Origin of the sequence: Mangrovibacter phragmitis (assembly GCF_040429585.1) — a bacterium.
Taxonomy (GTDB): Bacteria; Pseudomonadota; Gammaproteobacteria; order Enterobacterales; family Enterobacteriaceae; genus Mangrovibacter; species Mangrovibacter phragmitis.
The window spans coordinates 3,163,603-3,221,273 of the sequence record NZ_CP134782.1; the positions used below are offsets into that span (position 1 = coordinate 3,163,603).

Below are 57,671 nucleotides of genomic sequence, written 5' to 3' on the forward strand. Positions count from 1 at the left end.
ATGATCAAACCTTCACGAACATCGACTTTGCGCAGCGTATCTGTCACAACCCGTCGGATCTGTTCGCCAAATTGCTTAATCACTTCGCTGTTAATAATGATTTCCAGCTCACCATTTGCGGGAGCGATTTTAACCATCAGGTCGCTGGACTCCATCGTTCCTGCCAGCGCCTCCTTCACAATCTTCATATTCTCGTCCTGGTATTAAGCCACTACTATCTTCGCCGCCGCATAGCGAGCGACAAGGTGTGTAAAAGTTGTCTCCGGAACGATGTCCCGAAGACGAGAAAATTGTTCTGTCTTCAGTAAACGGCGAACTTCTGAAGCAGATATAGCCTGTCCGTCTGCTTTAATACGCGGTAATTCCACCACGGTGATATACCCGCGCAGAAGGCTGTGCAGCTTCTGGTTGTATTGTCGGGTTATCTTGCAAAAAGGTTCGGATCCCACAAAACGGTGTGTGATCCCTAATGCTGGCGCTATTGCATCGCGGAAAATCAGGACATCAATCTCACTCCATGCACGCTGAACTTTCCCGGTATCTTTCAGAAAATAGGCAGGAAAGGTGGCCCGTGAAATCACGTAGTCCGAACCTGGGTGCACGGTTACATTTGGCAACCCCGAGACGCCGTTCTTGACCATTGCCAGGCGATCAGCAAAAGGAATAAAAGAGGCATCTTCACGTACCACAAAAACATGAAGCCAGTCACAGCTAAAAGCAGCCTGTTCGACCAAATAGCGATGCCCTTTAGTAAAAGGGTTCGCGTTCATCACAATAGCGCCAATATGTGTACCGGGTTGTCTGAATGCGGACAGGCTCTGACAGTAACGCTGAATCCCCCGTGGTGTGTTTTCCATCAGAATCGCATTTTCGCCGCTTTGCGCCACTGGCCAGAACCCACTGCGCTGAAAGCGCTCACGATTACAGGGCCGGGTACAGAGAAACAGGTGAAAATAACCGTGGGACAGCGCCAAATTTTGTACTTCGCTGAGCAAACGTGCGCTGAGATTTTCCCCGCGTAACTTTTCACTGACGGCAACACACTTGATAACGTTGTCGACAAGCCCCGCGCAGCCTACCAATTCTCCCCCTCTGCGAGCTTCCACCATCCAGTGAATATCGCAGTCCATACCCAGCCCGCTATCAGCAAGTAGCTGACGAGCAGGCTCCGCTCGTTGAGGGTAGCGCTGGAGGTCGGTAACGCTGAAAGTGAGAGTCAGTTCTGTCATACCACACCGCCCCGGTTACAGAGATTCCGCCATTTCATATTGCGGGGCATCCATAATGATGTTGCTCAGACGTCCAATGCGTTCAATTTCAACTTCAATCCGGTCTCCCGCATACATAAAAAGCGGAGGATTGCGTTTTTTACCCACGCCGCCTGGCGACCCTGTGATGATGACATCGCCAGTGCTCAGAGAAGTAAATGTACTGATGTATTCAATAAGGTTTGCAACCCGATGGATCATACTGGCTGTCGTATCTTCCTGAACCATTTTGCCGTTAAGCCAGGTGCGGATAGCCAGCTGATGGGGATCGGGAATTTCATCCGTGGTGGTTATGCAGGGCCCGAATGCCCCGGTTTTGCGCCAGTTTTTACCAGCGGTAAACCAGCTGTGCTGCCAGTCTCTCGCAGAACCGTCCATGTAACAGCTATATCCGGCCACATGAGAAAGTGCGACATCCGCACGAATATGTTCGCCGCCCTTGCCAATAATGACCGCCAGTTCGCCTTCATAGTCGAACTCACTGGAAAGACGTGGCTTCAGTACTGGTGTGTTATGCCCAGTTTGTGAATCAGGGAAACGCACAAACAGTGTGGGTGCCGGATTATGCTGATCAAATTCTTTGCGTTTATCGGCATAGTTCATACCAACGCAAAGAATTTTACCGGGCTCATCAATGACCGGCAAAAACTGAACGTCGTTTTCGCTTAAATCCACAGGTGCCCGACTATATTGCTGGGCAATACTAATAAAACTAGCAGCCAAAAAATCTTTCAGCGTGGGATATATATTTCCGATACGGCTTTCAAGGTCAATAATTCCCGCATCGGTATAAATACCGTAGCTTTTACGCCCTGCATGAATGTAATTTGCCAGTTTCATATGAATACCTTTATTTTCCTCGCTGTACACCTGATGCCCGCACAGCGAGTTACGTAAACAATATCTATTTATTCTCAGCTGCAACCAGAGCAGTTTTAGACTTATGGGTTGCATCCATCCAGGTTGCCACTAAAGCACCGATGGCTAATAAAATAACAATTAAAACAGTCATTCCTTTCCAGCCGGTAAAGTGGAAAACAAAGCCATTGATAAAACCAACTGTAGCTCCGCCCATATAATAGAAGAACAAATACAGCGCAACAGCCTGGGCACGAGCATGAGATGCATTTTTACTTACCCAGCTCAGCCCTACGGAATGGCAACCAAAAAAACATGCGGTGAAGATGACAGAACCAGCAATAAAGACATACACATTTGGCATTAACGTTAACAACATCCCGATAGCCATTGTTATCAGCAATGCACGCAATACTTTCATGCTGCCATATTTTATAGATAACTTTCCTGCTTGTGGCGCAGTAAAGAAGCTCAGAGCAAAACTAAATGATAACAGTCCAGCATGGACTGGTGAGATATGAAAAGGCTCACCTTTCAGGAAAAAGGCAAGATAATTGTACAGAGAAGTAAACACCCCAAAAATAATAAATCCGATCACAAATGCCATTGCAAGATTCTTATTTTTAAAGTGCACAACACCTTCTTTAACAATTTTTAACACATTCAGACTCGGTGTCGGTGTGAAGTTTTTCGATGCGGGTAACAAAAGAGAAACTACCACCGAGGCAATAAGTAAACAAACACCAAAACCGTAGAAGATAGCATCAAGAGATACATTCCCCATTAACTGGCTTGCCACGATACGACCAGACATACCGCCAATTGAATTGCCAAACACAAAATACCCCGTCACCACACCGGCAACCACAGGAGCAACTTCTTCACTAATATAAGCAGTGGCCGCAGCGGCAATCCCACACAATGCCAAACCTGTTGTCGCCTGAATAAGTACCAATGCGGTCCAGGAGTGCACCAACGGACATAGCAATGTCAACATGCCCCCCAAAACTAGCGAGCCTATGATTAACTGCTTTCTGCCAAAATAATCTGCCAACGAACCGGTGAAAAGCAGACCTACTGCCATAAATGCAGTTTTGGCTGACAAAATAATACTTACATGTTGTACCGGAACATGGTAGTTAATAGATAATTCCGGCATCAATGGTTGAATGAAGAACAACGAGGCCAGTTCAATCAACCCCGATAATGCCATAGCTATTGTTATACGAATAGACTTAGCGCTCATCACGCTTTCACTTCCAGTTGCATTATTATTAGCCATAGGGTCCTCGGCTTAATTATTTCATAGGTAGGGTTTCACATTTTAAAATAGTATTGTGTGAATTCGGATAATAAATTAAACAGTTTCAGTTAAGGCCACATCGGGTATACACACGTTACCTTCAAATAACTTGCGTGTAGTTCTGATGACAGCGGCCCGCGTATCTTCTATTTCACTGCCACGAAGCAGAGAAACGGAAATTTTTCCACTTGGATGTTCAATATCAACAATTTCAGTATGTTCGTAAACAGAGTTATTATTAGTAATTTTATTCGCTACTGTCCCTGGAATAATCGTCGCAGTAGAAATTCCAATAGAACCGGTGATAGCCAGGGATTTATGGCAATTATGTGGCATAAAGTATCTGACTTTTATCGTCCCACCCGCAGTTGGCGAGCTCAGTAATACTGGTTTAGGGATAACCATGCCCGATACATCTCCAAATCCCATCGCCAACCCAGCTTTACAACGCAGGTTTTCCAGTTGAGTCATAAAAGCTTTGTCAGCATCCAGCTCAGCCGGTAATTCATTGCCTGTTTTATTCAGACTTCGTGCATCAATCAATACCATAGGCATTGCCATATCGATGCAAGTCACCTCAACACCATCAATTATGTCAACAACATTCCCTGTTGGAAGTAATTTCCCGGTTTTACAACCAGCGGAATTTAAAAAAGTCAGGCTGAGCGGTGCAGCCTTACCCGGCACGCCATCAATATGGGTATCTCCTTCATAACTGACCCGGCCGCCTGGTGTCTGCACCTGAACATCAATAAAGGTATTGGTGTTCACGTTACGCACACGAACCGTTGTGACCGAATTCTGGGCTGCGACTAACCCTTTTTCAATGGCGAACGGCCCGACAGCGCACAACATATTACCGCAGTTGGGCATCGTATCTACGCGTCGTTCTTTGACCATGACCTGCGCAAATAAATAATCAATATCGGCATCCGGGCTTGCTGATTTACTGACGATAGCCACTTTACTGGTTTGCGGACTTCCGCCACCAATACCGTCTATTTCCAGCTCATGCCCGGCCCCCATCAACGCTAACAAAACAGCATCGCGTGCTTTGGTATCGGCAGGCAGATCGCTGGCCAGAATCACAGGGCCTTTTGATGTGCCACCGCGCATTAATACGCAAGGAATTTGGAACATGTTGAGTTTCTCTGCTTAGGTGCTAATCATTGGCAGGAAGTGTTCCACAGACGAATAGATACTTCTAATGCCAAAAAAACAGCGATTCATGCGTTTTGCGTATTAATAAAATATCCATTAGAGTTTGTTGTATAACCACAACAGGAATAATGAGAAATGCTCCATGAGCTCCAGGGTATTCAAGCCTTTGTAAAAATTGCAGAAATTGGTTGTTTTACCACTGCATCACAGGTTTTACATGTTTCACAACCTGCATTAACAAGAAGAGTAAAGAAGCTGGAGGAAAATCTGGGTACGCCGTTATTTGAGCGAACCACACGACGAGTAAAATTGACTGCGGTAGGTCGTAGTTTTTTACCCAAGGCTAAGAATTTACTAGATTTTTATGAATCATCCATTTTTGGCATAAAAGAAATGGCGACTCATCAAAGTGGGATGATAACGATTTCCTGCCTGCCGACAGCAGCCTTCTATTTTTTACCTTCGGTAATTAAAGATTACAACAATCTCTACCCAAATATTCGGTTTCGTATTCTTGAGCACGGTGCCAATGATTGTCTTGAGGCCGTACTAAATGGTGATGCTGATTTCGGCATAAATATGATAAACATCACACATTCAAATATCGACTTCACCCCACTGGTAAATGAGCCGTTTGTTTTAGCCTGCAGAAATGATCATGAACTGGCAAAAAAGGAACTCATTAGCTGGAATGAATTGTCTGATGCAAAATTGATTGGGGTACGCCGATCGAGTGGCAACCGATTATTGATAGATAGCGCACTGGAATCATTAGAGTGGAAGCCAAACTGGTTTTACGAAGTCAGACATCTGTCCACATCGCTAGGTATGGTTGAAGCAGGTCTTGGCGTTGCAGTCGTGCCGAAACTTGCGATGCCCATGGAAGAACATCACACTCTCGTCAGTCGTCCCCTGGTTGATCCGGTGATAAGAAGAACGCTTGGACTGGTTCTCAAAAGAGGCAATACGATGAGCACAGCGGCGGAAAAATTCAGGGAAATGCTTCTCCACTTGTGGTCGGAAGAGGAGAAAAACCTTTGGATTGGCGGAGTCTGAAAAAAGCGGGGCGAGCAGACCCCGCGAGAACTGACACAGCACAATGAGTCAATACTGAACCCGCAGCCGCAGGCAGGGCAGTTCATTGCTATCAGCCAGAAGCCACAAACCCGCATCGCCCAAATGCCGTAATAAAAAGCTTAAACTGGCTGAACCCATCCATGTTGCCGCTGCCAATAAATCAACCTCAGTGTTGCAGGCCAGGGATGCACCGCCACCAAAACAGTACGATTACCGCCGCCTTCCCTTCGCCACTGAAGCCGACCAGTTGAACTCACTCACTTCACTCTCTTTCAGTGATTCAGGTTTCTTGCGGCGCACCGGTTTTTTCTTCATTTTTTCAGCCTGCGCTTTCTCTTTTTCCAGCTTCACAGACATCACCTGTTGCCGGGCCTCGGCAGTCAGCTCTTTCTCTTTCTTGCCATCCGGCTCTTTGCCAGTGCGCTCGCGGTATTTCTGTATCAACCCTTGCAGCGTGTCCTCAACCACCAGGCGTTCATCGGCACTGAACTGGTCGATAGAAATCATTTTTGTGTCTTTCATAGGATAGCGTCCGTTGGCAAGTTAAGTTCTCAGTGTACAGTAATCCCCATAACGGTAACTGATGCTATCGCAAATAAATTCAAGCCAGAGTGCAGGCATTTCACCTGGGCAGTAATGGCGCTAATGGGTAAGTTAACCACACTGTGCGGAAATAAATGCCGTGCTTTGTTCAAATGACCAGGGCAGCTATGCAACCTGGTCAATATTTATTCAATTCATTGATTTATAATAAATAAAATTCCAGCCAGCATAAAATAACCTGCTGGCAGAGGTATAATACCCGCATTAACAGGCGTTACTCTCCCTGGCGTGAATAAAACCGTCATGCAACCGGTAGTAACGGCGATAAATCACACTGCTTGCCAGCATCAAAATCGTCGGCAAACCAATCATCATGAACTCCAGCCCCACAATGGTAGCAGGAGCCTGTTCAACGCCGGGCTGGTAACCCACTACCGACAACCCGATACCAACGATAAACCCACCCGCTGCACCAGCGAATTTCACCAGCATGGTTTGAACTGAAAAAATAACACTTTCACTCCGACGCCCAGTCTTACTTTCCCCGTAGTCAACAACATCGGCCAGCATTACTGTCTGGAGTGCGTTTGCAATCCCTACACCAAATTTAATTGCAGCTCCAGCCAGCCCAATAAGCAAAACATTCGCTGGTGAAATTATTCCCATCGCAAACAAGAGCAGGCAGGACAAAACAGGGAAGCCGCAGGCCATAAACCACAAATGCTTACGCGGGAAAAAAGAAGCTATCCGGGGGAACAGAAACACACCAGCAACCTCAGCGGCACCAGCCACCATCATATAAACCGGGAATAATTCCGCATTACCAATCGCATAAGAGAAATAATAAATAGCAAACCCGCCAACTAACAAGTTGGCTATCTGAAAAAACAATACAGAACCGATTAACGCTTTCAGTTGATCATTTTTACCAATGATATTAAAAACATCTTTAAAATTAAATTTTTCTGCTGATTCATCTGGCTCAGCTTTGATTGTTTCTTTTACATTTCGCGCAATTAAAAATGCACTCATAATAAACATCACCGCAATCAGCAAAGCAACATTTAAAAAACCGTCGCCCTGGTCACCTTTGCCCAATTTGCCGACAATATGTAAACCATAAGCCCCAGTGATAAACCAGGCCAGGCTGGCAAACAAACGGGGCCATACCACAAACTTTTCACGTTCCCGGCGGGATGCAGACAATGCAGGGATCATTGACCAGTAAGGGATATCCATAATGGTATAAGTCAACCCCCACAGAATGTAAGCCGCTGCGGCATAGATATAAAGTGTGGTACCTTCGAAAAGGTGAGTACTGAACAGGCCAATAAATACCACAGCATTCAAAAGGGTACCAATGACAATCCATGGCCGAAACTTACCGTATTTTGAACGTGTATTATCCACAATCATACCCATAACAGGATCTGTAATAGCATCAATAATACGTGCTGCTAAAAAAACCGTCCCGACAAAAGCGGCAGATAACCCTGCTACATCGGTAAAGTAAAACATCAAAAAAATATAAACAGGTGCACAAGGGAAGGTGCGAACAAGTCCCTGATATGAGATCATGTTTGTCATCTGGAGCCATGAAAAAGGGTTCATCATGAGTCATCAGCTCACCTTCGCCGACAGTGAATTCAGCAGTAAGCGCCGTCAGACCAGAAAAGAGATTTTCTTGTCCCGCATGGAGCAGATTCTGCCATGGCAAAACATGGTGGAAGTCATCGAGCCGTTTTATCCCAAGGCTGGTAATGGCCGGCGACCTTATCCGCTGGAAACCATGCTACGCATTCACTGCATGCAGCATTGGTACAACCTGAGCGATGGCGCGATGGAAGATGCTCTGTACGAAATCGCCTCCATGCGTCTGTTTGCCCGGTTATCCCTGGATAGCGCCTTGCCGGACCGCACCACCATCATGAATTTCCGCCACCTGCTGGAGCAGCATCAACTGGCCCGCCAATTGTTCAAGACCATCAATCGCTGGCTGGCCGAAGCAGGCGTCATGATGACTCAAGGCACCTTGGTCGATGCTACCATCATTGAGGCACCCAGCTCGACCAAGAACAAAGAGCAGCAACGCGATCCGCAGATGCATCAGACCAAGAAAGGCAATCAGTGGCACTTTGGCATGAAGGCCCACATTGGTGTCGATGCCAAGAGTGGCCTGACCCACAGCCTAGTCACCACCGCGGCCAACGAGCATGACCTCAATCAGCTGGGTAATCTGCTGCATGGAGAGGAGCAATTTGTCTCAGCCGATGCCGGCTACCAAGGGGCGCCACAGCGCGAGGAGCTGGCCGAGGTGGATGTGGACTGGCTGATCGCCGAGCGCCCCGGCAAGGTAAGAACCTTGAAACAGCATCCACGCAAGAACAAAACGGCCATCAACATCGAATACATGAAAGCCAGCATCCGGGCCAAGGTGGAGCACCCATTTCGCATCATCAAGCGACAGTTCGGCTTCGTGAAAGCCAGATACAAGGGGTTGCTGAAAAACGATAACCAACTGGCGATGTTATTCACGCTGGCCAACCTGTTTCGGGCGGACCAAATGATACGTCAGTGGGAGAGATCTCACTAAAAACTGGGAATAACGCCTTAAATGGCGAAGAAACGGTCTAAATAGGCTGATTCAAGGCATTTACGGGAGAAAAAACGGCTCAAACATGAAGAAATGAAATGACTGAGTCAGCCGAGAAGAATTTCCCCGCTTATTCGCACCTTCCCAAGCAAAGTCCTTCCCTAATGCACCAAGACCATATGATAATTTAGTTTGCAGAGTAATCCCTTCTGACATATGCATTCCTCAATACAGGTACTCATTTTCTTTTAGCCAAAACACCAGATAATGATGTTTCACCATGGTTAATCAGATACCAATATTAACTCCCTGCTTTTTTATTACTGTGACCGATCCCCTCTCTGTGGAAACGCTTACATTTGAAATCTAAAAATGAGAGATTGCGCTTTTTTTTAACCCATCGGCCAGGAAGAAAAATAAGTTTTGGCTATCAAATATTGGTAATAGATTGCCAGTACCTGCAAAGGGTGGCGGCAGCAATAATTGCGGGCCAGTATTCCTTTTATTCACACCATTATGTCTGCACTGATGCCTGTCATGTTACCGACACAGCCCCTGGCTACACTGCCAGGGCCGCACACACAAAAATGAGCACATAACCAGAATGAAACCCGTTAAACTCGCAACAACCTTTATTGACCCCAGTGTACGCATGCGTGAATGCCAAACCGGCCAGCAATGCGAAATTCTGGCTGCAACCACCATGGAATACAGCACATTAGGGGATTTTTCATATATTGGTGAGTATTGTACCGTTGCCGATGCGGCAATAGGGAAATTCACGGCGATTGCCAACCAGGTACGAATTGGGGCACCCAATCACCCAATGTCCAGGCCAGCTCAGCACCGCATCACCTACTGCCCGGAGTACTATTCTCCGCACGCAGAACGAGACCATGCATTCTTTGCCCGCCGCCGCGCCGCGACGGTCATTATTGGTAATGATGTCTGGATTGGTCATGGCGCCATTGTGCTGCCGGGTGTCACTATTGGTGATGGCGCAGTTATTGCCGCCGGAGCGGTTGTCAGCAAAGATGTGGCGGCTTATACCGTGGTGGGTGGCGTTCCGGCCAAAGTTATTCGCTCGCGCTTTGCCCCGGAAACGGCACAACAGTTACAACAAATAGCCTGGTGGAACTGGCCGCTGGATACCATTATTGAGCATCTGGCAGACTTTCAGAGTGAAAATATTGAAGCATTCTGTGCTAAGTGGCAGGCGTAAAACCAGAGCCAGTTCAACGCATTCCCCAGAGGTATCCAGTAAACCCGATGATTGAATTAGGGTTTATTCCTAATGCATCACAGATTTCATTACGCCATACTCCTGAATACTCATGTACTGATCATGTTTAGTGAGGAAGTGATGAAAAAAACAGTGATGGCATTCTCTGCGCTTTTGCTGGCATCTCCCGTTTTTGCCGCAACAACACACGCAACTGACGAAACCGTTGCCGCGGCACACGAGGGTGCAGATACCGCGAAGGAAAAACTGCATCAGGCACAAGACAAGGGCGATGAGCTGAAGCTTAAATCCAAACATGCCGCTGAAGGCAAAAGTGACACGCTGAGCAGCAAAGTCAGCGAAGATTCGCAAAAAGCCTGGAATAAAACCAAAGAGGGTACCGAAAAAGGCTGGGATGCCACTAAAGAAGGTGCGGAAAAAGGCTGGGATAAAACCAAAGCCACCACCGAGAAAGGTTGGGACGCAACCAAAGAAGGTGCCGAAAAAGGGTGGGATGCCACCAAAAACGGCGCGGAAAAACTGAAAAAGAAAATCAGTGAATAACCCGGTTACTCTCTGAGTCCCCTGATGGCCGCGAACGGCGTTCTGGCATACAGAATATAGCGGCCTTCAGGGCTTAGCCCTTTCCCCCGCTTCACAAAACCCCGCTTTTCATAAAACTGGCAGGCTGTAATATTAGCCACGAGGCATTTCAGCGAAAGTGTCTCGCCCACTTCACACAAGCAGTGTTCCAGTAATGCAGTGCCCACCCCCATATGCTGGCAAGCAGGTGAAACATACAAATGATGAAGAAAAGTATCTGGCAGCCATACAGCAGCAAACCCGGCAACCGAACCAGAAAGGCGGGCAACAAATACCTGTTCGCCAGTAATTAACTGCGCGAACTCACTGTCGGTGTAGTGTTTACTGGTAAATACATCACCTTCTGCTCGTGCCTGGTTAAATAACTGGCATAACTCAGGTAAATCAGCTTTTCCGGCAATCGTTATTTCTGTTCTGTCCATAAAAATCTCACTGATTATCACTTCCATTAATAACATTGAGCCAGAGCCCAACACAAGACACAAACCAGAAAAGTATGTCGCAAAACCACCTGGCTTGTGCCTGTTTTTGGGCTTTTTCTGGCACCGTAAGCCAGAGCCAGGCCGCAGACACCCCCCTCCAAAACCAGCGCTAAAGGGCGTAATTTCATTATTTACCCTTAGCAGCATGGTTCATTAAAGGATATAACTTATATCAGACTTTCCTAATACACTGAAATTTCACTGCAGTAGAAGCCATATAATACAGACTGGTCGCTACAAATATTCAGCACCCGTTGTTCTTAAGTTTGCAGTAAGATAAATGTTTTATGCCAAAGGACAGAGAAACAGCAATGACGATACTGTATGTAGTGACATTAACATATATCAAACCTCTGGAAGAGGTTGATGCCCATATTCCGGCACATATTGAATGGTTGAAACAGGGTTATGCCGATGGGGTATTTCTGGCATCAGGCCGTCAGGTTCCCCGGGTGGGTGGTGTTATTCTGGCACAGTGTGCCAGCAAAGAATTACTCCTTGAAAGATTGCGCCACGATCCCTTTTCCCAAAATAACCTGGTAGAAACGGTCATTACTGCTTTCGAACCCAGCATGTGCGCAGAGGCACTAAAAACACTGTTGTAATAACACAGGCGAAGCGGGCAATTGCCCTGCCTCGCCTGCCGGGCTAATGGTGAGCAAACCATTGCGCCACTTTTTCACGCTCAGGCACACCACCGCTATGCACTACTTTGCCATCCATCACCACGCCAGGCGTACGTAAAATGCCATAGCGGGCAATTTCTTCAATGGCATCCACTTTTTCCAGTTGAATGGTTTCCCCGGCATCAAAGGCAACCTCTTCAATCACCTGACAGGTCTTGCGGCAATTAGCACATCCGGAACCTAACACCTTGATGTTTTTCATCTGTTATCTCCTGTTAAAACAGTGCATTAAATACATAACCGACTAATACAATCCCACAGGCAACCACGCCCGTGAATGTGGCAATTAAGCGCAGTTTCAGCACTTTGCGTAAAATCACCATTTCAGGAAGTGACAAGGCCGTAACACTCATCATAAAGGCCAGTACCGTGCCTAATGCTGCACCTTTGGCGAGTAAGGCCTGAACCACAGGCAGGATCCCTGCCGCATTGGCATACATCGGTACGCCCGCTGCCACTGCGAGAGGGATGGACCACCAGGCCTGTTTCCCCATGATGCTCACCATCATGTTTTCTGGCACATAACCATGAATCAGAGCGCCAGCAGCTATCCCCGCCAAAATGAAAGGCCAGACTCGCCCTACGATTTCTCGCACAGCCCGGGCTCCTTGTTTAATCAATTCAACCAGCAGGAATGTTTCACGGGCCATGTGGGTATCAACGCGGGGCATCTCCCGCACCCAGTCTTCGAGATAAAGTGTCATATTGAGCTTGCCAATAACCCAGCCACTGACCATGGCAACAGCCAGGCCCATCACTAAATACAGCAGTGCAATTTGCCAGCCAAACAGGCCAAACAATAAAACCAGCGCTACTTCGTTAACCATGGGTGCTGCAATGAGAAAGGAAAATGTCACCCCAAGTGGGATCCCTGCCTGCACAAACCCAATAAACAACGGAACCGCAGAGCAGGAGCAGAAAGGTGTCACCACACCCAGCAATGCGGCCAGAATATGTGAACCAATCACACCGGGCCGTGCGAGCACCGCACGGGTTCTCTCTGGCGTGAAATAACTGTTCACCATCCCCATCACAAACACCACCCCGGTCAGTAACAGCAACACTTTGGGCGTATCGTAGAGGAAAAATTGCAGCGCCTGCCCTGCCGGGCTGCGCTGGTCAACAGGCAATAACGAAAGCAGTGCTACAGAAAGCGGATACAGCAGGCTATACAGCGCCACCCACACCACACCGCCCACCAGCAGCACAATGGCAGGCCAGCGCAGCAACGCGCGCTGTAACAACACTGAATGGCACATTTTTCTCTCCTCATTCTGGCTTCCTGGTAAGAAGACGCAGCAGAGCAGAAAAGGATGCAGATTATTTTATTAAGGAAGAGGATGCATCGCGTGGAACAAACTGGCATACAGCGCCGGTTGGGTCGGTCTGTACCTGGCACTTTTTACGCATCAACTGGTACAAACGCTGCCGGGCTCGTAACAAGCGGGATTTCGCAGCAGGAAGCGATAACTGATGTGTTACGGCATATTCGGCAACCGTCATCCCTTGCAGGTCGCAATAGCGAACGATATCGCTGTCCGCTTCCGCCAGTTCGCTGAGCACCCGAGGCAGGCATTGTTGAGCCAGTTGGTCAATTACCGCCTTGTCCACGGCTTCCGGGGCGGCAGGTTCACCTTCCACAACCTGCTCCAGCGGGATAAAGTGCCTGCCACGCCGGTATGTATCGGCCAGGTAATGGCGCGCAACCTGATAAAACCAGGCACGCGGGTTTTGTACCGTACAGAAATTTTCCTGGGTGGAAAGCGCTCGAAGAAAGACTTCCTGCATCACATCATCCACACTGGTTTGTGCAGGCAGCCGCGCCAACAACCAGCGGCGAAGCTCATTCGCAACACTGCCCCATGACGCAGTAAGGCATGGTGGAACACAACGTTGGACGCAGGGCATAGCGCATCTCTTCAACACTCAGGGTGATAGCAGAATACGGTCAGGATAAATGGCAAACTGTTCAGCTACACGCATTCCTGCCATTTTTCCCCACTCACAGTACAACAGTTGCTCAGGTGCACAAAAACTGAAAAAATGTGATCTTATTTGCATAGAAATGGCAGAGCTTGCAATGGGCATTGCATTTTCCAGGTGTTCACCCGGCCCGGCAGTTCACCGCACCTTTCAGGCATTCACAACAGAGGTTACCAGGGAGCAATCTCACTTGAATGTGTCTGTTTACCTTACAAAGAAGTGGTTATTCAGGAAGCGGGACAATTAATAAAACAGTTAAGAGCGTTATAAGCAAGGTATAAGAAAAACGAAACCCCGGAACCAGCCGGGGTTTGTTATATCTGCCAGTAAAGCCTGCCAGAACTATGTTTCAATGCTACCTGTCAGTACAAAGAACCACCACCCACCGGGCGGGTTTTAAAACGGCGGTGCACCCACAGATACTGTTCCGGCGCACGCAGTATTTCCTGTTCAATAACCCGGTTCATGTAACTGGCTGCCGCCTGGTCTTCCTGTGGATAGTCTGTCATTGCAGGGCTGATATACAACCGGTAGCCTTTACCGGCTGCTTTACGCACCATGGTAATGGTTAGCATGGATGCGTGAGATAACCTCGACAGTACATAGGTACCATTTGTTGTGGCGGCGTCAGGTACGGAGAAAAACGGGGCAAACAGGCTGCCTTTAGGGCCGTAATCCTGATCCGGAGCAAACCACACTGCTTCACCGCTCTTCAGCGCAGCCACCAGTCCTTTCAGATTGCGCCTGTCAATCATAGCCTTATTCGAACGCAGACGGCCTTTGGTTTGCACCCATTCCATTACCGCACAGTTGTGAGGGCGGTAAGTCGCCATCATCGGGCGGCATAACCCCATCACCCGGCCACCGAGCTCAAGAGACATAAAGTGCACACCCACCGCCATAACACCATTGCCGCGTTCCAGAGCAGCAGCTAAGTGCCCGTAGCCATCCACATCAAACCACTTGCGCACACGGGCATCAGGCCAAAACCAGGCCATACCGGTTTCAACTAAGCCCATTCCCAGGGAAACAAAGTTATTTTCAACCAGCTTTTCACGCTCAGACTGAGCCATATTGGGGAAGCACAATTCAATATTACGCCGGGCGATACGTTCGCGGCGTTTTAAAAATGGGCGAGAAGCCCGGCCCAAAGCGCTACCGATTCTAACCAGAACAGGGTATGGCAACTGAACCAGCACCCAAAGGGCACCCAGACCAAACCAGAGCGACCAATAGCGTGGATGAAGAAATGAACGACAGAAACCTGAAGACATTTGTTTTTTCCTGATAAAAGTGCGTTTAAAACTGGTAACGCGTAAGGCAAAAACGAATTTCTTCATCTGTCTTTATGCGGTACGTCCACAGAGATTATTTTCCCACCTGGAAATAATTCCTGCCAGTGACTACGTCTTTCCGGTGCCTAAAGTAACTGACAAACATCATGTTGACTATGGTATGCAGATAATATTTTTTGTAAAGAAAGAGGAGGGGAAATGTGCCTGCGGTTATTGCCTGTTCTTACAGGCTTTTTTTTCCATTTTTTGGCACCCAGACCAGGATGATGTCCAGGCGGTTACCGGTTATACCTTCAGCAACAGAAACAACCGGCAGCATTGCCTGCCAGCCAAACCGTACTCATTTAGTTACCGGGCCTGCCCCAGGCCGCAGATTGGGCAAAAGCCCTTAAGAAAGAAGCAGGCAGACAATCCATTGCACCAGCTATCACCTGCAACCTGATACAATACCAGTGCCGGCACAACCCGGTAATATTGCAGCGCCGGATGCTGTAATATTCGCGTTATTCGTTAGCCAGTTTCTCGGAAGTATTATTGCCATAATTGAAAGAGATCTGTGCACCATATTCCCCAGGCAAACGTCGCCCTTCCAAAAATACTTTTTGCCAGTAAGGATTATCCAGCGACGAGCGCATTACCCCACGGCTGGAAGAAGCGTGCAAAAAATGGTGTTTGGTATCATAAAAACCGACATGCATTTCATGGTGAATACGGAAAAACACTAAATCGCCCGGCTGTAATTGATCCTCGCTAACCCGGTGCCCCATATGAATTAATTGCGCAGTCGTCACCCGGTTAATATCAATATTGAAGCGATCTTTGAGAGTGCGCCAGACAAACCCTGAACAATCAACACCTTTCAGTGTTGTTCCCCCCCAATGATATGGTGTTCCTTTCCATGCGCCCATTTGATCATGCAGGGCAGCAATAACATTAATTAAATCAGGCTGTTGATGCGAGGAAAATTGATCATCTGCCTGTAAATCACTTGCATATTTTCCCTGATGAACTGGCCGTGAACTACAGCCCGTCAACAGCATTAATAACAATCCAAAAATGGCAACAGGTTGTCGGGAAATCATCATTTTTTTATCATTTTCAGTAGGCTGTATTATAAGAAGTGGCATTCATCCTAAAGAAGGAATTATTGGAATACTATGCTTAAGGCATTTCATTGAATGAGCAATCATTACAATTGATTACAAAACAACCAAACCAGTCTGCAACCCCCACTCTGCCGATTCTCCATATTTGGGAAAATCCGCAAGAACAGAAAAACAATTTATGAATATATATCACGGCCCAGAAATCGGGCCAGATAGTTAATTCACACCGCCGTGCTTCACTATTATTTCAACCTTTTTACAGACTGACGAGCCACAAAATGTACCTGAGTATTGATCCGGACACTGTAATCATGTTGCTGGCCAGTTTCGGTTACCAGCAGATGTACAGCTGATTTGGTTAATGCTGCAAAGTCTGTCCGCACAGTGGTCAGCGGCGGCGTGGTCAGCGACGAAATAGCCAAATCATCAAACCCGACAACAGAAACTGACTCCGGTACTGCAATTCCGGCCTGGCGCAGACAGTCCATAACCGAAATCGCCACCATGTCACTGACACAAAATAACGCAGTCGCCCCTGCCAGCACACCATGAGACAGCGCATGAGGGATTACCTGTGCCGCGCCAAAGTCACCACCGGCCCGGTCCGCCTCAATTTCTGCCGCCAGTGCTTCATTTTGCATCTGGTTACGGGCGTAATCTTCCAGCGTCAGCACCTGTGAACGGGCGTCAAAACCTGTACCCGTCAGCTCCATTGCCCGCATAAAACCCGCCTTACGCTGAAACAATGAGTGCCGGTAGCCGGCAGTAATAAAACGAATATCCCGGTGGCCCGCTTCAATTAAATGCCGGGTCGCCATCATTGCGCCAAGGGTATAATCAGGTGATACGCAGGAAGAAACCATATTCAAGTCTGCGCCATTAATAATAACCGCCGGTATTCCCAGGGCCTGAATCACCTTCAGTACGGTTGGCGTATCCAGCCCCAAAAGCAAAATAGCTTCCTGCCCTGCCACCTGAGCCGCTACGGCTTCAGCATTCTGAGTATTATGCAATACCAGCAGTTCCACATGCAGGTGAATACGCTGTGCTTCTTCTTTGATATGGCTTATCAGGTAAGAGTAAAAACCGGTGGACAGCCCGACATAATCGCCCACCACCAGTGTAATCCGGGTGATGGTGATACCTGTTTGTAATTTCGGGGTGTTTTTTTTGTAACCAGTCTCTTCAATTGCCGCCATGACTTTCGTGGTGATTTCAGGCGTCACAAATTTACTGTTATTGAGCACTCGCGAAATTGTACTTTTGGAAATTCCAGTCAGCGCTTCAATATCGGCCAGCGTTGGTTTTTTTGATTTGTTCTCTGGCTGCATCCTTCATTCTCCTGCCACAAGGAAATGTTTCCTGAAAAAAGTCGTTTCCTGCTGTGTTACTGAGCTGAATCCTACCCCAACTCCATCATTTTTGTCATTCGTTTAAATAAATCTCGATGTGTATCAGCTGTACACAAGTAAAATTCTCAGGAAAATTTTCCTGTGCAAGAAAATTTTCAAAACTGAGAAAACGATCACGACACGATCCTGAAGACAAGTGTTACCCTGGCTGCGCTGAAAAAATGGACTCTTCACTTATTACAGGAACACATTATGTCTGCTGTTGATGCCACCTCTTCTCTGTTTACTCCCGCTCAGGTTCCTCATGAAAAACTGGAAAACGCATTGCAGGATGCATGTTGCGCGGTGCTGAATAATGTCCGCCGTATTGGCGACCGGAACCCCAAAATAGGCCTGGATAACAGTGTTAAATACCGTTTTTGCCCACCAAGGGACTGGGTGTGTGGTTTCTGGGCCGGGCAACTATGGCTGGCTTACAAAGTTACCGGGGAAAGCCGTTTGCGAAATAGTGCAGCCATGCGCCTTCCTTACTTCAAAACACTCCTGAATAACCCCGAGTGGATGGATCACGATCTTGGGTTTCAGTTTTCGCTCTCTTGCGTGGCGCAGTACAAACTCACCGGGTGTGAAACCAGCAAAGCCATGGCACTGAAAGCAGCCGATACATTACTCGGGCGGTTTCGTCGGGTAGGGAAATACCTGGTGGCATGGAATGAACACCATGAGCTGGGGCTGGAACAAACTCTGGGCCGTACCATTATCGATTCTTTGCAAAACCTCTCCCTACTGTTCTGGGCATCGGAGAGCACTGCCAACCCGGTCTATCGTGAAGCGGCTCTCGCCCATGCTCATACACTGAAAAAATATATCATTCGGGAAGATTACAGCACCTGGCACTGTTTCTTGTTTGATCCACTCACTCAGCAACCGCTGCGCGGGGAAACGTTTCAGGGTTATGCCGATGACTCTTGCTGGTCACGGGGCCAGGCCTGGGCCATTCACGGTTATGCACAACTTTTCGAGCATACCGGCGATCCCCAGTGGCTGGATACAGCAATACACCTGGCGGATTACGCTCTTGCCCATTTGCCACATGATGGCATTCCCCTGTGGGATTACCGCCTTCCTGCCCATGAAACCCCCTGGCGCGATTCCTCTGCAGGCGCTGTCACCGCCGCGGGTTTGTTACTAATCGCCCAACACTGTAGTGACCAAATCCAACAGGAACACTACCAACAGGCCGGAGCCAGCATGCTCGCAAGCCTGGTGGATCAGTGTTGCCTGGCAGGTAACCCTCAGGCAGAAGGGTTGCTGAGTGAAGGCGCTTCATATGTGAAAGAAGGGTTATGCAACAACATGTTGCCATATGGCGATTACTACTACCTGGAAGCGCTTATGCGTGCCAACGGCTATACCGACTTCTTCTGGAAATAACACTTACCCCGCATCAGAAAAGGAACACCGTAATGAAAAGCCGTATTCTGATTACCGCCCTGCTCGCTGCAGTACTGTCATTCAGTGCCCAGGCCCGTACCTACAAACTGGCAACCAACACTCCGGCAGACAGCCCTACCGGACAGGTCATTAAACAATTTGTCGACGCAGTAAAAACCGGTACAGACAACCGGGTAAATATCCGCGTTTACTGGAATGGCGCATTAGGCGGGCAGACCCAGTACATCTCGCAAGTACAAAGCGGCGTGATAGATATGGGCATGCTAAACAGCGGCATGCTGGAAAACCTGCAACCGGCAATTGGCGTGATTAACCTTCCCTATGTTTTTCGTGACCTTGAGGAATACCACAAGGTCATGAGCAGCGATTACATGCACAACGAGTTGCTGGCAACCACCCAGAAAAATGGCTTTGAGGTTTTAGGCTATATCAGCAATGGCTTTCGCAGCCTGCATGCCTCTAAACCCATTTACAGCATTGAAGATATCCGGGGCCTGAAAATTCGCACGATGGCATCAGACACCTATATCAGTATGTTGCAGGCGATGGGGGCGATTCCGGTTCCACTGGAGTTCACTGAAACATACGGCGCACTGCAGCAAGGAATGGTCGATGGCGCAGAAGGCAGCCTGGCTGGCCTGTGGGAAATAAAATTTGGTGAAGTCACTAAATATGGCGTGCGCAGTGAGCAAACCCGCCTGACAGACTTTATTGTCCTGAGCCAGCGCGCGATGAAAACCATTACTGATGACGACATGGCCGTCCTGCGCACCGCAATGCACGCGGCATCCGAACACTCCATCACTCTGATTGATGCCACTCATAAACAATCCGAAAAACTGGCAGAAGAGAAAATGGGCGTCGTCATTACCGATATTGACAAAGCACCACTCATTGAAGCCATGAAACCTCTGTGGCGCGATGCCATGCAAGACCCGGATAAACGTGAAGCACTGGAACGCATTTTCGCTATAGAAGACCGCGAGCTGGATGTTTAACCTGGCCGGCGTGCATAACCCGCGCACGCCCGGCTCACTATGAGTGATCACCGCAATGAACCAGACCACGACCCCGAGCCTTGCGGAGCAGCCTGCGTCCCTTGCAACAAGCAGGTTGCACCGTATTGAGCAAGTATTGTCGCAAATACTCAGCTGTTTTATGGTGTGCCTGTTAGCCGCCATGAGCCTGCTGATTATTTACAGTGTTATTACCCGCTATTTTTTTCAGTCACCCAGCAGCCTGTCGGAAGAGTTGCTGCGCTTTTCACTTATCTGGCTGGGATTAATTGGCGCAGCACAGTGTTTTAACGGCACTCGCCACCTCAGCCTGCCAATATTATTTGACCGGGCCAGCGCCACAACCCAGCGCTGGATGATGCAATTTAATAACCTGCTGGTTATCACCTTTGGGGTGATTTTGCTGGCTGGCGGCTGGCTGGCGATGGAAAAAAACAGCCAGATGCTGACGCCCATGCTCAAAGTATCTGTTGGCATGTTGCATGGCGCTGTTGTGCTGTGTGGGGCATTCATGATTATCCACCGCGTATTATTTGCCCTGCGCGAATTAGGCTGCTCACTGCGCACCTTACTGGAAAGTCTGGTGTGTGCTCTGAGCCTGGCTGTAATCCTGTTCGCCTTCAGCCAGTTTGCCACCACACCACTGTGGGAATGGCTGGTTTACGACCATCTGGAAGCCACTTCACTGCTGGTTTTATTCAGTACATTCTTCCTGTTTTTGGCAATGAACACCCCCATCGCCGTTGGCCTGGCTCTTTCTGGTTTATTCACTCTGGCTCTGCAAATTGCCCCCTCAGACCTGCTGGCAGTGGTCGGCGAAAAGATGTTTTCCGGGCTGGACAGCTTTGGTTTTCTGGCCCTGCCCTTTTTTATTCTGGCCGGAAATATTATGAACCAGGGCGGTATTGCCCGCCGCCTGCTCGACCTCGCCCTGTTACTGGGTAAACGCATCCCTGGCAACCTGTGGCAGTCAAATATTATCGCCAATATGTTGTTTGGCTCATTGTCAGGTTCAGCCATTGCGGCTTCCACGGCAATTGGCGGTATTGTCGCCCCCATGGCGAAAGAAAAAGGCTATGACATGGCTTTTACTACTGCCGTCAATGCCAGCTCAGCGCCCACAGGTATGCTTATCCCGCCCACTGGCGTGTTTATCATGTACTCGCTGATAACCGGTGGCAGCGCGTCGATTGCGGCCCTGTTTCTGGCAGGTTACCTGCCCGGTATCATGATGGGGCTGGCAGTAATGATTGTTGCCGGGATTTGGGCAAGAAGGCATAACTACCCGGTCGATAAATCTCCCTGGCTGTGGCGGGAAATATCGCAGGTGCTCATACGGGCATTACCCAGCCTTTCCCTGGTTGTCGTGATTATTGGCGGTATCATTGGTGGCATATTCACCGCAACAGAAGGCGCGGGTGTGGCGGTTGCCTGGAGCCTGATGCTGGGGCTTATCTACCGCACTCTCAGCATGAAAAAACTGGTGAAAGTGCTGGCAGAATCCGCAATCACTTCCGCAGTGATTTTGTTTCTTATCGCCTGCTCAGGGTTAATGAGCTGGTCAATGACCTTTGCCAATATCCCCGACACTATTGGCGAGCTGTTAATCAGTGTCAGTGACAACAAATTCGTTATTTTACTGTTGATAACCGTAACTTTGTTAGTGGTTGGCGTATTCATGGATATGACCCCGGCCATGCTGATTTTTACCCCAATTCTGTTCCCGGTGGTTACAGAGCTGGGCATGAGCCCGGTACAGTTCGGTGTCGTGCTCACCTACAACCTGGCGATTGGCATTGTCACCCCGCCAGTTGGCACTGTGTTGTTTGTATCCTGCAGTATCACCGGTGAGAAAGTCACCCGGGTGATTCGCCCATTGCTGCCAATTTTCGCCATGCAACTGGTGGGTTTGCTGCTTATTACCTGGTTCCCGTTCTTTACCCTCTGGCTACCCGGGCTGTTTGGCCTGTAACTGAAAGGAGTCACGCCATGGCATATTACTTTCCCTTTAACAATAACCCACTAAAAACTCGCGCAGATGCTCAACAGATGGTGCGCGACCTGTTTACTCCGCTCATTCCTTACCTGTCCGGCCAGGGCGCTGCGCTGGATCTCAATGAAGGTGGCGCTATTTTCGATATGCAGGCCAGCGCGCTTGAAGGCGTGGCTCGCCCGCTATGGGGAATTATTCCACTGGTGCTGGGAGGTGGCGAGTTTCCCTGGTGGCCGTTGTTGCATAACGCAATTCGCGAAGGCGTTGACCCAACCCATCCCCATTACTGGGGGCCAACCGGTGATACCAATCAGCGCAGTGTGGAAATGGCTGCTTTTGGATTTTTGCTGGCAGTGTTGCCAGAAAAAGGCTGGCAGCCACTTTCCGCCACGACCCAAAATCAACTGGCTACCTGGCTGGCGGCTATCCAGCACCACGCTATGCCACAGAACAACTGGCTGTTTTTTACCTTACTGGTGCAGGCCGGGCTCACCCGGGTTGGCCGGGAAGATCTGGTAGACCAGGCATTACACCAGCGCTACCTGGAACAAATTGCTGGCTGGTATCGGGGGGAAGGTTGGTATGGTGACGGTGACGACCAGGCAATTGACCACTATGGCGGCTTCGCCCTGCATTTTTATGGGCTGATTTATGCCTGCCTGCTGGATAACCCCAATGAAGAATACGCTCAATTGTTTATCAGGCATGCCCGTGACTTTATTACACCTTTTTCTACCTGGTTTGCGGATAGCGGTGAAGCCCTGCCCATTGGGCGTTCAGGTTGTTACCGTTTCGCCAGTGCCGGCTTTTGGGGTGCCGCCGCCATGCTGCCTTTAGAGCAGGGCGAGATGGCCCTGGTAAAAGGCCTGTGGGCACGCCATATTCGCAGCTGGCAGCACAGCCCGATATTCAGCGAAAGGGGTTTGTTAACCCGGGGCTACCGCTACCCAAATTTGCTGATGGCAGAATGGTACAACTCACCAACCTCGCCCTGGTGGGCAATGAAAGCCTTTTTACCACTACTGTTGCCTGAAACACATCCATTCTGGTGCAGTGAAGAATCTGCGGCTTGCGCACCCGGCCCAATATTTGCCATGCCAGCGGCCAATAGCATTGCTCAGCGGGTAAACGGCCACAGCATTGTGCATTTTGCCGGTTTTATCGAGACCAAGTTTCAGTGGGATAAATACAATAAATTTGCTTACTCCACTGCATTTGGCCCGGAGATGGAAAGTACTGCATACGGCCATCTGCTCAATTTTGGTGATAACATTCTCGCATTCAGCCAGGATAATGGCATTCACTGGCACATGCGCCACGCCAATAAATCTGTACAGGTTGAGGGGGATACAATGCAAATCCTCTGGCTGGCTGGTGATATCGAAGTCGAAACGCTGATAACCGTGCTGAGTGATGGCGGCTGCCGTCGGCGTCACCGTTTTATGCTGCACAAACCTGCACGGGTAGTTGAAACCGGGTTTGCCGTGCACCAGTGGCATAAGGCACATTCTTGCCTGGCAAAAAACTCCGGTTCAGGTGCGCAGATTGTTCTGGAAGGTGAAAATGGGCAATCAAGAATAACCAGCCTTGATTCTCATGCTAAACAAGCTCACGCTGCTGCGCGGGCACACACTAATTTGTTGTCACCGCGCTCCGTTGTGCCTTTCTTGTTAACCCACTTGCCCGCTGGCGAACAGGTGCTGGAAAGCATGTTTGCAGTGGTACCTGAAACACGGTAATAATCATTGCGCCATCTGTTATTTTGACTTATGGCGCATTATTTCCCGTCACAATCACAAATCAAAGATGCCTATTCCTTATCAAAATTAATTATTAATAAAAATAAAAATTAGCCCTGCTTAATAAAAAAATAAACCATCTGAATATCTGCTATTTGAACAACTCCAGGCTAATACTTTTCTATACAAATAGAGAGTAAAAATATTCGCCACTGCAACTGCGGAGAAAGTCATGTTTGGATTATCGAAGCCACAGAGCTTAACCAAAAGCGCCGTTCCTGGTCTGAAAAATAATCTACAATCTTTTGATTTAAATGCAATTAAATCCTTCGTCGCCTGGATAGAATTTCTACCCGATGGTACCATTTTATATGCCAATGACCTTTTTCTGGCGGTTTCGGGCTACTCGCTCAGTGAACTTCAGGGCCACCACCACCGCATGCTCTGCCGGCCAGATTATACACATACCCCAGAATATAACGCTTTCTGGCAACGACTGGCGGCAGGTAACCCTGTGGATGGAATATTTGAACGTTATAAAAAAAACCACCAGCCTTTTTTCCTGCGAGCCACTTATTTTCCGGTAAAAAACCAGCAAGGCACAGTCATTAAGGTAATTAAACTGGCTTCGGATATTACCGGCCAACACCTGGAACTGGAAGATAAAGAAGCCATTATATCTGCCTTACACCGTTCGCTGGCGGTGATTACATTCTCACCTGACGGCCATATTATTTGGGCGAATGATAATTTTCTTAAAATCATGGGCTACCAGGCAGAGGAGCTTCAGGGGAAACATCACCGCTTATTTTGTTATGACAGTTTTTATAAGGAAAATCCTCACTTTTGGGATAATTTGCAAAATGGCCAGTCTTTTGTAGGCAGGTTTGAACGTAAAACAGCGGATGGCGGGCGTGTATGGCTGGAGGCCAGTTATAATCCCATCATCAACAGCCACGGCGAAGTATATAAAGTGATTAAATTCGCCTCAGATATTACCGACCGGGTGGAAAATGCCAAACGTATTGCTGACATTGCTGTCACAACATCTGAGCAAACATCACAAATTACCCATAATGCCAACCAGGTACTGAATGAAACCGTTGAAAACTCTGAGCGTATTGCCGGGCAAGTGGACGCCGCCTCACATATTGGTAGCCAGCTCACTGAGTCAGCTCAGGACATCAACACCATTGTCGGCACTATTGATGCCATCGCCTCGCAGACCAATATTCTGGCATTGAATGCAGCCATTGAAGCTGCTCGTGCCGGGGAATCCGGGCGCGGGTTTTCTGTGGTTGCTGAAGAGGTTCGTCGCCTGGCGGCCTCCACTTCCGAAGCAACCCACAAAATTACCCAGGTGGTAGAAAAGAATAATGCACTGATTGCGGAGATGTATCGCCAACTGGATGAAATAAATCAGTTCCTGAAAACAGAGCACGACAAAATAAGTGATCTGTCCCGCAGCCTCAATGAAATCAACCGGGGTGTAAATGGATTCGTGGAGGTCATTCATAAATTAAATGTCTGACCGGGCCGATACTGTAACACAGCAGGTATCACAACAAATGCAGAGTAACCTCTGTTTGATGTATCGCGCCTTCAACCGCGCTAACTCGGGACGACAGTATGCAGGCACGGCACATAAGTAAATTATTGCATCTGCGATTCGCCACCGTTATCACTTTTTTAGCGGGTCTGTTGGTGACTGGCTGCGTGACTTTCACTGTGTATCGTCTTAATCAGGAACATATCCGCCAGGCAATGATCAACAGCGCTCAACCCGAGTTTAGCGCAGTCATTGCCTCCATGAGCCGTTACCAATACGGTTTATTTGAAGCGCGCATGGCGGTGCTCAGTGGAGGCAGGAAAGATGTTGAAAACTCGGGGTTTTATGTTTTTACAAAAACACTGGATCTGGGAAAAAACTTCCCCGGAGCGCGTGGGTTTGGCTTTGTACGCCGGGTTCCCCATGCAGCACTCTCTGATTTTGTCGCAGAAGAACGGCGGGAAAACTGGCCTGATTTTTCCGTGAAGTATATTGCGCCCTGGCAAGGTGAGCACTTTGTTATTGAGTATTTAGAACCGCAAAATATCAGCACCAATGCCAAAGCAATTGGGCTGGATATTGCGTCAGAAACACAACGCAGGGAAGCAGCAATTAAAGCCATGAGAACAGGTAACGCCACCATTACTCAGCCTCTGGCGTTGCAATTTTCCAATGATACAAAACATAACGCCTTTCTTATTTTACTCCCTATCTACCAGCACGCGACAATTCCGAAAACTGAAAATGAGCGAGTTACTCAGTGTTTCGGCTGGGCATTCGCTCCCTTAAACATTACCGACATTATGCAGTCGCAGCGCTTTCACGACCCCAACCTGATTCTTACATTAAGTGATGTGACTGACCCGGGAAACCCTGAAACCTTCTACCGCAGCAGCACTGAGACCGGTTTATATTCCTGGCATCAGGAGAATGCTATTCTGGGGCGCACATGGCGATTTAGCCTTTCAGCAACCCCAGCCTGGCTCAATGGGCTGAATCTTTTTTCCATACCTGGAACCAGTGTTGTTGGCATCCTTTTTTCAGCGATTCTGGCGCTACTAATCAACATTGCGGTTTCACGCGCCAATGACCGCAGGCGGTTATCTGTTGAGCAAAGCAAGCTGACCATGATAGTGGAAAGCTCTGCCGATGCGATTATTGGCAAAGATATCACAGGTAAAATAATCAGTTGGAATACCGGGGCGGAGCACATGTTTGGCTATACCCGGAAAGAAGCGCGAGGGCATTACCTTGCAGACTTAATCGTGCCCATACGCCTGCAGGATGAAGAAGTAATAACCCTGAAACGGGTTGTCAATAAAGAAACTATTAATCATCTGGAAACAGTTCGGCGGCGTAAAGACGGTAGTGAACTTCAGGTATCCGCTACGGTGTCTCCTATTCTGGATGCTGGCGGCACCGTTATTGGTGCTTCGACCACAGTGCGCGATATCTCGCAACAAAAAGAGAATGAAACACGCATTCGTGAACTGAATCAAAACCTGGAACAACAGGTACGTGAGCGCACAGCTGAACTGGCCGGGCTGAATACCCTGCTCAGTACAGTTATGTCTGCCACCTATGAATTTACTATTATCGCAACTGATTTAAACGGCACCATCCAACTGTTTAACAAAGGCGCTGAACGTATGCTGGGTTACAGCGAAGCAGATGTTGTTGGTAAAGTTACGCCGGAAATTATTCATGTACCGGAAGAAGTTGAACACTACAGTCAACAACTCAGCGCAGAGGCCAGCATACCCGTCCGCGGATTTGATGTTTTTGTCTGGCACGCCCGCCAGGGGCGCTCAGAGCAACGCGAATGGACCTATGTGCGTAAAGATGGCAGCCACTTTCCCGTAAGGCAAGTTGTCACCATGATGCGCGATGCGGATGGGAACCCCACAGGTTACCTGGGTATTTCAATGGATATTACCCAGCAGCGCCAGGCGCAACAGGCACTTGAAGCCGCAAGGGATCAACTTCTGAGCACAACCCAAACGTTACTGACTGCCTCAAAAACCGCAGGGCTTGGGATCTGGCGCTGGAATCTGGCGGATAACTCGCTGGAATGGAACGACCTGATGTACAGTTTTTACGACCTGCCACCTTCACTGGAAGGTAATGGGTTATCACTTCACCACTGGGAATCCCGTATTCACCCGGATGACCAGGCTCTGGCTATCCGGCAATTACATGATGCCGTTAATTTGAACCGGGAATACACCCCTTCATTTCGCGTGGTTCAACAAGATGGTGAAGTGCGCTACCTGCAGGCAGGCGCATACATTGAACGTGACACAAACGGTAAGGCGACCCGGGTGACAGGGATAAACCTTGATGTGACAGAAGAACATATGTTACGTGGCAAGCTGATTGAAGCCAAAGAACAGGCCGATGCTGCGAATGCCGCTAAATCGTTGTTCCTTGCAAATATGAGCCATGAAATACGCACACCCATGAATGCTGTGCTGGGTATGCTGCAACTGTTACTTAAAACCCAACTGGCGCCACGCCAGCATGATTTTGCAGAGAAGGCACATATTGCTGCAAAGTCCCTGTTGGGTTTACTGAACGATATTCTCGACTATTCAAAAATTGATGCCGGCAAGCTGGAACTGGATAACCAGCCCTTTAACCTCAACAAAATGATGGAGCACCTGGCTATCGTGATGTCAGGTAACCTCAATAACAAGTCCATTGAGTTACTTTTCGACCTCGATAATCAATTACCCCCAGACCTGACTGGCGATGAAATGCGTCTGCAACAAGTGCTGATCAATCTGGTCAGTAATGCCATCAAATTTACTGAGCAAGGTGAAGTGGTGGTGAAAACCCGTCTGCTGTCACTGACCCGCCACAACGTCACACTGCAGTTCAACGTGTCAGATACGGGTATTGGGATTAGTGAGAACCATCTGGGACGTATTTTTGATGTATTTACTCAGGCGGAAGCGTCCACATCCCGCCGCTATGGTGGTACCGGATTGGGTCTGGTAATCAGCCGCCGGCTGGTCGAACAGATGGGGGGCGAACTGTCCGTACAGAGCACCGAGGGCAAAGGCAGTGACTTTTCATTCAGCCTGACACTGCCGCGCGCAGATAAGACAAAATGGCATCCACTTACTTTCCCATCGCCGGCTCCCAGAGCGCTGGTTGTCGATGATAACCCGGTCGCCAGGGCACTTCTGGAACACCAGTTAACGACGATGAAGGTTTCGACAATCAGTACCAACAATCCGGATGATGCAATACAACTTATTGCCAGAGCAGCTCAGGAAGGACATCCCTTCGATACGGTGTTACTGGACTGGATTATGCCGGAAATGGATGGGCTGGCTTTAGCGGAACATATTCGCTACCAAATGAACCTGCCCAAAGTTCCTGCACTCATTCTGGTCAGTGCGGCTAACCATGCCGATTTGCCCGATACCCATAACTTCCCGATGCTGGATAACGTGCTGACCAAACCACTAACGCCGGAACAGCTGTTCAATGCGATGAATGTTGGCAGAGCGCATGCAGACACCACCCTACAGCCCCAGCAACACCGTCTTACTGGCGTAAATATTCTGGTTGTGGAAGATAATCCGTTTAACCAAATGGTTATCAGTGAATTTTTAACCAGTGAAGGTGCGCACACGCATATCGCCAGTGGTGGGGAAGACGGTGTTCGTGCAGTGCTGTCCGGCAGAAAAAGGTTTGATGTGGTGCTGATGGATGTCCAAATGCCCGACATTGATGGCCTGGAAGCCACCCGGCGTATTCGAGCCAACCCGCGTTTTGCAAACTTACCGATTATCGCAATGACCGCCAATGTCAGTGCATCCGACCGGCAAAACTGTCTTGATGCCGGGATGAATGACCATATTGGCAAACCTCTGGATTTTAATAACGTCATCGCCACGCTTTCCCGGGTATTAGGGCGCAATAACACGTTGCCCTCACCTTTATCCGACAACCTTCCTGGCTTTTTGCAACGTACAGGTGGAAATACCGGCATGTATCAAACATTACTCAATGCCTTTATGCCATCGTTTATTTCATTACAGAACGAGCTACGCCGTGCATGTCAGGCGGAAAACTGGCCTGCTGCAATGGTGGTAATACATACCCTGAAAGGGACCAGCGGTTCCGCCGGTCTGGATAAGCTGTGGGCCTGGCTTGCCGGGCAGGAAGCCGCGCTGAAAACCGCTGACGATACCGGGAAAGCCAGCCTGTTTGCTTCTCTGCCTGATGAAATTGAAAAACGTGCACAAAGTGAATATGCCACACTAATGGAGCAAATTACTGCGCTTATTGCACAAGAAGAAACCAGCCACAGCGGTACAGAACCTGTTCCACCTGTTGCGGGGATTATTCAGTCGTTACACCGCCACCTTGATAACAGCAATATGGAAGCTCTGGAATTGGCGAAGTTATTGCGCCATGCGCTGGCAGGGCAATCTATTTTAAGTACTGAGCTTAACCAACTGATACAGGCCACAGATGCACTGGATTTTGAACAGGCGAAGTACCTCTTAATAAAGATACAGGAGCAGGCCCATGTGGAATAAGGTTCTGGACGAATATGCCATTCGTGGCTATAAACCTCGCATTCTGATAGTCGATGATCAACCCGTCAATATTCATACTCTGAGTGCCGTATTCCACGGTGAACTGGATATTATTGTCGCTACCAGTGGTGAGAAAGCACTGCATCTGGCACTGAAACAGAAGCCTGATCTGATCCTGCTGGATATCGTGATGCCGGATATTGATGGCTATGAAGTTTGCCGGAAGCTGAAGAATGATCCCATCACAGAATGGATCCCGATTATTTTTGTCACCGCCGAAACTGAGGCCAATGTGGAAGCATACGGTTTTGAAATTGGCGCGGTCGATTTTATTGCCAAACCAATTAACCCGGCGATTGTTCGCGCCCGGGTTATGACACAACTTATGCTCAAGTTGTACATGGATAATATGCGTGAAGTCGCCTGGCTCGATGGGTTAACTGGTCTGTATAACCGCCGGCGGTTTGATGAAATGTTAAAACAACACTGGCTGTTATGCCGCCGCGAGCAGCGACCTCTCGCAATTATCATGCTGGATGTGGATTTTTTTAAACGCTTTAACGATAACTATGGGCATCAGAAAGGCGACGATTGCCTGCGGGCTATTGCCATCGCACTGAAAGGTACACTGCGCCGCCCGATGGATATGGTATTCCGTTACGGTGGCGAAGAGTTTACTTGCCTGCTGCCTTTGACTGATCTCGCGGGAGCACAAGAACGCGCCAGCGCCATACTGAACGCAATAAAAGCACTCCAAATTCCTCATGCCACATCACGAGTCAGTCCGTTCGTTACCATCAGTATTGGTATTGCCTGCACCATCCCGGAACAAGAGAAAGGCGAAGAAGACTTGCTTAATCACTCAGACCAGGCGCTGTACCAAAGCAAAAGTGATGGGCGCAACCGCATCACAACCTGGCCTGGTGATAAACCGGATACCGTTTCAGAGGTCTGAATTTTATGCTGCTTTACTATTGCGCCGCGCCGTCATCAGATAGCGGTTGAAAAGTGCCGTCAGTGGGTTAGCGCAACCGAAGCAGGCCCCTGCCCGGGTTGAATAACGGTAGCGTCCGGCAATTTTCCGTGCCTGAATCTCTCCCGACCGCATCCCTTTTTTTATCTCGTAATAAATAACTTTTCCGGATGTGCCCAGTGCGCGGTTAATCGCCTGGGCATCAGAAGCAGGATGTTCCCGTAAAAACGCGTACAGTTGCTCATAACGTGTCATCACACTCTCCTCATCATTCATCACGTATCCCCCGTTATCATTACCAGGTTTTTCCGATGTTAAACTGGAACTGCTCTGATTTATCGCCACTGTATTTTTTCACCGGCTCAGCATAAGAAAACACCAGAGGCCCGAGCGGAGACATCCATTGCAACGCCACCCCGGCAGAAACACGGATATCACCCGGGTCGCTGTAATCCGGGATCCCGGCACTTTCGGTTTGTGCGGTATTTTTCCAGGTGGTACTCCATACCGAACCCGCATCAACAAATAGCGAGGTACGCAGGGAATCCGCGTAACGGTCATTCACAAATGGCGTCGGTACAATCAATTCCGTGTTCAGTACTGCCATGGCATTGCCGCCCACGGCATCTGATGAAGAATCAAGCGGGCACGCACTGTAGCTACTTTCGGAACCATTACACTGGTAATAAGCCGCCTTTGGCCCAATCGTGTTGGAAGAAAACCCGCGTACAGAAGACGAACCACCCGCATAGAAATTGTCATAGAACGGCACAACATGCCCATTCAGGCCCGCCGCGTAACCCGCCCGCAGCCGCTCCATCCACACCCAGGTTTTACTGGCGGATAACGGGACATACTGAGTGGTATCAAAAGACAGTTTGTAATAACTGTTATCAGAACCCGGCACTGTCACTTTACCGGTCAGGCTGGTTTTATTACCCGACTGCGGGAAATAGCCCCGGTTCAGGTCATTGTATTGCCAGCCCAGGCTGGCAAAGTAATCATTGCCGCTATAACTTGCTCCACTGTCGCCATCTTTTGTCACCACCTTCGGGTTAATATTTTGCGAACTGAGGTAATTCCAGATGGTCAGTTCCGGATCCATGTTGGTTAAACGGTTATGAACATAATCCAGCCCCAGGTTCAGGCGGTTATTCTCACTGATGGGAAAGCCCAGGTTGCCACCTAAACCGTAACTTTGCAGGTTATAACTGGCTTCATCAGAATCAGAGGCATCATAGCTGTTATAAAAAATCTTCCCGCCAAGGCTCACCCCATCCGGGGTAAAATAAGGGTCAGTAGCAGACAGTTCGACATAAGACTGGTAACTGTTGCGTGTGCCACTAAAACTCACTGTGTTACCTGTTCCCAACCAGTTATCCTGGGTGACACCCAGTTGGTAACTCACGCCGCTGTCTGTTCCATAGCCCAGTCCCACATTAAAAGATCCTGTATTACGTTCTTTCACGGTGTAGATAACGTCAACCTGATCGGCCGTGCCGGGAACCGGGCGAGTTTCAGTATCGACTTTCTCGAAGAAACCCGTCCGGTCAAGCCGTGCTTTTCCCTGTTCCACACTTTCGCTGTTCAGCCACCCACCTTCCATTTGCCGCATTTCCCGGCGCAGCACCGAATCACGGGTGATGTCATTTCCTTTGAAAATGATACGGCGCACAGTAAATCGCCGCCCGGCATCCACTTGCATATGCAGAACAACCCGGTGAGTGGTGTCGTCAATCTCAGGCTGGGTTCGGACAACCGGGGAAGCGTAGCCATATTTTCCCAGCAGTTTTTTAATGGCTTCTTCTGCCTGGGTAATCTTCGCGCCACTGTATAAAGAACCTTTGGGAAAGGTGGCCAGCTTCTCTATCTCGTTGCTGTGCCCGGCCAGATTGCCTGTCACCAGGGTGCTGTCAATCTGGTAACGGGCACCTTCACGCAGGTTAATGGTGATATAGAGTGATTTTTTATCCGGGGTCATACTGACCTGGGTGCTGTCTATGGCAAAGCGTGCGTAACCGCGGTCGAGGTAATAGCTACGCAATGTTTCTAAATCGCCTGCCAATTTTTCTTTCTGGTATTTCTGATCTGCCAGCACGTTCCACCAGGGAACATCGTCCCGCAGTTGGAAATTATCCAGTAACGTTTGCGTACTAAAAGCGTGGTTACCAATCAGGTTTATCTGGATTATTTTTGCTGACACCCCTTCCTGAAACACAAATTTCAAATCAACCCGGTTACGGGGCAACGGCGTAACCACCGCTTTTACTGTTGCGCTGTATTTACCCACACTGTAGTAAAACGACTGCAATGCCTGCTCCATTTCAGAGAGCGTATTGCGGTCAAGCGCACTGCCAACGGTAATGCCCGATGCATCCAAATTTTGTTTCAACAGATCATCTTTAACCGACTTGTTCCCGGCAAAACTGATGCTGGCAATGGTCGGTTTCTCTTTCACCTGCACCAACAAGGTAGAGCCATCGCGGGAGATGGCTACATCTTCAAAATAACCGGTAGCATAGAGCGCGCGAATCGCATTACTAATGTCCTGATTGCTGACATCATCTCCCTGATGAACTGGCATACTCAGTAATGCAGCTCCGGGCGTTACTCGCTGTAATCCTGTGAACTGAATATTGTTCACGATGGTGCCTTCTGTCGCCCAGACAGTCACTGTCGGCAGCAATAAACTCACAAGCAAGTAATGCCTAATTTGCATAATCTCTTCACTATCCAGCAATGGGTTTTCTGTACACAGCAAATCCACCTGCCAGCTAAGTTATTTTTGGTAGCAAGTGAGGAAGTGCTGACAGTTTCATGAAGCCGAAAAGTAGCGAGGAAAAATGGTGAAACAATGAAGAAAAAATGAATGAAATAATAGTTCTCACATAATCTAAAATAAAAAAATATTTTATCAAACATCAGTGAACTTTCATCATACAGATTTGTCTTAACGCCCCCTGTGAAATGAATAGTCATTAATCATCTTACTTATCATGATGCCAGAATAATTTTTATCACCTGTGCTAATTTACCAGCCGAGTTTTAAAATGAAATGATATCGCTGGCAGGTATTGAACTGTTGTACAAAAGGCGACAGGGTTTAAAAGAATACACTTAGATTAAATATATAACACCACAAAGCATATTCATATTTAATGAGATGGTCACTCCCTCCTTCCCGGTACTATGCTGAGGACAGGCTTTCATTCGGAGAACTATCATGGAAAACATTGCGCTCATTGGTATCGATCTGGGTAAAAACTCTTTCCATATTCATTGCCAGGATCGTCGCGGGAAGGCTGTTTACCGTAAAAAATTTACCCGGCCAAAGTTGATCGAATTTTTGGCGACATGCCCCGCTACAACCATCGCAATGGAAGCCTGTGGCGGTTCTCACTTTATGGCACGCAAGTTGGAAGAGTTGGGGCATTCCCCAAAGCTGATATCACCACAATTTGTCCGCCCGTTCGTTAAAAGCAATAAAAACGACTTTGTCGACGCCGAAGCTATTTGTGAAGCTGCATCGCGTCCGTCTATGCGTTTTGTGCAGCCCAGAACGGAATCTCAGCAGGCAATGCGGGCTCTGCATCGTGTCCGTGAATCCCTGGTTCAGGATAAGGTAAAAACAACCAATCAAATGCATGCTTTTCTGCTGGAATTTGGCATTAGCGTTCCCCGAGGAGCTGCCGTTATTAGCCGACTGAGTACCATTCTTGAGGACAATAGTTTGCCTCTTTACCTCAGCCAGTTATTGCTGAAATTACAACAGCATTATCACTATCTTGTTGAGCAGATTAAAGATTTGGAATCCCAGTTGAAACGAAAGTTGGACGAAGATGAGGTTGGACAGCGCTTGCTGAGCATTCCCTGCGTCGGAACACTGACAGCGAGTACTATTTCAACTGAGATTGGCGACGGGAAGCAGTACGCCAGCAGCCGTGACTTTGCGGCGGCAACAGGGCTTGTACCTCGGCAGTACAGCACGGGAGGTAGGACGACATTGCTGGGAATTAGTAAGCGAGGTAATAAAAAGATCCGAACTTTGTTGGTTCAATGTGCCAGGGTATTCATACAAAAACTGGAACACCAGTCTGGAAAATTGGCCGATTGGGTCAGGGATTTACTGTGCCGGAAAAGCAACTTTGTCGTCACTTGTGCTCTGGCAAACAAGCTGGCCAGAATAGCCTGGGCCCTAACGGCACGACAGCAAACTTATGTAGCATAACGGCAGAAATACACCGGTTTAAAGAATTACTGATCTGGTTTTGCGAATACTGATATTGATGATACTAACGGCCCACCGGCCTGTTGAGGAACCTGTAAAACGGAAAGGCTCATTGAAGCCGTATATTTTCTGGAGGTTCATCAGGCGCGGAACTCATCAAGGCGCGGGAATAAAATCCCATTCAGACGCCGGATAGATTCAAGCAAGCCAACTTGTCGTCAAAATCGGTGTTGCAAAAACGGGAGTGACCATAGATTCTCCGTTTTCTCATCACTATTCCTCATTATGATTCATTTCACCAGAGTAAATTAACTTGCTTTTTCCTGGTTAACGCCAGCCTCCCAGGTTTGGCTTTAAACCATTGAACAGCACAGGGAGGTAAGTTATTTATTCTGGCATTTTCATTCCTAACCAATAAGTTGACTTTGCCCACCGCCTGGTGGGCTTTTTTTTGCCTGAGATGAAGCGCAGTTGCGGATTCACGATTTATGACTCAAAATCAAATCAATAGCACTTTTTGATGCTTTTTCACTCAAGAAACAACTCGCAGTGCCGAAAACGTTAATGGGAGCGTAACGCGTTTCCAGAACCCCGGTCTCAATGGCAACACATAAGAAACGTTAACTATGGTGTCATATAAACTGGTTAATTTAAGAAATCTCATGATAGCTTTGTCTGTTGGCAGCGTGCTGGCAACGGCAGTGATATTGCTTGTCCTTGTTTACCGGTTCCAGAGTGATGATTTACGCCGCACTATCCTGTCAGATAACACCCAGTCATCACAAAAACTTGCTGAAAGTATTAACCATTATTTCCTTCAGGCACAACATGCACTGGCCTGGAGCGTACAGAATGTACCGGATGCAACCCAGCGGGTAAATCTGGCCCAGGAAGCCCGGCGGCTGTACCAGCAATCACAACTTTTCAACCGGGTTGCTGTCGTCAATGAACACAATGTCATTGATGCCATTTTCCCCGCAATGCCTGGGGATAGCCATAAACCGCTCAATTCACCGGGCAGCCTGAGTGCACTGCAAAGCCGCAAGCCACAAATTAGCCTGCCGTATATTTCAACCGCGAATAATTTTGTTGTTCTGCTCAGCTATCCGCTCAGCTCTCCGCAAGGGCAGCCTGTTGGTTACCTCGCTGGCGTAATTTATTTACACAAAGACAGTGAACTGAACCGGTTGCTGAAAAGCTATCACTACACCCAGGGCAACCAGGTTCGCATTGAAACACCATCAGGAGCTGTTATCTACGACAGCAGCCGTACCCCGGGAGATACATCGGCTCTGTTCGATGAACCCAGTTTATCTGAACGCCTGCTAAAAAGTGCTTCCGGATCATTTGAAGGGGAAATCCACCACCAGACCGCGCTTATCAGTTATTCAACCGTTAATTCCACGGGATGGAAAGTGGTCATTTATTCACGCCAGACAGCAGTCAAAGCAATGATGGCATCGTCTATCAGTCTGTCTGCCGGGGTGATATTCCCGGTAATTGTGTTGATTGCCTTAACTGCAGGCTATCTTGCCTCACGCATATCAACACCACTCACTCGCCTTGCACGGGTAACAGAAAAATTTCCCGCCGATGAAAAACTCAAAAACATTCTCAATATCAACGTCTGGTACTATGAAGCAAAAATATTACGCAAAGCAGTTTATAAAAGTTTGCGGGCGATGAAATACACCGTATCCCGTTTAAACAATGATGCCATGACGGACCAACTCACCGCGCTATACAACCGCCGTGGATTAGTTGAAAAAATGCGTGACTTATCGACCAACAATAATATTATCATCATGCTTGATATTGATAATTTTAAACATATCAATGATAAATATGGGCATGATATTGGCGACCGAACATTAGTCACGCTGGCAAAACGTCTCAAAAGTCTTTGCCGCAGCAGCGATATTATTAGCCGTTTTGGCGGAGAAGAGTTTGTTGTTGTTTTACCCGGCTGCCCGTTTGATACCGGGGTAACCATTGCCGAGCGTATTCGCTTTGGTGTTTCTGGCTACCACGATGAAGGTATTCCTGTATTCACCGTTTCGGTTGGTGTTTGCGGTATGACGGAAATGTCCAGCGAACAGGTTGATCAGGCCATTAAACTGGCTGATATTGCACTGTATGCGGCCAAGGAAGCTGGCCGCAATTGTGTGGTGACCAATCATAATGGGCAATTGCGCCGTTACCCACAAGGGAACTTGTTGGTTCAACCACCACAAGAAGTTGTAGTGGGGAAAGCAACATCTAAAATCTGACAGCATCAGATTGATATATACCCTCATACTTAACGGATAATTTAATTTAAAGCAATGCAATTTCAAGGAGCTAATACTTTATTAGAATAAACTGAATCACGAAACAACGACACAATAAAAAACAAATCATGAACCAAAGTAAAACAGCAATTATATCTGTTATATATTCACAGCGACTTAAAGTAAATTAAGCAATAATACTGGTGTTATTTATTATGTCTTTGCTATATTGAAACTTCACCTGGAGCCTTCAGTTTAATGCGAAGCCTGCAGTATTCTCTTTAAGCTGATGTATAGGATATTTTTAGCAAATAGCTTTATCCGGACACTTTAAGTCAAATTATCACACAGGTCATTCGTTTTATACGGCTGACCGGTAATGATGTCAGGATGGTTAATGATGAGAATAGACAGCGTACAATCTGGTTTTCTCGCGACAGGCAACAACCTTGCCAGCGACACATCAGCAAGACAACCTCTGGGTATAGAACGTAGCAGTGGAAACTGGTGTCCACAGACAGGGATGTGGCAAATGACTAACATCACAGCCAGTGCCATTGTGGGTATTCAGAAAGGGGCAATGATGCCCTGGCATCATGGACAGTCGGCTAACTGGCGACTGGTGAGTTATGACTACACGAGTGAAGATGCAGCATCCTGATTATCCACAAGGGTGGTGAACACACATTGTTTTGCCACCCTTGTGGATTCGTTACTGACCCGAAATATTCCCACTGCAAATCTGTTTTACTTTTTTCGCTTGTGGCTTAATCCAGACCATTCATACTTTCTGGAAGATATAACAGAACTGATAACAATATCCTGCAATAACAGTCTGCATCAGCATTTTTCTCACAAACAATCCGCATCTGTCCGCCGAGAAAAATCTTTAGCCATAAAGATGATTTCTTCTGACTTTTCTTTTACCACAAACCGTAAAACATGATTGTACATGAGACCGCTGCGCAGTCTCACCAGGAGGAATATCGTCAGGCTGTCAGATTAAGAAATCTTCTAATGATTTACCCTGTTCCAGCGCCTGTGCAATAGGTTTTGGAGTACGCCCCTGACCGGTCCAGGTTTTTACTTCACCATTGGTATCAGTGAAGCGGTATTTAGCAGGGCGGGCGGCACGTTTTGTTCCTGAACCTTTACCACCTGTCGCTTCCATTAATAATGAGGGATCCAGGCCATCCTCTTCCATCAGGCTCAGAATAAGATTAATTTTCTCTTCTCTTTCAGCCAGAACCTCAGCCTGAGCCTGTTGTTCTTCACGCTTTTCTTCAGTGACGATCCTGACTTTTTCCAGAATATCTTCAAGCACGTCAGTGGAGAAATCGCGAGCCATGGCACGCAATGTGCGGATGTTATTTAATTTTTGCAACTCAACAGTCATTATAATTAGCCACCTTTTACTCAAATAAATAGAAGCGTTATTTTAAACATTAAAACTAATACATTTCAAGACCACATAAAAATAACACTAACTCAAGTCAACATAATTATAAAACACAGCAATACTAAACCACCAATAAACAGAAGGATTAATCTTGTTTTTTAGGAAAAATACATACCCCATATCCGGGCTACAGATCAAAAAAATAGACAGTCCATATCCAGTTCAGATTACAGTGATGGTAGTAACGAGTTCATCGCAATAAGCCAAATGCTGATGCATATTTTTGTCCGACACGCTTCTCTTATTTTTATCCCGGTTTGTAGTCAGTTCAGTAACAGCATTGCATAACCAGTCATTTTTAAGAATAGTTATTCATCATAACCATCAGAATAAAAAACCAAAAAACATTGAAAAACAAGAAATAAAAAAACAAATGTTAAAAAACAACCAAACAGAAAGCATTTCACACTGGATCCAGTAAAAATATGTTGTACCGTTTCATTACCCCTCCATAAAGCCATCATTCAATTTATTGATAAATAACAAAAATATCATCAAACCTGGAGTTTAATGACATAACCCGCTCAAAAATCATTACTGTAGCGAATTTTATGGACAAACCGCACTAAAATAAAAATTTTACGCTAATTGCCGTTTTCAATGCAGTCATATAATCTGGTCAAGCCAGTAAAAACCAAACGCATAAACCATAAACAAACAATCAGTCAGCACTTATAGCCAGATTTAACAAGGAACCAGTAACATGTTCTCGCCACATTCACGCCTGCGTCACGCGGTTGCAGACACCTTTGCAATGGTGGTGTATTGCTCTGTTGTTGGCATGATGATTGAAATATTTATCTCCGGGATGGATTTCCGTCAGTCTCTGTCATCACGCCTGGTGGCCATTCCGGTTAACATGGTTATTGCCTGGCCATACGGGCTCTATCGCGACAAAATAATGGGTTATGCGCGCAGAGCGGGCGGTGGTAAAAAAATAAAGAACCTGGCGGATATGTTTGCCTACGTGACATTCCAGTCACCGGTTTATGCCGCCATCCTGTTTACTGTTGGCGCTGACTGGCATCAGATTGTGGCAGCGGTGAGTTCAAATATGGTCGTATCTATGATGATGGGTGCGGCTTATGGTTACTTTCTCGATTTCTGTCGCCGGTTATTCCGTGTGGTTGATACACAGCAACCCGCTCACGCTGAAATTTCAAACGCAGTACAGTAAAGCAGACAGGACAATCCGCAGCAAACAACCAGCAGGCTCTGTGCACCTGCAAGCTAACAGCACGGGCGGAAATAACTGCCCGTTGCTGGTAACAGACTAATACCAGAGTGTATTTACTGAATAAATACTTGCCTGGTATTACCCTTCACAAGAAAAAAATGTGTTTTATTCCGCCTGGCCAAACAAGCCAACTAAATAACGTTCCAGGGCAATGCGTGAGCTAAAACCATGGGGAATGCCATAATGTGTTTGCGCATCTCCACCCAGCCACAACGGGAAATGTTTATACAATTCGCTGGTTTTTATATCTGATGCAGGTTCCGCCAGTGTGTGACTGCGCTCTTTCATTGCCGGGTGAATAACCAGTGCAGTGCGACCCATCCTCGCTTCCCGGTTTACATAAACATAATTCTCTCCACGGCGGTATCCATATGCCCCCCGCTCCATGCTGTCCATAATAAAACCAGCTTTCTCCAGAACGCGTGCCACCTCATCGGGTCGTAAATACATTGTGCTTCCTCATCCTCTCGTAACAGCTTCGCAACCATACCGCATGGCTACAAGGAGATGCTTTCAGAATAGTCCAGAAACCGCCTTTTACCGCAGTTTCTGCCAGAAAAACGGCATTCTGGCGTCTACACTGTTATCTGAATCACTTAAAAAAGGAGGTCCTGTGCTTAGAAATACCAAACAGAAGACACTTCAAAACGCACCAGAAAACCAGGCAATGCAGGATGAAATAACAAATATCGCCAGTACGCTGGAAAAAGTGCTGGACGCCTGGGACAGTGATGCAAAAGAAGAGCGTGACAGCATTAAGCACCATGCTACACGTTTACTCAGTGAAACGCGCGCCCGCCTTAATGGGCATAACCGCCTGCAACAAGCCACGCGCGATGCCGCTCATCATACGGATGAATGGGTGCACAACAAGCCATGGCACAGTATTGGCCTGGGCGCAGCTGCGGGGGTGATTGTCGGCGCACTGCTGACACGAAAATAAAGCCTTCACACAACCCGGCAACTACGCCGGGTTGACCTCTGTTCCACCAGTGGCGACTGCACAAACACCCGGATCATTCACGCCCTGCCTAAGCACCATATATTGTATGGTTGATAAAAATAGTAACTACATCTAGTATCAGAAACACAAGAGCTCACCCACCGCTGTGCGTAAGGGTGTTTTTTTAACTCCTCATATGAGAATGCGAATCATGAGCATTAGTATTTACAAAAAAGAAAACTGTGTACAGTGCCATGCCACCAAACGCATGCTGGCACAACGTGCAATACCCTTTACTCTGATTGATATCGATACCCACCCTGAATGCACTGGCTGGTTAAAAAGCCAGGGCTTTCTCCAGTTACCGGTTGTCATTACCGATACCTTGCGCTGGAGCGGCTTCCGCCCGGATATGATTAATCGCCTGCATTCACAGCCGGGGACTGGCGCATGAGTAATCTGGTGTATTACTCCAGTTCATCGGGAAATACACGGCGGTTTGTCGAACGCCTTGCAATACCCGCACTGCGTATCACCACACCGCCACATCCAATACTCTATGTCCGCGAGCCTTTTATTTTGATTGTGCCCACTTATGGCGGAGGCGGGACTAACGGAGCGGTTCCAGCCCCGGTGATTCGGTTTCTGAACCAACCAGAAAACCGGCATTTGCTCAAGGGAGTAATCGCTTCTGGCAACCGAAGTTTTGGTGCCGGATTCTGTCTTGCCGGCAAGGTAATCGCTGAGAAATGCCAGGTGCCCTGCCTGTATCGATTCGAATTACTCGGAACACCTGAAGACGTCGAAAACGTGAGAAAGGGAGTAAAACAATTTTGGCTACAGCAACGATAACTGCAACCACAGCAGCATCCCGTGACCAGGATTACCACGCGCTTAATGCCATGCTGAATATGTATAACAGCGCGGGACAATTACAACTGGATAAAGACAAAGCAGCAGTGGAAGCATATTTGCACCAGCACATTACGCCTGCCAGACGCACTTTCGCGGGCCATGCAGTTCGGCTAAAAACACTGGTTGATGAGGGGTATTACGATGGTGAGATGCTGGCACAATATACCCAGGAAGAACTTGTCACCCTCTTTGCTGCTGCCGACCAGAGCGGATACCAGTTTGCGACCTTTCTTGGCGCGTGGAAGTTTTATAACAGCTATGCCCTGAAAAGCTTTGATGGCTCACAGTATCTGGAAGATTTTCCCCAACGAGCCTGCATGGTCGCACTGACCCTGGCCCGGGGCGACGCTCGTTTTGCCACACAGATACTTGCCGAGATCCTCACAGGCCGCTTCCAGCCTGCCACGCCAACATTCCTTAATGCTGGCAAACAGCAGCGTGGTGAACTGGTTTCCTGTTTCTTGTTACGCATCGAAGACAATATGGAATCCATTGGACGGGCCGTTACTCACGCGTTGCAGTTATCCAAACGTGGGGGTGGCGTGGCCTTTGTATTGTCTGCATTACGTGAAGCAGGCGCACCAATAAAAAAGATTGAGAACCAGTCTTCCGGGGTCATACCTGTGATGAAAATGCTGGAAGATGCATTCAGTTATGCCAACCAACTGGGCGCCAGGCAAGGTGCCGGAGCGGTATGGTTACATGCGCACCATCCCGATGTTTTACGCTTCCTGGATACCAAAAGAGAAAACGCTGATGAAAAGCTGCGTATCAAAACCCTGTCTCTGGGCGTGGTTATCCCGGATATCACTTTTCGGTTAGCCAAAGAAGATGCGCAAATGGCACTGTTTTCACCCTACGATGTTGAGCGGATAACCGGAAAGGCGTTTTGCGATATCAGTATCAGCCAGCACTATGATTCACTGGTAGCCGACACACGCATTCGCAAACACTGGGTTCGGGCTCGTGATTTTTTCCGTACTCTTGCTGAAGTACAGTTTGAATCGGGTTATCCCTACATCATGTTTGAAGACACCGTTAATCGGGCCAACCCGATTGCGGGTTATATCAACATGAGCAACCTGTGTTCTGAAATATTGCAGGTTAACCAACCCTCTGTGCTGGCAGAAAACCTGGATTACCTGCACACCGGTAAAGATATCTCCTGCAATCTTGGGTCGCTTAATATTGCGCACACAATGGATTCCCCCGATTTTGCCCAAACTGTTGAAACAGCCGTCCGGGCACTGAGCGCAGTTTCAGATTTAAGCGTTATTGAGTGTGTACCCTCGGTAATGGCAGGAAACGCATCGGCTCATGCAATTGGGTTGGGGCAAATGAACCTGCATGGTTTCCTGGCTCGTGAAGGAATTGCCTATGGCTCGCCAGAAGCCATTGATTTCACCAATATCTATTTTTACAGCATTGCATGGTATGCGTTGCGTGCGTCCAACCGGCTCGCCCGCGAACGAAACCAGCGTTTTGCCGGGTTTGAACAGTCTCAATACGCAAGCGGTGAATATTTCCAACGTTACACCAGCAAGTTGTGGCATCCAGAAACAGCCCGGGTACAGCAATTGTTTGACCGTGCGAATATTTGCATCCCCGACCAGTCAATGTGGTGCCAGTTGCGTGACGACATTATGCGCGATGGGTTATATAACCAGAATTTGCAGGCTGTCCCACCCACTGGGTCTATCTCCTATATCAACCACGCCACATCCAGTATTCACCCGGTCATTGCCCCTGTTGAAATACGCAAGGAAGGGAAAACCGGCCGGGTCTATTACCCGGCACCGTTTATCAACCAGAGCAATATGCATCTTTATCAGGACGCCTGGCAAATTGGTCCGGAAAAAATAATTGATACCTACGCAGCGGCCACACAACACGTCGACCAGGGATTATCGCTGACGCTCTTTTTCCCGGATACCGCAACCACCCGTGATATCAACAAAGCGCAAATTTATGCCTGGCAAAAAGGGATAAAAACCCTCTATTACATTCGCCTGCGCCAACAGGCATTAGCCGGAACAGCAATCGACGGCTGTGTCTCCTGTACGCTGTAAGGAAAAACCATGAATCCACAACGCCCTGTTAGTGCAATTAACTGGAACCGGTTAATTGACACCAAAGACCTGGAAATCTGGAACCGCCTGACAACTAATTTCTGGTTACCGGAAAAAATACCGTTAGCCAATGATTTACCATCGTGGCAGACGCTGAGCCATGAAGAACAAATATTGACCATTCGTGTCTTTACCGGATTAACACTGCTTGATACCGTGCAAAACACGGTGGGAGCCCCCAGCCTGATGCCCGATGCCCTGACGCCTCATGAAGAAGCGGTACTCTCCAATATCAGTTTTATGGAAGCAGTACACGCCCGCTCCTACAGCGCTGTTTTTTCTACCCTGTGCTCAATGCAGGAAGTGGATGCGGCATACCAGTGGAGTGAAGAGAACCCCTGGCTGCAACATAAGGTTGAGTTAATACTTAAGTATTATCGCGGGGAGTGCCCATATCGTAAGAAAATTGCCAGTGTTTGTCTGGAATCATTTTTATTTTACTCGGGATTTTATTTACCTATATTCTGGTCTGCCCGGGGGAAATTAACTAACACGGCAGATCTTATTCGCCTTATTATTCGTGATGAAGCCGTACACGGATATTACATTGGTTATAAATATCAGCAGATGGTGGCACCACTGAATCACCAGAGGCAGCAAGAACTTGAAAACGAAGCAGCAGACTTGATTATGGACTTATATGATAATGAGGTTTCTTATACACAAAGTTTGTATCAGCAGTCTGGGCTGGTGGATGAGGTTACTGCTTTTCTTTGTTATAACGCCAATAAGGCCCTGATGAATCTGGGCTATCAGGCACTGTTTCCTGCATCAATGTGTGACGTCAACCCAGTAATTTTGTCGGCACTGTCGCCTGCCGCAGATGAAAACCATGATTTCTTTTCGGGTGCCGGATCTTCTTATGTCATTGGGAAAAGCCAGCAAACCGAAGATGAAGACTGGAACTTTTAATTAACATATTGCCGGGAAAAGTGTCAGGCTTACCCGGCCACAAGTCACCAGGTGTGCACTATACCTGAATACAGGCAGGTGGAAGAACTACCTCCCATCCAGCGTAATATTGCAGCTTTTATTGGGTACATTCGTACCAGGTTACGGGTAAAATATTACATACTCAGGTTAACAAATATTTACTATTACAGCTGTATTACACACCTGAATATGTTTCTACTATAGTCACCTCATTTTACGAACTGAATCATGCAGTTCTCTGGCAATATCCGCCTAAAACCTGAACATTGTATATACTGACAGCACAGATCTTGCAGAAAATTGGCAGCAACCGCGCTACGTCCTCAGCCCTTATATCACGGGGTTTGTGGAAAAATATTCAGCCATGGATCACACTTTCATAAGGGAATTAAGGGTTGTCTCAAATCCTGAGTATGTTAGGGTATAGGCAACTAATATTTTCACCAGGACATCTATAGCATTTAAACAATAACAGGAAAACCATTATTACATGGCAATTAAATTAGAAGTTAAGAACCTTTATAAAATATTTGGCGAGCACCCTAACAGGGCTTTCAAATATATAGAGCGCGGTTTATCAAAAGAAGAAATTCTTGCCAAAACCGGTCTCTCACTCGGCGTTAAAGATGCCAGTCTGGCCATTGAAGAAGGCGAAATATTTGTTGTTATGGGCTTATCCGGCTCGGGTAAATCCACATTAGTCCGCCTTCTCAATCGTCTGATTGAACCCACCCGCGGTCAGGTATTGATCGATGGCACTGACATTGCCCAGGTTTCAGACGCAGAATTGCGTGAAGTGCGCAGAAAGAAAATTGCGATGGTCTTTCAGTCCTTCGCGCTGATGCCGCACATGAATGTACTGGAAAATACCGCTTTTGGTATGGAGCTGTCGGGAACACCAGTTGCTGAGCGCGAAGAGAAAGCGCTTGATGCGCTTCGGCAGGTTGGGCTGGAAAACTACGCACACAGCTACCCGGATGAATTATCGGGTGGTATGCGTCAGCGTGTTGGTCTGGCTCGGGCTCTGGCAATTAACCCGGATATTCTGTTGATGGATGAAGCGTTTTCCGCGCTCGACCCATTAATTCGTACTGAAATGCAGGATGAACTGGTTAAGCTCCAGGCCAAACACCAACGTACTGTGGTGTTTATCTCCCATGACCTCGATGAAGCGATGCGCATCGGCGACCGTATTGCCATTATGCAAAATGGTGAAGTCGTGCAGGTCGGCACGCCTGATGAGATCCTCAATAACCCGGCAAACGATTATGTGCGCACCTTCTTCCGTGGTGTGGATATCAGCCATGTGTTCAGCGCTAAAGATATTGCGCGCCGTTCACCAGTTGGTCTGATTCGTAAAACGCCCGGTTTTGGGCCCCGCTCAGCAATTAAACTGCTACAGGATGAAGACCGCGAATATGGCTACGTGATTGAACGTGGGCAAAAATTTGTCGGTATCGTATCAATTGACTCTCTGAAAAAAGCGCTGTCTGAAGGCCAGGGGCTGGATGCCGCCTTACTGGAATCACCCACATCTGTACCAGGAGAAACGCCTCTTAATGAGCTGCTCTCTACCGTGGGCCTTGCACCTTGTGCGATTCCTGTTATCGACGACAACCAACACTATCTCGGCATTATCTCTAAAGGGACACTGCTGAAAGCCTTAGACCGGGAGGGAGCAACCAATGAGTAACGCAGCAAATCCATGGGATGCCAGTGGCGCAACCACTGATGCCGCAAGTAGTGCCGCAAGTAATGCAGCATCTTCAGCGGATGCATGGGGCACACCAGCTTCATCAGGAGGTTCCAGTGGTGCGGCTGACTGGTTAAACAGCGCGCCAGCCCCCAAACCCGAACATTTTAACTTTATGGACCCGTTCCATAAGACGCTGATCCCACTCGATAGCTGGGTCACTCATGCTATTGACTGGGTTGTGTTTCATTTCCGTCCGGTATTCCAGGGCATCCGTGTTCCGATTGATTATATTCTGAGCGCTTTCCAGCATTTACTGACAGGTATGCCAGCGCCAGTGGCAATTCTGATATTTGCCTTAATTGCCTGGCAGATGTCAAACCTGGGCATGGGTATCGCCACCGTGATTTCGCTGGTTTTCATCGGTGCCATCGGGGCATGGTCTCAGGCAATGGTGACACTTGCACTGGTGCTTACCGCATTATTGTTCTGTGTGGTAATAGGCCTGCCAATGGGAATTTGGCTGGCTCGTAGCCAGAGAGCGGCAAAAGTTGTCCGTCCAATACTGGATGCCATGCAAACCACTCCGGCGTTTGTTTACCTGGTGCCTATCGTTATGTTGTTTGGTATCGGTAATGTACCTGGCGTCGTCGTCACCATTATCTTTGCACTGCCGCCGATTGTGCGCCTGACAATTCTGGGAATTAACCAGGTTCCGGCAGACCTGATTGAAGCTGCCCGCTCCTTTGGTTCCAGCCCGCGTCAGATGCTGTTCAAAGTGCAGTTACCACTGGCTATGCCCACCATTATGGCTGGTGTGAACCAGACACTGATGCTGGCGTTGTCGATGGTGGTCATTGCATCAATGATTGCTGTAGGTGGTCTGGGGCAAATGGTTCTGCGTGGCATTGGCCGCCTCGACATGGGTCTGGCGACGGTTGGTGGTGTGGGTATCGTTATTCTCGCCATCATCCTTGACCGCTTAACGCAGTCAGTTGGCCGCGATGCTCGCAGCCGGGGTAACCGCCGCTGGTATACCACTGGCCCGGTGGGTCTGCTGGCCCGCCCATTCATCAAGAAGTAACACGCACAACAAGTCCGGGCAGCTCTGGCTGCCTGAGACTGCATCAGTACCTGGATAAACGTGTTATTCCAGGCTCAACACATCATCGAACCAACCAGCTTATTGGTTTTCGGTCTCTCATGACAAAAAAGGAATAACGATGCGACATTCTGTTCTTTTAGCCACAGCCTTTGCCACACTCGTTTCCACCAGCACCTTTGCGGCGGATTTACCGGGTAAAGGCATCACCGTTAAACCGGTTCAAAGCACTATCTCTGAAGAAAGCTTCCAGACATTGCTGGTAAGCCGCGCACTGGAGAAACTGGGTTACACCGTAGACAAGCCCAGCGAAGTTGACTACAACGTGGGTTATACCTCTATTGCCAACGGCGATGCCACATTCATGGCGGTGAACTGGAAGCCCCTGCATGATGACATGTATAACGCAGCAGGCGGCGATAAAAAATTCTACCGCAAAGGGACTTATGTAACCGGTGCCGCTCAGGGTTACCTGATTGACAAAAAAACGGCTGAGAAATACCACATCACTAATATTGCACAGTTGAAAGACCCAAAACTGGCGAAACTGTTCGACAGCAATGGAGATGGTAAAGCAGACCTGACGGGCTGTACGCCTGGCTGGGGTTGTGAAGCGGTAATTAACCACCAGCTCAAAGCTTATGATTTGACCAATACCGTAGTACATAATCAGGGTAACTACGCTGCAATGATTGCGGACACCATTACCCGTTATAAAGAAGGCAAACCGATTCTGTACTACACCTGGACACCTTATTGGGTAAGTGACGTGCTGGTGCCAGGCAAAGACGTTGTCTGGCTACAGGTACCGTTCTCTTCACTGCCTGGCGCACAGAAAGGTGTAGATACCAAACTTCCCAACGGCGCGAACTATGGCTTCCCGGTTAACAACATGTACATTGTTGCCAACAAAGCCTGGGCTGAGAAAAACCCGGCAGCGGCAAAACTGTTCTCTCTGATGAAACTGCCTATTGCCGATATCAATGCTGAGAATGCCATGATGCATGAAGGCCACTCTTCCGAAGCAGATATTAATGGCCATGTTGATGGCTGGATTAAAGCTCACCAGTCTGAATTCAATGGCTGGATCAAAGCCTCACTGGCTGCCGCAAAGTAAAACGCCGCCACTCAGAACCTCCCTTCACGGGAGGTTGAGTCTGATGACAAACCTCATGTCCGCACAGAACGAGAGGATGTCGCCCAATAACAAACCAGGAAAATCAATTTATTGATTTTCGGCTGCTAACTAAAAAGAAGGAAAAACCACGCTTTTTCCTTCTTTTTCATCAATCTGAACCTCCCTTTCCAGGAGGTTCTTTTTTTCTCCCACACCACAAACCGCACGTTCTGCTACGCGATAATCAGAGCAAATTGTTTCCCCTTCACTAATCTTCGCTATTATCTGTGATTCTCACGACAAATTAACCCATTGCACCAGACATGACTCAACAATATTACACCGCCCGAACCAGCCCATTAACGCCTGCGCTGACCCTCCTGATGGCTGTCGCCACCGGGCTGGCCGTTGCCAGTAATTATTATGCCCAGCCATTACTGGACACGATCGCCCGGGCGTTTTCGCTATCCGTCAACCAGGCCGGATTTATTGTGACGACCGCACAAATGGGTTACGCCGCCGGGTTACTGTTTATTGTCCCGCTGGGAGATATGTTTGAACGACGTGGGCTGATTGTCAGCATGACGCTACTGGCTGCCTGCGGCATGATAATCACCGCCAGCAGCCATTCACTTAGTATGATGCTGGTGGGTACGGCGTTAACCGGGCTATTTTCTGTCGTGGCTCAGATACTGGTTCCTCTGGCCGCAACGCTTGCCGCGCCAGAAAAACGCGGCCGCACTGTTGGCACCATCATGAGTGGGTTGTTACTGGGTATTTTACTGGCGCGAACAGTTGCAGGTGCGCTGGCAAGTCTCGGTGGCTGGCGCACGGTCTGGTGGCTGGCAAGTGGCCTGATGATTGTGATGGCGCTGGCACTCTGGCGCATGCTGCCAACTGTAAAACAGGAAAATCACCTGAATTACCCCCAATTGCTGGTTTCCATTTTTTCCCTCTATTTTCACAACCGGGTATTACGTACCCGGGCACTGACAGGCGGATTGATCTTTGCACAGTTCAGTATGCTGTGGACTTCAATGGCGTTTTTACTCTCTGCTCCGCCGTTTTCCTTTTCCGAAGCTGTTATTGGTTTATTTGGGCTGGCTGGCGCGGCAGGTGCATTGGGAGCCCGCCCGGCTGGCGGTCTGTCAGATAAAGGTAAGTCTCACCTGACAACCACTGCGGGGCTGATTCTGCTGGTTCTGGCCTGGATAGCCATATATCTGGGGAAATTTTCAGTTATTCCTTTAATGGCAGGGATTGTACTGCTCGACCTGACAGTCCAGGGTGTACACATTACCAACCAGAGTGTAATTTACCGTTTATATCCGCAAGCCCGTAACCGGCTGACAGCCGGATATATGACCACTTACTTTATTGGTGGTGCATTCGGCTCACTGGTTTCTGCGGGTGCTTACCAGCACGCAGGCTGGCCAGGTGTTTGCCTGGCCGGTGCCAGTACCGGTGCACTCAGTCTGGTGGTGTGGGCATTAGGGTATCATCGTCAGGCCCCGGTCAACGAAACTCCGCAATGACACAATCGCATGGGTCAGTAAAGGCCCACTGACTTCTTTAGTTTGGTGTTCAGAGCTTTACACCACAACGAGAGATAACGCTGACTCGAATTTAATTACAGATAATAAAAATGACAGAATCCTCCTGCGTAACTGAACCCCAAATAACAGCCACCTGGGCTGAAGGTTGTAAAGACAGCCTGCCGATTGTTATCAGCTATCTGCCCGTCGCTTTTGCTTTCGGGTTGAATGCCACGAAACTGGGCTTTACTCCCCTTGAAGCCACTTTTTTTTCCTGCATCGTGTATGCCGGGGCCAGCCAGTTTGTGATAACGGCCATGCTGTCTGCTGGCAGCGCCCTGTGGGTGGCGGCCCTGACTGTTATGGCAATGGATGTTCGCCATATCCTGTATGGTCCGTCACTGCAAAGCCGTATCCGCATCAGGTTAACGGGTTCGCGCACCGCGCTATGGGCATTTGGGCTGACCGATGAAGTTTTTGCGGCGGCTACCGCCAAACTGGTGCGCGATAACCGGCGCTGGAGTGAGCCCTGGATGATAGCTATTGCCCTGACCTCCTGGGCCGCGTGGGTGGCAGGCACACTGGCGGGGGCATGGTCAGGCAATGGCCTGCTGGATGACTGGCCCGCCGTTGAGGCTTCACTGAGCTTTATGTTGCCAGCGTTATTTTTAAGTTTTCTGCTGGCTTCATTTCAACGCAAACAGTCGTTATGTGTGATTGCGGCGCTGGCGGGCGCTGTGCTGGGTATTACCCTGTTTTCGATTCCGGCGTCGATTCTGTGCGGAATCGTCTGTGGTTGTGCAGCAGCATTGATTCAGGCGTTTTATCAGGAGGCCAGCGATGAGCATTGATGTATTGGTACTTGGGCTGTTTGTTGGCTGCGTGAACTACCTGTTCCGTTACCTGCCGCTGCGCCTCAACCGTGGGCAAAATGTGCAAAACCGACGCGGTGCGGTGACGATTTTACTCGACAGTATTGGTATCGCGTCTATTTGCGCGTTGCTGGTTGTCTCCACAGCGCCAGACTTAATTCAGCATCACCAACATGTGTTACCCGTTGTCATCGGTTTCACCGTGCTGATTGCCAGTTTCTACAAATTACGCACCATTATCATCCCGACACTGCTCAGTGCATTGAGCTTTGGCCTGGCGCTGAAACTGATGAGTGGCGGGTGATTAGCGAACCTTAAGCGCACGAATAATCCATTTACTTTATTTATCACTATAGTTACTATATCGGCTGCAACTAATGAGGTTAATCTAATGGATAGTTCGTTCACGCCCATAGAACAAATGCTTAAGTTTCGCGCCAGCCGCCAAAAAGCCTTCCCTTACCAGGAAATTTTGCTGACCCGCTTGTGCATGCATATGCAGGGTAAGCTGCTGGAAAACCGTAATAAAATGCTGAAAGCTCAGGGCATTAATGAAACTCTGTTTATGGCGTTGATCACGCTTGAGTCACAAGAGAACCACAGTATCCAGCCTTCTGAACTAAGCTGTGCACTGGGTTCTTCCCGCACCAATGCCACCCGCATTGCTGATGAACTGGAAAAGCGTGGCTGGATTGAACGTCGTGAAAGTGATAATGACAGACGCTGCCTGCATTTGCAGTTAACGGCAAAAGGTAAAGACTTTCTTGATGAAGTATTACCGCCGCAACACAGTTGTTTGCACATGCTGTGGTCATCACTGGATGAACAAGAGAAATCTCAACTCGAAACAATAACGCGTAAGTTGCTCCAGAGGCTTGACCAGATGGAAGCCGATGAAGCCGTGCTTGAAGCGGTACGATAATTCCCCGCCTCGAATAGCAAGCCACAACCAGACAGATTCAACCTCAGGCCAGTTGATTACCCGACTGGCCTGTCTGATAAAAACAGGGTCATGCCGACCAAACCTAAGAAAATAATAAGATGGTGGAGAATAGTATGAGCGCAAATGCGGAAAATCAGGCACCGCAGCAGCACGCTAAGAAAAAGAAAGGTAAGCGCAAGAACGCGTTACTTTTCCTTACGACACTTTTTGTTGTTATTGCGGTAGCTTACGGAATTTATTGGTTCCTGGTACTACGCCATTATGAAGACACTGACGATGCTTATGTCGCGGGAAACCAGGTGCAGATTATGTCTCAGGTTTCCGGGAGCGTGACAAAAGTATGGGTCGATGACACTGACTTTGTAAAACAAGGCGACACACTGGTCACCCTTGACCCGACAGACGCACAGCTGGCTTTTGATAAAGCGAAAACCGCGCTGGCTTCCAGCGTGCGCTCAGTTCATCAATTGATGATCAACAGCAAGCAATATGAAGCGAATATCGCACTGCAAAAAACCGCGTTAACCAAAGCACAAAATGACTTTAAACGCCGCGTACCATTAGGAACGGATAACCTGATTGGTAAAGAAGAACTGCAACATGCCAAAGATGCCGTTGCCAGTGCCCAGGCTCAACTTGATGTTGCCATTCAACAGTACAACGCCAATAAAGCGATGTTACTGGGCGATAAAATTGAAGACCAGCCGAGTGTAAAACAAGCAGCCGCAGCTGTACGTGATGCATGGCTCGCACTGCAACGTACTAACGTTGTCAGCCCGGTAACAGGTTATGTTTCCCGGCGCGCAGTACAGGTTGGTGCACAAATCAGTGCCTCCAGCGCCCTGATGGCGATTGTTCCGGCACACCATATGTGGGTTGACGCTAACTTCAAAGAAACCCAGTTGGCAAACATGCGTATTGGGCAGTCTGCTACCGTTGTCAGCGATATCTATGGTGATGACGTGAAATACACCGGTAAAGTGGTTGGCCTTGATATGGGTACCGGGAGTGCCTTCTCATTGCTGCCAGCGCAAAACGCTACGGGTAACTGGATCAAAGTGGTTCAGCGGCTACCTGTGCGTATTGAGCTTGATGAGAAACAACTGGAACAGCATCCATTGCGTATTGGCTTATCGACTCTGGTGACAGTGAATACCAGTAACCATGACGGCAAAGTGCTGGCAAGCGAAGTGCGTAAAACACCAGCCTATGTTAGCAACGCGCGTGAAATTTCACTGGTTCCAGTCAATAAAGTAATTGACGATATTATCCGGGCCAACGAAGGGTAAACAGCGGAGGGTGTATGCCACAAAAACCGCTTGAAGGCCCACAACTGGTTGTCATGACCATTGCGCTGGCTCTGGCGACATTCATGCAGGTGCTGGATTCGACAATTGCAAACGTCGCCATTCCCACCATTGCAGGTAACCTGGGCTCTTCGTTGAGCCAGGGTACCTGGGTTATTACCTCATTTGGGGTGGCTAACGCTATCTCCATCCCCATTACCGGCTGGCTCGCCAAACGGGTGGGCGAGGTAAAATTATTCCTGTGGTCCACCGGTGCTTTTGCCGTGGCCTCCTGGGCGTGTGGGATGTCCAACAGCCTGACGATGCTGATTTTTTTCCGTGTCATACAGGGTGTGGTTGCTGGTCCGTTGATCCCGCTGTCACAGAGTTTGCTACTGAGTAATTATCCTCCTGCCAAACGGAGTATTGCTCTTGCACTGTGGTCAATGACTGTTATCGTTGCGCCGATATGCGGCCCTATTCTGGGTGGCTGGATCAGCGATAACTACCACTGGGGCTGGATATTCTTTATCAACGTCCCCATTGGGGCCATCGTGGTAATGATGACACTGCAAACCCTGCGCGGCCGTGAAACACGCACCGAACAACGGCGCATAGACGCCATTGGGCTGGCATTGCTGGTATTAGGTATTGGTTGCCTGCAGGTTATGCTTGACCAGGGGAAAGAGCTGGACTGGTTCAATTCGAAAGAAATTATCATTCTGACGATTATCGCGGTCGTTGCTCTCAGTTTTTTGGTGGTATGGGAACTCACTGACGACAATCCCATCGTGGACTTGTCATTGTTCAAGTCGAGAAACTTTACCATTGGCTGCCTGTGTATCAGCCTTGCTTACATGCTCTACTTTGGCGCGATTGTGCTGTTGCCTCAGTTATTGCAGGAAGTTTATGGTTACACAGCAACCTGGGCAGGCCTGGCATCAGCGCCGGTCGGGGTGATTCCGGTCATTCTGTCACCGATTATTGGCCGTTTTGCCCATAAACTGGATATGCGCCGTCTGGTCACCTTCAGCTTTATTATGTATGCGGTGTGCTTCTACTGGCGGGCATGGACATTCGAACCCGGAATGGATTTTGGCGCTTCTGCGTGGCCACAGTTCATTCAGGGCTTCGCTGTTGCCTGCTTCTTTATGCCGCTGACGACCATTACGCTTTCCGGTCTGCCGCCGGAGCGCCTGGCCGCGGCATCCAGTCTGTCGAACTTTACGCGAACACTGGCAGGTTCAATAGGGACGTCTATCACGACAACGATGTGGACCGACCGGGAATCACTGCATCATGCGCATCTGACAGAATCTGTGACGCCGTATAACCTAAACGCACAGCAGATGTACAACCAGTTAGAAGGCATGGGAATGTCTCACCAGCAGGCTTCCGGGTATATTGCCCAGCAAATCACTAACCAGGGGCTGATTATCTCCGCCAACGAAATATTCTGGATTTCAGCCGCCGTGTTTATTGTTTTGCTGAGTCTGGTATGGTTTGCCAAACCACCGTTCAGTTCAGGCGGTGGTGGCGGTGGCGCTCACTGACAGGTGCAACCAGAGCATTAAAATCTGAGCGCGGGCGATGTAAATCCCGCGCTTTTTTTATTGCGCCATTCTCCCTGTCAACGCCAAAAAACAGCACCAGCGCAAAACCGTTTTTGCCAGAATCCCACCTGTCACCCGTAAAAAAAGAGAGGCTCACGAGCCTCTCTTCAGATTGATGAAAAAGAAGGGAAAAGCGTGGTTTTTCCTTCTTTTTGGTTAGCAGCCGAAAATTAATGAATTGATTTTCCTGGTTTTTTATTGGGTGATATCCTCTCGTTCTGTGCGGACATGAGGATCGTCGTCAGACTCAAGAGAGGCTCTCGAGCCTCTCTTTTGACTGATAACAAACTGGTTCAGCTCATCAGAACTGATGGCTGTCAGATATGCAGTTCTTTCAGCTTCTCTTTAGGCAGCGCCAGTTCCTGGTTGCTGTTTACCCCTACGCCACGTTCGATAATATGGCGGGCAATATCCTGAGCTTCAGACAGAGAGTGCATTTCCCATGTACCACACTGGTAAACATTCAGTTCCGGGATCTGAGACTGATCCTGAACTTTCAGCACATCACTCATTGCCGCTTTCCAGGCATCAGCGACACGCTGTTCGCCAGGCTGGCCAATCAGGCTCATATAGAAACCGGTACGACAGCCCATCGGAGAAATATCGATTATCTCCACGCCATCACCATTAAGGTGATTACGCATAAAGCCGGCAAACAAGTGTTCAAGGGTATGAATCCCTCGTTCTGGCATAACTTCCTTATTCGGGATACAAAAACGCAGGTCGAATACGGTAATAGTATCGCCATGCGGCGTATGCATCGTTTTCGCTACACGTACCGCTGGTGCGCCCATACGGGTATGGTCAACAGTGAAGCTATCCAACAATGGCATCTGATCACCTCCGATAAGTGATTTTTTTTAAAAATAAACTGAACTATTAATTCCGGGGCGAGTCTGAGTATATGAAAGACGCGCATTTGTTATCATCATCCCTGTCTTCAGAGATGAATTATTTGGCCACAGTAATGTGGCCTTTTCTTTTGGTTCATGCCTGGCGGGCAAGCAGTGCCTCGAATGTTTCGCTATCGCTCTCTTCCAGCACCTTCTGGCGCGTTACAGACGCATCACGCTCACGGTCAAAATCGGCCTGAGTGAGGATCTCCAGCGGCTCTTTCATTAACAAGTCACGGTAATGAGCAGCCAGCGCTTTACCAGTACCACCAATACCATTATCGATCATAGATCGTAAAATACGCGCTGAATAGGTTAATTCCGGGTTCTCAAAGCTGGCAACCAGCTGGTCGCAAACATTCAGGTAAGCCGGAGTATCTGTCATGGCATCCAGTGTTTGCGCCACGCGGCGCAAATCAGCAAACAGCGCCATACCCAACTCTTTCAGTGAGTGTTGTGTTGCATGGCAGCCCGTTTCAAGCATGGCAAACACATCCAGCATCAGGCCAGGCTTGCGCCCTTCGATAATAACCTTATTCCAGTTTTTACGGGTACAGGCCAGCTCATCCTTGTTCATTTCTGGCGCATCAGCAAGCACACACCAAATCATAAACAAATCAAGGAAACGTACCTGGCTTTCATCCACACCAATAGGTGAGAAGGGGTTAATATCGAGCGAACGCACCTCAATATACTCCACTCCGCCGCGCAGCAACGCATCTGAAGGCGATTCACCCGCCCGGGTAACACGCTTGGGCCGAATCGGCGCATACAGCTCATTTTCAATCTGCAAAATATTGGTGTTCAGTTGTAACCACTGACCATTCTTTTGCAGCCCCAATTGACTGTATTCCAGTGAAGGTGTATGGATAGCCTGTTTCAGGTTCTCAACATAGCTTGAAAGGTGGTTATAAGTGATATTCAGCTGGCTCTGGGATTTATTGGTGTACCCCAGGTCACTGAGACGCAGTGACGTACCATATGGCAGGTAATACAGGCCATTTTCTGTCTGTTCAAAAGGCAACGCACTCGGTTTGCCTTGCAGGAACGAAGAACAAATCGCCGGTGATGCCCCAAACAAATAAGGAATAACCCAGCCAAAACGGTAGTAATTACGAATCAGGCGGAAATAGCCTTCAGATATTGCTTCTTTACCGCTCACTTCGTCGGTAATGCCAGCTCTCGCCTGCCAGAAAGACAGTGGCAGCGAAAAGTTGTAATGCACGCCAGAAATGGTTTGCATCAATGCCCCGTAACGGTTTTTCAACCCTTCACGGTAGAGTGTTTTAAAACGCCCCAGATTTGAACTGCCATATTGCGCCAGTTCAATATCCTGCCCATTTTCAATAAAACACGGCATACTCAGCGGCCACATCCGTTCGTCACCAATGTTGTTCGCTGTATGGCGATGTAAATCCCGCATAAAGCGCAGCATATGGCCGATATCACGGTCTACTGGAGTAATAAACTCCAGCAGGGCTTCGGCAAAGTCTGTGGTAATCCATTTATGTGTCAGCGCAGCACCAAGACGCTCCGGGTGCCCTGTTGTTGCAAGCGAGCCATCAGGTGCAACACGCAGTGTTTCACGTTCCAGCCCACGGCGAATACCTGCAACCGCTTGTGGATGTTGTTCAAGCCAGGCTAATGCCTGTGATACGTCAGGGATCAAATTGACCTCCCGCCTGTCAAA

51 protein-coding genes and 2 pseudogenes (1 of these 53 running past the window's edge) are annotated in these 57,671 nt (G+C 48.4%); 32 read left to right on the forward strand and 21 right to left on the reverse strand.

Annotated features, from left to right (window positions below; all coding sequences use genetic code 11):
• The 5 genes from citD to MPHASIOC01_RS15325 form a co-directional block, all read right to left on the reverse strand.
• A protein-coding gene (gene citD / locus MPHASIOC01_RS15305) for a citrate lyase acyl carrier protein (protein WP_064600805.1) crosses the window boundary here: on the reverse strand, positions 1-188 show its 5' portion. It extends 106 nt beyond the left edge of the window; the window shows 188 of its 294 coding nt (coding positions 1-188); it begins with the start codon at positions 186-188; its stop codon lies off the left edge, out of view.
• 15 nt (positions 189-203) lie between these two features.
• Entirely contained in the window at positions 204-1,229 is a 1,026-nt protein-coding gene (gene citC, locus MPHASIOC01_RS15310; protein WP_353612875.1) for a [citrate (pro-3S)-lyase] ligase, read from the reverse strand.
• 15 nt (positions 1,230-1,244) lie between these two features.
• The gene (locus MPHASIOC01_RS15315; RefSeq protein WP_353612876.1) at positions 1,245-2,108 is read right to left on the reverse strand and encodes a fumarylacetoacetate hydrolase family protein; all 864 of its coding nucleotides are present in this window, start codon (positions 2,106-2,108) and stop codon (positions 1,245-1,247) included.
• 64 nt (positions 2,109-2,172) lie between these two features.
• On the reverse strand, positions 2,173-3,408 hold the full coding sequence (locus MPHASIOC01_RS15320; RefSeq protein ID WP_064600810.1) for an MFS transporter: 1,236 nt from the start codon (positions 3,406-3,408) through the stop codon (positions 2,173-2,175).
• A 75-nt stretch (positions 3,409-3,483) separates the two neighbouring features.
• Positions 3,484-4,569, reverse strand: a complete 1,086-nt coding sequence (locus MPHASIOC01_RS15325) for a 4-oxalomesaconate tautomerase (protein WP_064600812.1) — start codon at positions 4,567-4,569, stop codon at positions 3,484-3,486.
• A 156-nt stretch (positions 4,570-4,725) separates the two neighbouring features.
• Between MPHASIOC01_RS15325 and MPHASIOC01_RS15330 the strand changes: the two genes are divergently transcribed.
• Positions 4,726-5,646, forward strand: coding sequence for a LysR family transcriptional regulator (locus MPHASIOC01_RS15330; RefSeq protein ID WP_064600814.1), 921 nt, complete (start codon positions 4,726-4,728; stop codon positions 5,644-5,646).
• 231 nt (positions 5,647-5,877) lie between these two features.
• Here the strand turns inward: MPHASIOC01_RS15330 and MPHASIOC01_RS15335 are convergent, their stop codons facing one another.
• Positions 5,878-6,189 carry a hypothetical protein gene (locus MPHASIOC01_RS15335; RefSeq protein ID WP_064600816.1) on the reverse strand — a complete coding sequence of 104 codons (312 nt, stop codon included), beginning with the start codon at positions 6,187-6,189 and terminating at the stop codon, positions 5,878-5,880.
• 285 nt (positions 6,190-6,474) lie between these two features.
• Positions 6,475-7,824 (reverse strand): melibiose:sodium transporter MelB, encoded by a 1,350-nt coding sequence (gene melB, locus MPHASIOC01_RS15340; RefSeq protein WP_353612877.1) that lies wholly within the window; start codon positions 7,822-7,824, stop codon positions 6,475-6,477.
• On the opposite strand from melB, the gene MPHASIOC01_RS15345 reads away from it, so the two are divergent.
• From MPHASIOC01_RS15345 to MPHASIOC01_RS15355, 3 genes are all read left to right on the forward strand, one after another.
• Complete coding sequence (locus tag MPHASIOC01_RS15345; protein ID WP_026141915.1) at positions 7,823-8,803, forward strand: IS5-like element IS5 family transposase; 981 nt, start codon at positions 7,823-7,825, stop codon at positions 8,801-8,803. The two genes, melB and MPHASIOC01_RS15345, sit on opposite strands and share 2 nt — an antisense overlap.
• A 604-nt stretch (positions 8,804-9,407) precedes the next feature.
• Entirely contained in the window at positions 9,408-10,025 is a 618-nt protein-coding gene (locus MPHASIOC01_RS15350; RefSeq protein ID WP_064600822.1) for a DapH/DapD/GlmU-related protein, read from the forward strand.
• A gap of 141 nt (positions 10,026-10,166) precedes the next feature.
• On the forward strand, positions 10,167-10,589 hold the full coding sequence (locus tag MPHASIOC01_RS15355) for a hypothetical protein (protein WP_064600824.1): 423 nt from the start codon (positions 10,167-10,169) through the stop codon (positions 10,587-10,589).
• 5 nt (positions 10,590-10,594) lie between these two features.
• On the opposite strand, the gene MPHASIOC01_RS15360 is transcribed toward MPHASIOC01_RS15355, so the two are convergent.
• Entirely contained in the window at positions 10,595-11,050 is a 456-nt protein-coding gene (locus tag MPHASIOC01_RS15360) for a GNAT family N-acetyltransferase (protein WP_064601014.1), read from the reverse strand.
• Positions 11,051-11,421: 371 nt separating this feature from the next.
• Here MPHASIOC01_RS15360 and MPHASIOC01_RS15365 point away from each other — a divergent pair, with 371 nt between their 5' ends.
• A complete protein-coding gene (locus tag MPHASIOC01_RS15365; protein ID WP_064600826.1) occupies positions 11,422-11,715 on the forward strand; it encodes a YciI family protein in 294 nt (97 codons plus the stop codon).
• A 43-nt stretch (positions 11,716-11,758) separates the two neighbouring features.
• Here MPHASIOC01_RS15365 and MPHASIOC01_RS15370 read toward each other — a convergent pair whose 3' ends face one another.
• From MPHASIOC01_RS15370 to MPHASIOC01_RS15395, 6 genes are all read right to left on the reverse strand, one after another.
• The gene (locus MPHASIOC01_RS15370) at positions 11,759-11,998 is read right to left on the reverse strand and encodes a thioredoxin family protein (protein ID WP_064600828.1); all 240 of its coding nucleotides are present in this window, start codon (positions 11,996-11,998) and stop codon (positions 11,759-11,761) included.
• Positions 11,999-12,011: 13 nt separating this feature from the next.
• Positions 12,012-13,055, reverse strand: coding sequence for a permease (locus MPHASIOC01_RS15375; RefSeq protein ID WP_064600830.1), 1,044 nt, complete (start codon positions 13,053-13,055; stop codon positions 12,012-12,014).
• A 61-nt stretch (positions 13,056-13,116) separates the two neighbouring features.
• Complete coding sequence (locus MPHASIOC01_RS15380) at positions 13,117-13,704, reverse strand: sigma-70 family RNA polymerase sigma factor (RefSeq protein WP_353612878.1); 588 nt, start codon at positions 13,702-13,704, stop codon at positions 13,117-13,119.
• A 437-nt stretch (positions 13,705-14,141) separates the two neighbouring features.
• On the reverse strand, positions 14,142-15,053 hold the full coding sequence (lpxP, locus tag MPHASIOC01_RS15385; protein WP_064600834.1) for a kdo(2)-lipid IV(A) palmitoleoyltransferase: 912 nt from the start codon (positions 15,051-15,053) through the stop codon (positions 14,142-14,144).
• Positions 15,054-15,577: 524 nt separating this feature from the next.
• Positions 15,578-16,159 (reverse strand): C40 family peptidase, encoded by a 582-nt coding sequence (locus tag MPHASIOC01_RS15390; RefSeq protein ID WP_064601015.1) that lies wholly within the window; start codon positions 16,157-16,159, stop codon positions 15,578-15,580.
• 263 nt (positions 16,160-16,422) lie between these two features.
• Positions 16,423-17,511: a LacI family DNA-binding transcriptional regulator gene (locus MPHASIOC01_RS15395; RefSeq protein WP_064600836.1), complete on the reverse strand. Its 1,089-nt coding sequence runs from the start codon at positions 17,509-17,511 to the stop codon at positions 16,423-16,425.
• 273 nt (positions 17,512-17,784) lie between these two features.
• Between MPHASIOC01_RS15395 and MPHASIOC01_RS15400 the strand changes: the two genes are divergently transcribed.
• The 9 genes and pseudogenes from MPHASIOC01_RS15400 (at position 17,785) to MPHASIOC01_RS15435 (ending at position 30,795) form a co-directional block, all read left to right on the forward strand.
• Positions 17,785-18,966 carry a glycoside hydrolase family 88 protein gene (locus MPHASIOC01_RS15400; RefSeq protein WP_064600838.1) on the forward strand — a complete coding sequence of 394 codons (1,182 nt, stop codon included), beginning with the start codon at positions 17,785-17,787 and terminating at the stop codon, positions 18,964-18,966.
• Between the two features lie 32 nt (positions 18,967-18,998).
• Positions 18,999-19,985, forward strand: a complete 987-nt coding sequence (gene dctP / locus MPHASIOC01_RS15405; protein WP_064600840.1) for a TRAP transporter substrate-binding protein DctP — start codon at positions 18,999-19,001, stop codon at positions 19,983-19,985.
• A 181-nt stretch (positions 19,986-20,166) separates the two neighbouring features.
• Positions 20,167-20,538: pseudogene (locus MPHASIOC01_RS15410) on the forward strand (TRAP transporter small permease); the annotation flags it as partial.
• A gap of 135 nt (positions 20,539-20,673) precedes the next feature.
• Positions 20,674-21,975, forward strand: a complete 1,302-nt coding sequence (locus MPHASIOC01_RS15415) for a TRAP transporter large permease (RefSeq protein WP_405027777.1) — start codon at positions 20,674-20,676, stop codon at positions 21,973-21,975.
• A 17-nt stretch (positions 21,976-21,992) separates the two neighbouring features.
• The gene (locus MPHASIOC01_RS15420; protein WP_064600842.1) at positions 21,993-23,735 is read left to right on the forward strand and encodes a DUF2264 domain-containing protein; all 1,743 of its coding nucleotides are present in this window, start codon (positions 21,993-21,995) and stop codon (positions 23,733-23,735) included.
• Positions 23,736-23,967: 232 nt separating this feature from the next.
• The gene (locus MPHASIOC01_RS15425) at positions 23,968-25,266 is read left to right on the forward strand and encodes a PAS domain-containing methyl-accepting chemotaxis protein (protein WP_353612879.1); all 1,299 of its coding nucleotides are present in this window, start codon (positions 23,968-23,970) and stop codon (positions 25,264-25,266) included.
• Between the two features lie 314 nt (positions 25,267-25,580).
• Positions 25,581-26,111, forward strand: a pseudogene (locus tag MPHASIOC01_RS27690) (CHASE domain-containing protein); the annotation flags it as partial.
• Between the two features lie 300 nt (positions 26,112-26,411).
• A complete protein-coding gene (locus tag MPHASIOC01_RS15430) occupies positions 26,412-29,840 on the forward strand; it encodes a PAS domain S-box protein (RefSeq protein WP_405027778.1) in 3,429 nt (1,142 codons plus the stop codon).
• Positions 29,830-30,795 (forward strand): diguanylate cyclase domain-containing protein, encoded by a 966-nt coding sequence (locus MPHASIOC01_RS15435; RefSeq protein ID WP_353612881.1) that lies wholly within the window; start codon positions 29,830-29,832, stop codon positions 30,793-30,795. The genes MPHASIOC01_RS15430 and MPHASIOC01_RS15435 overlap by 11 nt, the downstream gene beginning before the upstream one ends.
• A 3-nt stretch (positions 30,796-30,798) precedes the next feature.
• Here the strand turns inward: MPHASIOC01_RS15435 and MPHASIOC01_RS15440 are convergent, their stop codons facing one another.
• Together MPHASIOC01_RS15440 and bamA are read right to left on the reverse strand one after the other, a co-directional pair.
• On the reverse strand, positions 30,799-31,068 hold the full coding sequence (locus MPHASIOC01_RS15440) for a hypothetical protein (RefSeq protein ID WP_353612882.1): 270 nt from the start codon (positions 31,066-31,068) through the stop codon (positions 30,799-30,801).
• A 40-nt stretch (positions 31,069-31,108) separates the two neighbouring features.
• Positions 31,109-33,532, reverse strand: coding sequence for an outer membrane protein assembly factor BamA (bamA, locus tag MPHASIOC01_RS15445; protein ID WP_353612883.1), 2,424 nt, complete (start codon positions 33,530-33,532; stop codon positions 31,109-31,111).
• Between the two features lie 504 nt (positions 33,533-34,036).
• Between bamA and MPHASIOC01_RS15450 the strand changes: the two genes are divergently transcribed.
• The 3 genes from MPHASIOC01_RS15450 (at position 34,037) to MPHASIOC01_RS15460 (ending at position 37,972) form a co-directional block, all read left to right on the forward strand.
• Positions 34,037-35,041: an IS110-like element IS4321 family transposase gene (locus tag MPHASIOC01_RS15450; protein WP_000427623.1), complete on the forward strand. Its 1,005-nt coding sequence runs from the start codon at positions 34,037-34,039 to the stop codon at positions 35,039-35,041.
• A gap of 662 nt (positions 35,042-35,703) precedes the next feature.
• Positions 35,704-37,311, forward strand: a complete 1,608-nt coding sequence (locus MPHASIOC01_RS15455) for a sensor domain-containing diguanylate cyclase (RefSeq protein ID WP_353612884.1) — start codon at positions 35,704-35,706, stop codon at positions 37,309-37,311.
• Positions 37,312-37,708: 397 nt separating this feature from the next.
• Positions 37,709-37,972 carry a hypothetical protein gene (locus MPHASIOC01_RS15460; protein ID WP_156519114.1) on the forward strand — a complete coding sequence of 88 codons (264 nt, stop codon included), beginning with the start codon at positions 37,709-37,711 and terminating at the stop codon, positions 37,970-37,972.
• Positions 37,973-38,308: 336 nt separating this feature from the next.
• On the opposite strand, the gene MPHASIOC01_RS15465 is transcribed toward MPHASIOC01_RS15460, so the two are convergent.
• Complete coding sequence (locus tag MPHASIOC01_RS15465; RefSeq protein WP_064600852.1) at positions 38,309-38,707, reverse strand: H-NS family nucleoid-associated regulatory protein; 399 nt, start codon at positions 38,705-38,707, stop codon at positions 38,309-38,311.
• A 766-nt stretch (positions 38,708-39,473) separates the two neighbouring features.
• Here MPHASIOC01_RS15465 and MPHASIOC01_RS15470 point away from each other — a divergent pair.
• Complete coding sequence (locus MPHASIOC01_RS15470; protein ID WP_064600853.1) at positions 39,474-39,947, forward strand: L-alanine exporter AlaE; 474 nt, start codon at positions 39,474-39,476, stop codon at positions 39,945-39,947.
• Positions 39,948-40,112: 165 nt separating this feature from the next.
• Here the strand turns inward: MPHASIOC01_RS15470 and MPHASIOC01_RS15475 are convergent, their stop codons facing one another.
• Positions 40,113-40,457, reverse strand: a complete 345-nt coding sequence (locus MPHASIOC01_RS15475) for a DUF2002 family protein (RefSeq protein ID WP_064600854.1) — start codon at positions 40,455-40,457, stop codon at positions 40,113-40,115.
• Between the two features lie 163 nt (positions 40,458-40,620).
• On the opposite strand from MPHASIOC01_RS15475, the gene MPHASIOC01_RS15480 reads away from it, so the two are divergent.
• The 14 genes from MPHASIOC01_RS15480 to emrB all read left to right on the forward strand — a co-directional run bounded on the left by MPHASIOC01_RS15480 (position 40,621) and on the right by emrB (position 55,028).
• Positions 40,621-40,950, forward strand: a complete 330-nt coding sequence (locus MPHASIOC01_RS15480; protein WP_231889223.1) for a glycine zipper domain-containing protein — start codon at positions 40,621-40,623, stop codon at positions 40,948-40,950.
• Positions 40,951-41,161: 211 nt separating this feature from the next.
• Positions 41,162-41,404 (forward strand): glutaredoxin-like protein NrdH, encoded by a 243-nt coding sequence (nrdH, locus tag MPHASIOC01_RS15485; protein WP_353612885.1) that lies wholly within the window; start codon positions 41,162-41,164, stop codon positions 41,402-41,404.
• On the forward strand, positions 41,401-41,802 hold the full coding sequence (gene nrdI / locus MPHASIOC01_RS15490; RefSeq protein ID WP_064600856.1) for a class Ib ribonucleoside-diphosphate reductase assembly flavoprotein NrdI: 402 nt from the start codon (positions 41,401-41,403) through the stop codon (positions 41,800-41,802). The genes nrdH and nrdI overlap by 4 nt, the downstream gene beginning before the upstream one ends.
• A gap of 50 nt (positions 41,803-41,852) precedes the next feature.
• Entirely contained in the window at positions 41,853-43,934 is a 2,082-nt protein-coding gene (nrdE, locus tag MPHASIOC01_RS15495) for a class 1b ribonucleoside-diphosphate reductase subunit alpha (protein WP_353614945.1), read from the forward strand.
• Between the two features lie 9 nt (positions 43,935-43,943).
• Positions 43,944-44,906, forward strand: coding sequence for a class 1b ribonucleoside-diphosphate reductase subunit beta (gene nrdF / locus MPHASIOC01_RS15500; RefSeq protein WP_064600858.1), 963 nt, complete (start codon positions 43,944-43,946; stop codon positions 44,904-44,906).
• Positions 44,907-45,417: 511 nt separating this feature from the next.
• Positions 45,418-46,620 (forward strand): glycine betaine/L-proline ABC transporter ATP-binding protein ProV, encoded by a 1,203-nt coding sequence (gene proV / locus MPHASIOC01_RS15505; RefSeq protein ID WP_064600860.1) that lies wholly within the window; start codon positions 45,418-45,420, stop codon positions 46,618-46,620.
• Positions 46,613-47,704 carry a glycine betaine/L-proline ABC transporter permease ProW gene (gene proW / locus MPHASIOC01_RS15510; RefSeq protein ID WP_353612886.1) on the forward strand — a complete coding sequence of 364 codons (1,092 nt, stop codon included), beginning with the start codon at positions 46,613-46,615 and terminating at the stop codon, positions 47,702-47,704. Before proV ends, proW begins: the two co-directional genes overlap by 8 nt.
• A 139-nt stretch (positions 47,705-47,843) precedes the next feature.
• Positions 47,844-48,839 (forward strand): glycine betaine/L-proline ABC transporter substrate-binding protein ProX, encoded by a 996-nt coding sequence (gene proX / locus MPHASIOC01_RS15515; RefSeq protein ID WP_064600864.1) that lies wholly within the window; start codon positions 47,844-47,846, stop codon positions 48,837-48,839.
• Positions 48,840-49,162: 323 nt separating this feature from the next.
• The gene (locus MPHASIOC01_RS15520) at positions 49,163-50,374 is read left to right on the forward strand and encodes an MFS transporter (RefSeq protein WP_353612887.1); all 1,212 of its coding nucleotides are present in this window, start codon (positions 49,163-49,165) and stop codon (positions 50,372-50,374) included.
• 110 nt (positions 50,375-50,484) lie between these two features.
• The gene (locus MPHASIOC01_RS15525; protein ID WP_064600868.1) at positions 50,485-51,225 is read left to right on the forward strand and encodes an AzlC family ABC transporter permease; all 741 of its coding nucleotides are present in this window, start codon (positions 50,485-50,487) and stop codon (positions 51,223-51,225) included.
• Entirely contained in the window at positions 51,215-51,550 is a 336-nt protein-coding gene (gene ygaH / locus MPHASIOC01_RS15530; protein ID WP_064600869.1) for an L-valine transporter subunit YgaH, read from the forward strand. Before MPHASIOC01_RS15525 ends, ygaH begins: the two co-directional genes overlap by 11 nt.
• Before the next feature lie 87 nt (positions 51,551-51,637).
• Positions 51,638-52,168, forward strand: coding sequence for a transcriptional repressor MprA (mprA, locus tag MPHASIOC01_RS15535; RefSeq protein ID WP_064600870.1), 531 nt, complete (start codon positions 51,638-51,640; stop codon positions 52,166-52,168).
• Between the two features lie 134 nt (positions 52,169-52,302).
• Positions 52,303-53,478 (forward strand): multidrug efflux MFS transporter periplasmic adaptor subunit EmrA, encoded by a 1,176-nt coding sequence (gene emrA / locus MPHASIOC01_RS15540; protein WP_064600871.1) that lies wholly within the window; start codon positions 52,303-52,305, stop codon positions 53,476-53,478.
• A 14-nt stretch (positions 53,479-53,492) separates the two neighbouring features.
• Positions 53,493-55,028: a multidrug efflux MFS transporter permease subunit EmrB gene (gene emrB / locus MPHASIOC01_RS15545; RefSeq protein WP_064600872.1), complete on the forward strand. Its 1,536-nt coding sequence runs from the start codon at positions 53,493-53,495 to the stop codon at positions 55,026-55,028.
• On the opposite strand, the gene MPHASIOC01_RS15550 is transcribed toward emrB, so the two are convergent.
• The 3 genes from MPHASIOC01_RS15550 to gshA form a co-directional block, all read right to left on the reverse strand.
• Positions 54,994-55,185, reverse strand: a complete 192-nt coding sequence (locus MPHASIOC01_RS15550; protein WP_064600874.1) for a hypothetical protein — start codon at positions 55,183-55,185, stop codon at positions 54,994-54,996. The genes emrB and MPHASIOC01_RS15550 overlap by 35 nt on opposite strands.
• Before the next feature lie 220 nt (positions 55,186-55,405).
• On the reverse strand, positions 55,406-55,921 hold the full coding sequence (luxS, locus tag MPHASIOC01_RS15555; RefSeq protein ID WP_064600876.1) for an S-ribosylhomocysteine lyase: 516 nt from the start codon (positions 55,919-55,921) through the stop codon (positions 55,406-55,408).
• 154 nt (positions 55,922-56,075) lie between these two features.
• Positions 56,076-57,650 carry a glutamate--cysteine ligase gene (gene gshA, locus MPHASIOC01_RS15560; protein ID WP_064600878.1) on the reverse strand — a complete coding sequence of 525 codons (1,575 nt, stop codon included), beginning with the start codon at positions 57,648-57,650 and terminating at the stop codon, positions 56,076-56,078.
• Between the last annotated feature and the right edge of the window lie 21 nt (positions 57,651-57,671).

Coding starts and splice junctions, on each gene's coding strand:
- bamA (WP_353612883.1), bottom strand. CDS start 33,532: ATGCAAATTAGGCATTACTTGCTTGTGAGTTTATTGCTGCCGACAGTG.
- nrdI (WP_064600856.1), top strand. CDS start 41,401: ATGAGTAATCTGGTGTATTACTCCAGTTCATCGGGAAATACACGGCGG.
- MPHASIOC01_RS15420 (WP_064600842.1), top strand. CDS start 21,993: ATGGCATATTACTTTCCCTTTAACAATAACCCACTAAAAACTCGCGCA.
- proV (WP_064600860.1), top strand. CDS start 45,418: ATGGCAATTAAATTAGAAGTTAAGAACCTTTATAAAATATTTGGCGAG.
- MPHASIOC01_RS15440 (WP_353612882.1), bottom strand. CDS start 31,068: ATGACACGTTATGAGCAACTGTACGCGTTTTTACGGGAACATCCTGCT.
- MPHASIOC01_RS15470 (WP_064600853.1), top strand. CDS start 39,474: ATGTTCTCGCCACATTCACGCCTGCGTCACGCGGTTGCAGACACCTTT.
- MPHASIOC01_RS15455 (WP_353612884.1), top strand. CDS start 35,704: ATGATAGCTTTGTCTGTTGGCAGCGTGCTGGCAACGGCAGTGATATTG.
- MPHASIOC01_RS15390 (WP_064601015.1), bottom strand. CDS start 16,159: ATGATGATTTCCCGACAACCTGTTGCCATTTTTGGATTGTTATTAATG.
- melB (WP_353612877.1), bottom strand. CDS start 7,824: ATGATGAACCCTTTTTCATGGCTCCAGATGACAAACATGATCTCATAT.
- citC (WP_353612875.1), bottom strand. CDS start 1,229: ATGACAGAACTGACTCTCACTTTCAGCGTTACCGACCTCCAGCGCTAC.
- MPHASIOC01_RS15335 (WP_064600816.1), bottom strand. CDS start 6,189: ATGAAAGACACAAAAATGATTTCTATCGACCAGTTCAGTGCCGATGAA.
- MPHASIOC01_RS15330 (WP_064600814.1), top strand. CDS start 4,726: ATGCTCCATGAGCTCCAGGGTATTCAAGCCTTTGTAAAAATTGCAGAA.
- emrA (WP_064600871.1), top strand. CDS start 52,303: ATGAGCGCAAATGCGGAAAATCAGGCACCGCAGCAGCACGCTAAGAAA.
- nrdH (WP_353612885.1), top strand. CDS start 41,162: ATGAGCATTAGTATTTACAAAAAAGAAAACTGTGTACAGTGCCATGCC.
- MPHASIOC01_RS15430 (WP_405027778.1), top strand. CDS start 26,412: ATGATAGTGGAAAGCTCTGCCGATGCGATTATTGGCAAAGATATCACA.
- MPHASIOC01_RS15365 (WP_064600826.1), top strand. CDS start 11,422: ATGACGATACTGTATGTAGTGACATTAACATATATCAAACCTCTGGAA.
- nrdF (WP_064600858.1), top strand. CDS start 43,944: ATGAATCCACAACGCCCTGTTAGTGCAATTAACTGGAACCGGTTAATT.
- luxS (WP_064600876.1), bottom strand. CDS start 55,921: ATGCCATTGTTGGATAGCTTCACTGTTGACCATACCCGTATGGGCGCA.
- MPHASIOC01_RS15475 (WP_064600854.1), bottom strand. CDS start 40,457: ATGTATTTACGACCCGATGAGGTGGCACGCGTTCTGGAGAAAGCTGGT.
- MPHASIOC01_RS15345 (WP_026141915.1), top strand. CDS start 7,823: ATGAGTCATCAGCTCACCTTCGCCGACAGTGAATTCAGCAGTAAGCGC.
- MPHASIOC01_RS15525 (WP_064600868.1), top strand. CDS start 50,485: ATGACAGAATCCTCCTGCGTAACTGAACCCCAAATAACAGCCACCTGG.
- MPHASIOC01_RS15425 (WP_353612879.1), top strand. CDS start 23,968: ATGTTTGGATTATCGAAGCCACAGAGCTTAACCAAAAGCGCCGTTCCT.
- proW (WP_353612886.1), top strand. CDS start 46,613: ATGAGTAACGCAGCAAATCCATGGGATGCCAGTGGCGCAACCACTGAT.
- MPHASIOC01_RS15380 (WP_353612878.1), bottom strand. CDS start 13,704: ATGCCCTGCGTCCAACGTTGTGTTCCACCATGCCTTACTGCGTCATGG.
- mprA (WP_064600870.1), top strand. CDS start 51,638: ATGGATAGTTCGTTCACGCCCATAGAACAAATGCTTAAGTTTCGCGCC.
- lpxP (WP_064600834.1), bottom strand. CDS start 15,053: ATGTCTTCAGGTTTCTGTCGTTCATTTCTTCATCCACGCTATTGGTCG.
- MPHASIOC01_RS15400 (WP_064600838.1), top strand. CDS start 17,785: ATGTCTGCTGTTGATGCCACCTCTTCTCTGTTTACTCCCGCTCAGGTT.
- MPHASIOC01_RS15395 (WP_064600836.1), bottom strand. CDS start 17,511: ATGCAGCCAGAGAACAAATCAAAAAAACCAACGCTGGCCGATATTGAA.
- MPHASIOC01_RS15350 (WP_064600822.1), top strand. CDS start 9,408: ATGAAACCCGTTAAACTCGCAACAACCTTTATTGACCCCAGTGTACGC.
- MPHASIOC01_RS15435 (WP_353612881.1), top strand. CDS start 29,830: ATGTGGAATAAGGTTCTGGACGAATATGCCATTCGTGGCTATAAACCT.
- MPHASIOC01_RS15450 (WP_000427623.1), top strand. CDS start 34,037: ATGGAAAACATTGCGCTCATTGGTATCGATCTGGGTAAAAACTCTTTC.
- MPHASIOC01_RS15355 (WP_064600824.1), top strand. CDS start 10,167: ATGAAAAAAACAGTGATGGCATTCTCTGCGCTTTTGCTGGCATCTCCC.
- MPHASIOC01_RS15320 (WP_064600810.1), bottom strand. CDS start 3,408: ATGGCTAATAATAATGCAACTGGAAGTGAAAGCGTGATGAGCGCTAAG.
- MPHASIOC01_RS15460 (WP_156519114.1), top strand. CDS start 37,709: ATGATGAGAATAGACAGCGTACAATCTGGTTTTCTCGCGACAGGCAAC.
- MPHASIOC01_RS15375 (WP_064600830.1), bottom strand. CDS start 13,055: ATGTGCCATTCAGTGTTGTTACAGCGCGCGTTGCTGCGCTGGCCTGCC.
- MPHASIOC01_RS15520 (WP_353612887.1), top strand. CDS start 49,163: ATGACTCAACAATATTACACCGCCCGAACCAGCCCATTAACGCCTGCG.
- MPHASIOC01_RS15315 (WP_353612876.1), bottom strand. CDS start 2,108: ATGAAACTGGCAAATTACATTCATGCAGGGCGTAAAAGCTACGGTATT.
- MPHASIOC01_RS15360 (WP_064601014.1), bottom strand. CDS start 11,050: ATGGACAGAACAGAAATAACGATTGCCGGAAAAGCTGATTTACCTGAG.
- nrdE (WP_353614945.1), top strand. CDS start 41,853: ATGCTGAATATGTATAACAGCGCGGGACAATTACAACTGGATAAAGAC.
- MPHASIOC01_RS15325 (WP_064600812.1), bottom strand. CDS start 4,569: ATGTTCCAAATTCCTTGCGTATTAATGCGCGGTGGCACATCAAAAGGC.
- proX (WP_064600864.1), top strand. CDS start 47,844: ATGCGACATTCTGTTCTTTTAGCCACAGCCTTTGCCACACTCGTTTCC.
- MPHASIOC01_RS15465 (WP_064600852.1), bottom strand. CDS start 38,707: ATGACTGTTGAGTTGCAAAAATTAAATAACATCCGCACATTGCGTGCC.
- MPHASIOC01_RS15370 (WP_064600828.1), bottom strand. CDS start 11,998: ATGAAAAACATCAAGGTGTTAGGTTCCGGATGTGCTAATTGCCGCAAG.
- emrB (WP_064600872.1), top strand. CDS start 53,493: ATGCCACAAAAACCGCTTGAAGGCCCACAACTGGTTGTCATGACCATT.
- dctP (WP_064600840.1), top strand. CDS start 18,999: ATGAAAAGCCGTATTCTGATTACCGCCCTGCTCGCTGCAGTACTGTCA.
- ygaH (WP_064600869.1), top strand. CDS start 51,215: ATGAGCATTGATGTATTGGTACTTGGGCTGTTTGTTGGCTGCGTGAAC.